A 56357-nucleotide genomic window follows, 5' to 3' on the forward strand; every position below is an offset into this window, starting at 1 on the left:
GGCGGGCGTGAAGATGCCCCGGGTCACCCACCAGCAGTTCGTGACCGGGCCGCAGGTGTCGCTCGACCAGGCCCAGCCGGGTGACCTGATCTTCTGGCGCAACGACCCGACCAATCCCGGGTACATCTCGCACGTGGCGATCTACTGGGGCGACGGCAAGATGCTCAACGCGCCGAGGACCGGTGACGTCGTCAAGATCGCCCCGGTCTACACGAAGAACCTCGCCGGCGTCGTCCGGGTGAGCCCACAGGTCGCGCAGAGCGTCCGCTGATCCCCGTTTCCGATCGGCTGGGTGTTCTCACCCGCCCATGTCGCCGATTTGCGATGTAATCTCGATTACATGGAAAGCGATGAAGCAGTGGCACAGCTACGGGGTTGGTTCGCGGGCCGGCTGCCGGCCGAGTGGTTCAGCGCGCCCCCTTCGATCACCCTCGACCGGGAGGAAGTCACGATCGTCGGGAAGCTGCCCGATCCGCAGCTTCCCGACGACGCGCCCGAGGCGGAGCGGGCCGCGCACGTCGAAGGGCTGATCCGGCGCTTCCGCGAGGAGACCAGGGAGCGGCGCATCGAGATCGCCCGCGAGGTGGAGCACCGGTTCCGCAGGAAGGTGTCGTGGGGGGTCTCGTGCGCGGAGGAGACAGTGATGTTCACCACACTGTCGGTCCCCGTCATGACCCGGCTCAGGCAGCAGGAGCGGCAGGTGCTCGACACCCTCGTCGCGGCCGGCGTGGCCCGCAGCCGCAGTGACGCGCTGGCCTGGTGCGTGCGCCTCGTGGGCCGGCACACCGACACCTGGCTGGCCGAGCTGCGCGACGCGTTGCAGCATGTCGACCGGGTCCGGGCGGCGGGTCCCGACCTCGATTCGTGAACGTGCGGTGTCCTCGGGAAGAACGGACAGCCCCTCCTCGTAGACGCCGGAATCCCGCCCTGCGCTGGGGGAACGGAATGGCCGGTGGACTATACCTCTGCCCCCATTGGTTTAGACCTCCGGCAATGGCCTAAACCACTGACATAAGCTGCTTTTTTAAGCTCGCTCGATCTGGGTAGATGCCCGGGATCGTCATGATGTGACCCGCGCTGACCTCACCGGAGGCCGTCCGGACGGGGGAGCGGGTCCGGCCGTGACAGCGACGAATCGCGCGAAATTTACCTGGCAGGAATGGCTGCGAAACGCTCGCACCGGATGTTCGACGGCATCCGAGAAGCCTTTCCAATGGTCTACGCCAATTGGATGGAACGCGGTTATGTCGTTAATGATGCTTGGGCCAGAGAGTGAGGAGCAGCCGCTGTGTCCGTTTCCGTTGAGGCACCCGCCCCGACAGTCCACGCCGAGTTGAGGGAATGGGTCGGCAAGATCGCCGAGCTGGCCCAGCCCGATCGGATCGAGTGGTGCGACGGCTCCGAGGCCGAGTGGACGCGTCTGACGAACCTGCTGGTCGAGCAGGGCACCTTCAAGCGCCTCGCCAAGCGGCAGAACAGCTTCTATGCCGCCTCCGACCCCTCGGACGTGGCGCGCGTGGAAGACCGCACGTACATCTGCTCCGAGAAGGAGCAGGACGCGGGGCCGACCAACAACTGGATCGCCCCCGCCGAGATGCGGAAGACCTTCGACGGGCTCTTCCAGGGCTGCATGCGCGGCCGCACGATGTACGTCGTGCCCTTCTGCATGGGCCCGCTGGGCGGGGAGATCTCCCAGCTCGGCGTGGAGATCACCGACTCGCCGTACGTCGTGGTCTCCATGCGGATCATGACCAGGATGGGCGAGTCCGCGCTGCGGCTCATCGAGCAGCGGGGCGACTACGTCAAGGCCGTGCACTCCGTCGGCGCGCCGCTGGAGCCCGGACAGCGGGACGTCCCGTGGCCGTGCAACCAGACGAAGTACATCAGCCACTTCCCCGAGACCAGGGAGATCTGGTCCTACGGGTCCGGGTACGGCGGCAACGCCCTGCTCGGCAAGAAGTGCTACGCCCTGCGCATCGCCAGCGTCATGGCCCGTGACGAAGGCTGGCTCGCCGAGCACATGCTCATCCTCAAACTCACCCCGCCGCGGGGCGAGGCCCGGTACATCGCCGCGGCCTTCCCCAGCGCGTGCGGCAAGACCAACCTCGCCATGCTCCAGCCGACGATTCCCGGCTGGAAGGTGGAGACGGTCGGCGACGACATCGCCTGGATGCGGTTCGGCGAGGACGGCCGCCTCCGCGCGATCAACCCGGAGGCCGGTTTCTTCGGCGTCGCCCCCGGCACCGGCGAGAAGACCAACGCCAACGCGGTGCGAACGCTGTGGGGCAACAGCATCTTCACCAACGTCGCGCTCACCGGCGACGGCGACGTGTGGTGGGAGGGGCTGACCGAGGAGCCGCCCGCGCACCTCACCGACTGGAAGGGCCGCCCCTGGACGCCCGCGTCCGGCGAGCCCGCCGCCCACCCCAACGCCCGCTTCACCACCCCGGCGGGCCAGTGCCCGACCATCGCCCCGGAGTGGCAGGACCCGAACGGCGTGCCGATCTCCGCGATCCTCTTCGGCGGACGCCGCGCCACGGCCGTGCCGCTGGTCACCGAGTCGATGAGCTGGCAGCACGGCGTCTTCCTCGGGGCCAACGTGGCCTCGGAGAAGACCGCCGCCGCCGAGGGCAAGGTGGGCGAGCTGCGCCGCGACCCGTTCGCGATGCTGCCCTTCTGCGGTTACAACATGGGCGACTACTTCGCCCACTGGCTGAGCGTCGGCCGCAGGGCCGGGGCCAAGCTGCCGACGATCTACTACGTCAACTGGTTCCGCAAGGACGCGGGCGGCCGGTTCGTCTGGCCGGGCTTCGGCGAGAACAGCCGGGTCCTCAAGTGGATCGTCGAACGCCTGAACGGCGAGGCGACCGCCGTACGGACGCCGATCGGGCTGCTGCCGGAGTCACTGGACACCGACGGGCTCGACATCGCGCCCGAGGACATGGAGCTGCTGCTCTCGGTGGACGAGGAGGTGTGGCGGGAGGAGGCCGCCCTCATCCCCGGCCACTTCGAGACCTTCGGCGACCACATGCCCAAGGAGCTGTGGGACGAATACCGGGCTCTCGTCGACCGTCTCGGCTGAGCTCGCGACGCACCCCCCGCGGGCCGGCCACCGGGCCGGCCCGGGTCAGGACCGGCCCCGCGCGGCCGGTCCCCGCTGCCCGTCCGTGGGCCGACCGCCAACGACGCCGGCGCCCACGGACGTAGACTGCCGGCCAGGCGCGGACCGGCGTACCGCGCGCAGACGGGCGAGGAGGCGGCGGATGGCCTTCGAGACGCCGGGCCGCACCGGCGGCGCGGTCGTGCCTTACCGGCTGGGAGTCGGCATCGGCTGGCGGCCGGAGATCGACCTGACCGTGGAGCGGCTGCCCGGGGTCGAGTTCGTCGAGGTGATCGCCGAGGGCGTCCAGCCGTCCCGGCCGGCCGACTCGCTGCGCGTCCTGAGGGCCCGCGGCCTGCCGGTCATCCCGCACGGCGTCGGCCTCGGCATCGGCGGCGCCGAGCCGCCCGACCCGGCCCGCCTCGCGCACCTCGCCGCCTGCGCCGAGGCGTTCGACTCGCCGCTGGTCAGCGAGCACCTCGCCTTCGTCCGCGCCGGCGACCTCGACGCCGGCCATCTCCTCCCGGTGCCGCGCACCCGCGAAGCCCTGTCGGTGATCGCGGACAACGTACGGCGGGCGCAGGCGGCCCTCCCCGTGCCGCTGGCCCTGGAGAACGTAGCGGCGCTCTTCGGCTGGCCGGAGGACGAGCTGACCGAGGCGGAGTTCCTCTACGAGCTGGTGGAGCGGACCGGCGTCGGCCTGCTGATCGACGTGGCCAACCTGTACAACAACCAGGTCAACCTCGGCCTGTCCGCCCGCAGGGCCCTCGACGGGCTGCCGCTGGACGCGCTGGCCTACGTGCACGTGGCCGGCGGCTACGCCCACGACGGCGTCTGGCACGACACGCACACCGCCTCGGTCCCGGACGCCGTCCTCGACCTGCTCACCGAGCTGTGCGCGCGGGTCCGCCCGCCGGGGGTGCTGCTGGAGTGGGACGACGCCTACCCCAGCGACCAGGCCCTCGCCGCCGAACTCGACCGGGTACGGGAGGCGATCTCCCGTGCCTGACCAGGAGACCGCCCCGGAACCCCTGTCGGAACCCGCGCCCGGACCCCTGCCGGGACCCCTGTCGGAACCTGCGCCGGACCCCGGCTCCGGCCCGATGTGCGGCCCGGGGCGTGGTGGTGACGTGCCGGCGCGCGGCAGGCTCGCCGAGGCCCAGCGGGAGCTGCTCGCCGCGCTGGTCGCGGGCGGGCCCCGGCCCGAGGGGTTCGACGAGGTACGGCTGCGCATCCAGTCGGCCAGCCTGATCGCGAAGCGGCGCGGCCTGGTGGCGAGGTTCGCCCCGGAGCTGACCCGCAGGCTCGGCTCCGACTTCGCGCCGCTCTTCACGTCCTACGCCCAGGGGCACCCCAAGCCGCCCGGCGGTTCCCGGGCCGACGCCCGCGCCTTCATCGAGTGGCTGGACCGCTGCCGGTCGCCCGAACGCCGGCACACGACCGGCCCGGTGCCCCCGCCCGAGCGGATCTCCCGCTGGCGCCGCTTCTTCCGCTGAGCCCTCCGCCCTGTCCTCCGCCCCCGATAGACGATCATGAACAAGGGCGCTCGTTTGGCTACGAGCGTGAACGAGCATGAGCGAGGACGAAGTCCCCACACCATGCCGAAAGCCTCAAAGTAAACGCCAGCGAGACTCAGCTTGGGCGAACCTCACACCGGCTTGATCCTCAGCCACAGGGGCCTGGCCTCTGGCGGCCAGTAATCCCCTCGGGCCCGGTCGGCGAATTCCTCGTATGTCACACCGAGCCGGTCGCGGGCCACCTCAAAGCGTCGGCGAGGTCAGCACTCAACGATGCTTCATGGCCTGCGGCTTCTGATCAGGGCCCTGCCCAGGCATCCCGGCCGTCCGCCCACAGCTCGTTGATGTGGTAAGCGAAGCGGTCGTACAGGCCATCGTCCTGGAGGCGGTGAAGATGCAGCAACGGAGAGTCATGGCCGACGAGCTTCGCAAGGTGGGGGGTCACAAGCATTTCGTCGTCGAACTGGAAGACCGACATCGCGATATGTTCTTCCCCGAAACGCACTTGAATACCCGGCACGTCCTTGAGCTGATCCAGTTCAGCAAGCGTGATCCGAATGCGCGTGGAAACGGTCAGAGGGACGTCCTCGATCTCCTCACGACGTCGAGTGACCTCACTGTCCGGATCTCCGAGGAGAAAACGGATGGTGCACCCTTTTTGCGCCTTCTGCTTGAGCGCCCGCGCGAGATTCGGATGTTCGAGCCAGAGGAAGTAGTTCGTATACCCGCCGAAGATGATATTGTTTTTCGCTGCTCCGATCAGGCGTCGCCAGACCGACTTGGGACAGGCTGACCGGTGCGGGTACACGGCCTGCACTTCCCGGTCTGGGCCGGTCTTAATGTTCGCGCGGATCGAGTCTGGCCAGAGCGTCATCTCGTCAACCCCCAAGGCATCTGCTGCGGCCCATCGGTGTCGGGGGTGTGGTACCCGGGCCTCATCGCCCAGCCAACGCTCCACCGTTTTGATGTCAACTTCGCACCGCTTAGCGAGATCCCTCTCAGTTATTCTCGCGGCGACCATTGCGCGCCGAAGAAGATCATTTGCCATGAAGGTCCCTCGTTCCAAGGACGTCAAGGACGTCAAGGACGTATGCAGAACGTACACGGAAACGTCCCTGACGTCCTCAGAACGTGGTGGGAACGACCAGAATGACCAGCGAGATTAGCCGCATGAGCAAGCCTCAGATCCTCGACGACCTCCAGCCGGTATTCCCCGACTGGGTCATCTGGAGGTCTTCGGCTGGCCAGCCGTGGGCGACGCGTAGGCGGCATCTCACTGACGACGAGCGCAACCTCGGACTCGTCCCCACGATCACCGGCCAGGACATGCAGCAACTGGTGGAAGCTCTGCGCGAGCAGGAACGCCAACCCGCGATGTCCAGCCTGACCTAGTCAGCGGGACCCACCGAGTCGCGGCCGGCGCTCGGCGGGTCCCTTGATCGCATGGAGGTGCGACCCAATGCCAAACCCTAGGACAACGCCGCTGTCCGGACAGCCCCCTGTCCGTGTCCATCCCCAGAATCATGATCCAGCGAAACGGGAGGCCGCGGCACGCCTCGACGCCCAGCATCCGGCCTGGCTGGTGCTCTACAGCCTCCACCGTCGCCAGTTCTGTGCTATCGCCGCGTGGCCGGCCCCGGAGCCGCTCACGCTGTGGGCGCGCACCGTCGAGGACCTCGCCCAGCAGATGCACGCGACGATGCCTGTCGTCCCCCGGCCGCGCGTTTTTCAGGACGCCCGATGAGCGGCCGGCAGGTGACGTCCGCGGTGTCGCACCTCACCGCTCTCGCCGCCGTGCTCAGTAGCCTGTCCCTGGACACCCAGATGGAGGACGGCGACGAGCCGAAACTGATCGTGACGAACCCACGGGCACCGCAGCTCAGCGAGTCCATCACCGTCGCCGCGGACCCTGACGGCGTGCAGCAGTTCTGGTGGTCGTGGCATAAGCCGATCGCCGCCGTTGAGAACCGGCACGCAGTAGCCATGCGGATCAAATTCGTCCTCACCCCCGCGAGGACGCTCCGGTGACCCCGGAGGAGGAGGCGCTTCACCTGGGCGTCCTCGACCAGACGTTCCCCGCGTGGCGGTTCACCGTCCTTGACGGCGGCTGGTGGGCCACGAAAGTGGACCCGCCCACGGAGAAGGAGAAGGCGTTGGGGATCCACGCGCAGATCCGCCGGGACCATCCGCACGCGCTCGTCTCAGCAATCGCCGAGCAGCAGGGCATCATCTCCGCACAGCGTGGCATCTTTGTCTGACGCTACCCCCCTCTGAGCCTCTCGGCGGGGGCACACTTCCCCCAGGATGCGCCCCCGCCGAGGTCCCATATGACGTCGAGCCCGAGATCAGCTGATTGCGATGCCATCACTCCAGGATGTGGACCTCGGCCGCGTTGCCGGGCAGGATCTCAACGCCCTTGGCCCTGTCCTCCGCCCCGCCCTTGGCCCTGACCTCCGTACAGAGCCCCGCGCAGACCGCTGTACTGATCTTCGGCACGTTCCCGGCAAGATCACGGCACAGATCGCCGGGCAGGAGAGGAAACTTCTGCCGCGCGGCGGGCGTCTACAAGACACCAGGGCACGCGCCCAGCGCGCCCCGCTGCGCAGGGGAGGCGGACGTGGAGATCATCCTCCTGTTGGTCACGATCACGGTTGCCGTGCTGGTAACGGGCACAAGGTCCGCCGCCACGCGGGAGTACGACAGGGTCCGCGGCGTCACCGCCGGGCAGTCGGGCCCGCTGGATCACTACCAGCTCGCCTACCTGGCGGGCGGCCCGCTCCGGGCCGTGAACACGGCGCTGGCGCTGCTCGCCCAGGCCGGCGCCATCCGCATCGCGCGCGGCGGCCGGGTCTCGCCTGTGCACGGCGCGCCGCCCTCGGCCGATCCGGTCGAGCAGGCCGTGCTCGACGAGGTGGCGATTTACCCCGGAGAGTCCCTCGGGGAGATCCGCCGTCAGGTCGCCGCCGGCACGGCGATGCAGCAGCTCCGCTACTCACTGGTCGGCCGGGGCTTCCTGCTGCCCGACGGGGCCTTCACCCCGGTGCTGCGGCGGATCGGCCGGCTCAAGGCGGTCTCGGTGGGCGCGATCGTGCTCACCGTGATCATCATGGGCCTGATCGCCGTCGGCACCGTCGATCTCACCATGCCCTCGACGGCCGCGATGCTCATCGCCGGCGTCGTCGGCATCCACGGCCTGCACACCTGTCGCCGCCTGGCCCGCGCCACCCGCAACCTCGTCAGTACGGCGGGCCACGCCGAGCTCTCCGCCGCCCGCCGCGCCCACCCCAGGACCGGGGGCACGCTCGCGCCCGACGTGGTCCTCGCCGTCCCGGTGGCCCTCTACGGGATCCAGGAGCTGGGCGACCCCGCCCTGGAGACCGAGCTCAGCCGCCAGGAGGTCCGTTCCACCACCGCCGGCACCGCCGGTGTGGCCGGTTCCTGCGGCGGCGGCAGCGCCTATGCGGGCGACCCCACGTACGGCGGCGTCTCCTACGGCGGCGGTTCCTCGCACGGCGGTTCCTCCCCCGGCGGCGGAGACTTCGGCGGCGGGTGCGGCTCCAGCGGTGGCAGCAGCGGCGGCGGTGGTGGTGGCTGCGGCGGCGGCGGTGGTGGTGGTGGCGGTGGCTGCGGCGGCGGTGGCGGCGGCTGACCCGGCGACTCCCGCCTCGGTCGAAGCTCCCGCTCGGTTTGAAGCTCCCGCCTCGGGTGGGGCTTCGGCCTCAGGTGAGGCTCCGGTCTTGGTGGAGGCTCCCGTCTTGGGTGGGGCTTCGGCCTTGGGTGAGGCTCCGGTCTCGGTGGAGGCTCCCGTCTCGGGTGGGGCTTCGGCCTTCAGGGGAAGCTCTTGTCCCAGGTGGAGGATGCGTCTGATCTTGGGCCGAACCAGGCCGTCAGGGCCTGTGCCAGGGAGCCGGTCGAGGTGGGGTCGCCGGCCCAGGCGACGTGGCAGTCGGGGCGGATGAGGAGGGCGGCGGCGGGCGGGTTCGCGCAGCGGGCGGCGATCACGTCCACCCGGCCCTTCCACCCGGCCGCGACGGAGGCCGACGCGGCGGGTCAGGGTGGCGAGGCGGATCTCGTCGCCGGTTGCGGTGGTGAGGGTGAGATCCGGGACGAAGCGGCCGGTCAGCGGGTGGGGGCGGGCGTGGCGGGCCGGGGACCCGGGCGTGGCGGGCCGGGGACCACTTCCGTCGGCGTGGCGGGCCGGGGCGCCGGGAGAGTTCGGAGGGGGAGGGCTGGTGGGGCGGTGGGTCAGCGGGAGGGGTCGGGCATTCCGGCGGCGAGCTGGGCGAGGGCCTCGCGGAGCAGCACGATGAGGGGGACCGGCGGATCGGCGTGCAGGAACCGCTCGGTGGCGACGTGGACGGCGGTGGACACGGCGGCGGCGACGAGACGGGGGTAGAGGTCCCGCTCGGCGTCGGTGCCGGTGCGCTCCGCCACGGCCAGGGCGAAGTCGCGGTCGGCGGTCACCATGATCTTCAGGTGGGTCTGGTCGGAGGCGGCCTCGGTGACCAACAGCCGGAGCCCGGCGAGCAGCTCGGCGCCGGGACTCCGGGTGACCCGGTCGCCGCGCCCCAGGGGTTCGAGCACGGCCTCAGTGATCGCCTCCCACAGCGGCTCGGCCGCCGGGCGGGCACGCAGCAGCTCGGCGGACCGCCGCATCCGGGAGACGTGCCGGTAGCCGACGGCCTCGTGCTTACTGGAGAAATAGTTGTTGAAGGTGCGCGGAGAGACCCCGGCCTCCGCGGCGATCTCCTCGATCCGCACGTTCTCCAGCCCGCGCTCGGCCGCCAGCCGGACCACGGCCAGCGACAGCGCCTCGCGGGTCGCCTGCTTCTTGCGCTCGCGCAGGCCGGGGGGCTGGTCGGATGAGGTGCTTACGGCACCAAGGTACAGGATTTTGCGTCTGACGCAAACTTTCTAAACACGCAATATTCTGGGTGGTAGGTCGTCGGGCGATGGGATTCTCCGGCGGACGGGTACCGGCTGCGTCGTCCGGTGGGCGGGGGAGGGGTGGAAGGCGGGGATAATTGCGTGTGACCCGGGCACCGCTCCGCCGTGGTTCGGCGGGGCCCGGAGGGGAGGATCTCCATTGGGCGTGCGCGATCTCGTCTACCGCCTGTACGAACACCGGCTGGAAGGCAAGCTCTCCGGCGACAGCATCCCCCGCCATGTCGCCATGATCGTCGACGGCAACCGGCGCTGGGCCCGTGCGATGGGCATGGCGGATGTCGCCCGCGGCCACCGGAAGGGCGCGGACAAGATCACCGAGCTGGTCGGGTGGTGCCGTGACGCGGGCGTGGAGGTCGTCACGATCTGGATGCTGTCCAGTGACAACCTGTCCCGCCCGAAGGACGAGCTTGAGCCGCTGCTGAGGATCATCGAGGATGTCGTCCAGGAGCTGGTGGAGGCCGGATGGCACATCAAACCCGTCGGAGCCCTCGATCTGCTGCCGGATCACACGGCCCATGTCCTCAAAAAGGCAAAAGAGGCCACATCACACCGTCCAGGGCTGATTGTTAACGTTGCAGTTGGGTATGGAGGAAGACGTGAGATCGCTGATGCGGTGCGCTCACTCCTCCAGGAGCACGCCAGCAAGGGGGCGAGTATCGAGGACCTCGTCGAGGTTCTCGATGTGGAGCACATCGCGGAGCATCTCTACACGCGCGGCCTGCCCGACCCGGATCTTGTCATCCGGACTTCGGGAGAGCAACGGCTCTCCGGCTTCTTGCTCTGGCAGAGCGCCCACTCCGAGTTCTACTTCTGCGAGGCCTTCTGGCCTGACTTCCGCAGGGTCGACTTCTTGCGGGCGCTGCGTTCCTACGCCGCGCGTCACCGACGGTACGGCACCTGACGCTGCACACGGGCTGGAAACGGCACGTGAACTCGTTGTTTCGGTCGTCCTAGACATATTGGGGATCGGGCATACAGGACGTACCGTTGGAAGTAGGCGGAGAACAGACCGCCTACTCCGGAGAGGGCCCGCCTTTGCACAACCACCTGTTGAGGGGGCCGGCATCCGGCCGTGCCTTCGCCAGGCGGACGCGCGAGCCCGGGTCCGGTCCGTTTCCCACCTCATCTGGCAGGGCGTCCGCTCCAGGCGCCCGGGGGAGAACGCGTGGCAGTGTCGTCGAGTAGCCCATCCTCACGCAAGTCGCCGTCCCGTCGTCGTCCCAAGCGGCGCACCTATGTGCTGGACACCTCGGTCCTGCTTGCCGATCCGGCGGCGATGACCAGGTTCGCCGAGCACGAGGTAGTCGTCCCGATCGTCGTCATCACCGAGCTGGAGGCCAAGCGGCACCACCCTGAGCTGGGGTATTTCGCCCGGAAGGCGCTCCGCTACCTGGACGATCTGCGGATCACACACGGCAGGCTGGACGCGCCCATGCCGATCGGCGAGGGCACCCTGAGGGTGGAGCTCAACCACAGCGACCCATCGATCCTTCCAGTCGGCTTCCGCCTGGGGGACAACGACACCCGCATCCTGACAGTGGCCCGCTCGCTGGCCGCCGAGGGCTGCGACGTGGTGCTCGTGTCCAAGGATCTCCCCATGCGGGTGAAGGCCGCGTCCATCGGCCTGGTCGCCGAGGAATACCTCGCCGAGCTGGTCGCGGAGTCCGGCTGGACGGGTATGGCCGAGCTCCAGGTGACCACCGAAGACGTCGAGACGCTCTTCGAGCACGGCACCGCCGACATGGCCGAGGCCAGGGATCTGCCCTGCCACACCGGCCTGCGGCTGCTCTCCAGCCGCGGCTCCGCCCTCGGCCGGGTGCTGCCCGACAAGTCCGTGCGGCTCGTCCGCGGCGACCGCGAGGTGTTCGGCCTGCACGGCCGCTCCGCCGAGCAGCGCATCGCGCTCGACCTGCTCATGGACCCCGAGGTGGGCATCGTCTCACTGGGCGGCCGGGCCGGCACCGGCAAGTCCGCGCTGGCGCTCTGCGCGGGCCTGGAGGCCGTCCTGGAGCGCCGCCAGCACCGCAAGGTCGTCGTCTTCCGCCCGCTGTACGCCGTCGGCGGCCAGGAGCTGGGATACCTGCCCGGCTCGGAGAACGAGAAGATGGGCCCGTGGGCGCAGGCCGTCTACGACACGCTCAGCGCGGTGACCACGCCCGAGGTGATCGAGGAGGTGCTCGACCGGGGCATGCTGGAGGTGCTCCCGCTCACGCACATCCGCGGCCGGTCGCTGCACGACTCCTTCGTGATCGTCGACGAGGCGCAGTCACTGGAGCGGGGCGTCCTGCTCACCGTGCTGTCCCGGATCGGCGCCAACTCCCGCGTGGTGCTCACCCACGACGTCGCCCAGCGCGACAACCTGCGGGTGGGCCGGCACGACGGCGTGGTGGCGGTGGTCGAGAAGCTCAAGGGCCACCCGCTGTTCGCACACGTCACGCTGACCCGTTCCGAGCGCTCCCCGATCGCCGCCCTGGTGACCGAGATGCTGGAGGACATCACCATCTGACCCGGATCACGGGGGGAGCTGCGTGTCACTGCCGGCGAGGTCGCGGAACTCGCTGCACACGTGGTCCCCCCGGGAGCTGGGAGTGCCGTGCGAGGAGATCTGGGTGACCTGAACGACCCAGATCTCCTTGCTCAGCATCGCCGTACACGTGAGCTGGGCCAGCGCGGCCCTGCTGACCCGGCCGTCGCCGCTGAGGAAGACGTGCAGCCGCAGCCCGATCGGCCGGTCCGGGTCGTTGCGCAGCACCCTGCCGTAGTTCGTGACCTGGGTGTCGGCGTGCCGGAAGCCCTTCAACGCGGAGTTCATGCCGCCGAGGTGCTGGTCGCCGGCCTTGAACAGCGCCTCGATCACGTCGTCCACCGTGCCCGACGCCGTGGACACCCGCTGCGGCTCCAGGCGGCCCTTGCGCAGCAGGTAGACGGTACGGAAGGTCGGCTTGACGCTCACCACCGGGGCCTTGCCGAGGTCCACCACCCCGGTGGGCTGGATGCCGCAGGCCACCGCCGCCGGCAGCAGCAGGAGCAGGACGAGGGCCAGGCGTCTCATCGGCTCGGCAGCCAGACGGTGAAGAGGGTGCCCGGACGCTGCGGCCGTACCGAGATGGTGCCGCCGTGCAGCTGGGCGTTGGCGCGGGCGATGGACAGGCCGAGGCCGCTGCCGTCGCTGCGGGCCCGGCCCGCGCCGCCCTTGAAGAAGCGGTCGAAGACGTGCGGCAGCGCCTCCGGCGCGATCCCCTTGCCGTGGTCGCGCACCTTCACCTCCAGCCCGTTGGCGGTCCCGCGGGCGGTCACCACGACGGGCTGGGCGCCGTGCCGCAGCGCGTTGCCCACCAGGTTGGCCATGATGACGTCGAAACGCCGCGGATCGAGGGAGAACGACAGCCCTTCTGAGACGTTCACCCGCACGGAGTCGCTCCAGCCGCGCACCTCCAGGCAGTCGCAGACCGCGTCGGCGATGCTGACCTGCTCGGTGTTGAGGGTGGCGGTGCCGGCGTCGAAGCGGCTGGCCTCGATGAGGTGCTCGACCAGCACCCGCAGCCGGGAGACCTCGTGCACCACGATCCGGACGGCCTGCGCGGAGTCGTCGGGGAGGTGCTCGGCCTCCTCCAGCAGCATGTCGGTCACGGCCGTCATCGCGGCCAGCGGGGTGCGCAGCTCGTGCGAGACGTCGGCGACGAACCGCCGGGAGATGGCCTCCAGGGAGCGCAGCTCGGTCACGCTCTTCTCCAGCGCCGAGGCGGTCTCGTTGAAGGTGGCGGTGAGCTTGGCCAGCTCGTCCTGGCCGCGGACGGGGAGGCGAGTGTCGAGCTTCCCCGCGCCCAGCGCGCGGGCGGCGGCGCCGAGCCGCCGTACCGGCAGCAGCACCCGCCGGGCGGAGAACAGCGCCACCGACAGCGCGACGAGCAGCGTGATCACGCCCGCCTGGGCCAGCCCGAGGCGCAGGTCGGTGAGGAGCCGTTCCTCCTCCGCGAGCGAGACGAAGACGAAGACCTTCATCCCGGTCGGCTGGATCACGCCGTTGCGCGAGTCGCGCTGCACCTGGGTGCCGATGACCAGCCAGACGTGGCCGCGGATCGACGTCCGCTGCGAGACGATCCGGTGGATGGCCTGGCCGCGCAGCTCGTTGGACAGGTCGGTCGGCCGCATGACGTCGTCGCCGTAGATGGTGCCGTTGTACTCCACGATCACCTGGCGGCCCGGCCCGGCGAGGGACTGCTGGAGCTCGGTGATCTCCTCGTGGGTGGGGGGCAGCTCGCCGGGCCAGAGCGAGCCGATCGGGAAGGGGATCTGTTCCAGTCTGCGGGTCACGTCGGACACGGTCGCCCGTTCGGTACGGCTGACCAGGGCGCTCTTCACGAGCTGGTAGCCGATGCCCGCGACCAGCGCGGAGGCGGTGATCGCCACGAGGGTGAAGGTGACGACGAGCCGTCCTCTGAGCCCGGTGGGGACGCGCCGCACCCCGGCCAGCGCCCGGCGCGCCCACAGCGCGGGCCGCCGTCTCCGGGGGGCGGGCCAGGGCGTCCGCGCGGCGGCCGGCGGAGCCTCGCCCCGCTGACCCGCCGCGGGCTTCAGCGCGGGCTTCACGGTGGGTTGAAGCGGTAGCCGAATCCGCGGACGGTGTGGATGAAGACGGGCTCGGCGGGCACCGGTTCGATCTTGGCGCGGATCCGTTGCACGCACGCGTCGACCAGCCGGGAGTCGCCGACGTGCGAGTGGTCCCAGACGGAGCGGAGCAGGTGGCGGCGGTTGAGCACCTGGCCGGGATGGCGGACCAGCTCCAGCAGCAGCCGCAGCTCGGTCGGGGTGAGGTGGACCTCCCGCCCGTCGAGGGTCACCTTCAGCGCCCCCCGGTCGATCACGAGGTCCCCGAAGGTGATCCGGTCGGAGGAGGCCGACTCGACCCGGCGCAGCACGGCCCTGATCCGCGCGTCCAGCACCCGCGGTTCGACCGGTTTGACGACGTAGTCGTCCGCCCCCGCCTCCAGGCCCACCACCACGTCGAGGTCGTCGCCGCGCGCGGTGAGCAGGATGATGGGGAGCTGGTCGATCTTGCGGACCCGCCGGCACACCTCCACGCCGTCGATGCCGGGGAGCATGACGTCGAGGACCACGATCTCCGGGCGTCTGGCGCGGATGTGGTCGAGCGCCTCTTCGCCGGTGGCGTAGGAGGTGATGGTGTGGCCCTGGCGGGTGAGGGCGAGTTCGAGCCCTGAACGCACCGAGGGGTCGTCTTCGACGAGGAGGATGCCAGCCACCCGGTCATTATCCGCCACGCTGGAAGATGTCCGGTTCTGTCACGGAACAATGACCCACCTCGCGCAGAACGCGGATGAAAGGTCGGCAGGCTGGAACCGGCCTTCCTTTCGCCACGGGGGCGTGAGGGGGAGGCCACCCAGAGATCACCGAACTCGACACCTTGTGACGAATGTCACATTCGTTGGGAAACGCCCTCGCCACCTGGCCGTTAGGTCAATTTTGCGGCAAACAGGGCCCCGCCTCCGATCGACCAACTATCGCGATTCGGTTGCGGAGCACCCCCCTGTTCACGGCAAGCTCATAGGTCGTGAATCCAGGTCCGCAGTTGAGAGAGCGTGAGACGCCGCCGAGGCAGCGTGCCCGCCGTCGCAGCACCGGTCGCCGCTCCTCAGCCGCGGCGGCGCCGCGGTCGTCGAGGCGTCCGAAGAAGAAGAGCCGGTTCACTCCCAAGCGCGTGCTGATCATCGGCGCGGCCCTCATCGTGGTCGTCGGCGGTGGTGGTTTCACCATCCACACCGCCATCCAGAACGCCAACGAGCCACCGCCCGCCGACCCGCTCACCCTGCCCGAACTGGCCAAGATGTTCGGCGGCGGGGACCCGTTCCAGCCCGACCCCGAGGCGGACGCGCTGAAGGCCAAGGCCGCCCAGGCGCTCAAGGAGCGTGCCCTCACCGCCTCCAGGAAGAAGGGCAGGGAAGCGCTCAACCCGATCGTCATCCCCACCCAGGCGCCCGGCGGCAGCGGCTTCAACCCGATCCCCTTCCCCCCGGGCACCACCCCGGACCCGGGCAGCAACAAGGCCCTCGGCCGGCAGATGCTCGCCGCCCGCGGCTGGACCGCCGAGTGGGGCTGCCTGGAGAAGCTGTGGGACAAGGAAAGCAACTGGAACGAGCGGGCCATGAACCGGTACAGCGGCGCGTACGGCATCCCGCAGTCGCTGCCCGGCACCAAGATGGCCAGCGCCGGCTCCGACTGGCAGACGAACCCGGCCACGCAGATCAAATGGGGTCTGAACTACATCGCGGGCCGTTACAAGACACCCTGTGCCGCATGGGCGCACTCCCAGTCCGTGGGATGGTATTAAGAGACCGCGATTACCTCCAGAATCGGCAAGCCTGACCATCCCAAGGCGTAGGGTCGTGCACGCTAAGTCACATGGGTGTCAAGGTCAGCGTAGTCGTGCCCCTGCACAACCCCGGTGATACCGCGGACGTGAGTATCCGCTCGGCGCTGGAGCAGTCACTCCCGCCCGAGGAATACGAAGTGATCTTCGCGGACGACGGTTCGACCGACGGCACCGCCGCCCGGCTGGACACCGTGGCCGCCACCCGGGACAACATGAAGGTGTTCCACCTGGACCGCACCGGCTCCCCGATGCAGGGCAGGAACGTCGGCCTCACCGCGGCCAGGGGCGACTACGTCTACCTCATGGAGCAGGGCGACCGGCTGGAGCGCGACGCCGTGGCCAGGATGTACGACCGGGCCGTCGCGACCGAGGCCGACGTCCTGCTCGGGCGGCTGGTGCAGGACGTGCCGGCCCCGGCGTTCCAGCTCAACAGGGACCGGGCCGACATCCTGCGGGACCGCCTGCTCGGCCAGCTCACGGTGCACAAGCTCTACCGCAGGGCGTTCGTCGAGGAGCAGGGCCTGCGCTTCGCCGAGAACGGCAGCGTGCTGTCGGAGCAGGCGTTCGTGCTGCACGCCTACCTGACGGCCAAGGTGATCGCCATCCTCGCGGACGAGGTGTGCTGCCGGGTCGCCGCCCGGCCGGGCCGCCGGCAGAACTTCGCCACCATCGCCGCCGAGCTGGACGCGCTGCTCGACGTCGTGGACCGGCACACCGTGCCGGGCAGGCTGCGCGAGCGCATCTACGCCCACTGGCTGCGCACCGGCGTGCTGCGCCCCTTCAACAGCCCGCGGTTCCTCTCGGCGTCCCAGGACCGCTCCGTGCTCTACCGCAGCCTGCGCGAGCTGACCGTCGAACGCTTCCCCGAGCGGCTCGACCTCCAGCTCCCCGTGCACCTGCGCGCGGTCGCCGCGCTGCTCCGCGCCGGGCGGCTGGACCAGCTCATCACCCTGGCCGGGCTGTCCAGGGGCACCCGGCTGCACGGCGAGCTGGACGAGGTGCGCTGGGACGGCTCGGTCATGTCGCTGGCCCTGCGCACCGAGCTGGTCGAGTCTGACGGCACGCCGCTGCGCTTCCAGCATGACGAGGGCCGGCTGTTCTGGCGGCCCCCCACGCCGATCGACACCGCCGTGCTGCCGCTCGAATCCACCGACGTGACAGAGGCGGTGGCCCGGACCAGGCTCAGCGTCTACATCAGGCACGCCGAGTCCGGGGTCATGCACCTGCTGCCCACGACCAGCGAGGTCCAGCCGCGGAAGGAGGGCGCGGAGGCGCGCGTCCAGCTCCTCGGCGAGGCCCGCCTCGACGTCGGCACCGCGGCGGCCGGCCGGCCGCTCGTCCCGGGCCTGTGGGAGGTGTACGTGCGCGCCTACGGCGGCGCCTACCAGGGCCGCGCCCGGGTCGGCGGCATCAGCGGCCCGCTCAACTGCGTCGGCGTGGTGGCCGACCATCCGCGCAGGCTCGTCGTGCCCTGCTGGTCCGACCTCGGCGAGCTGGGGGTGTGCGTCGAGCCGAAGTCGTTCGCGGAGTCGATCTCGCTGGTCTCGCCGGGCGCCGCGATCGCCCGCCAGGGCGGCCACGTCTTCGTCGTCGTGCCGGTGCCCTACGTGCCGCCGAGCGGCGGGCCGCCGGTCGAGCTGGTGCTGCGCAACGGCAACCGGGTCGTCACCGTGCCCGCGCTGGCCGAGCCCGGCATCCCGGGCCGGATGGCGGGGCAGCTCGTCGCCAAGGTGACGACGCGCAGGTTCGCCGCCGACGGCTTCCTCAGTCCCGGCGTCTGGTCGCCGTTCCTGCGGGTGGACGGCAGGGAGGTCGGGCTCCGCTTCGGCCTGGAGATGCGGTTCAGCGGCAAGGTCGAGGTACGGCCGGCCGTGGCCGCCGACCCGCCGTTCCGCCTGCCGTCCTCACGGCTGCGCAGGCTCGCCTTCCGGATGCCCGGCGCCACCCAGGCCGCCCGCCTCGCCGACGTGGGCAGGAAGCGGTACCCGCTCTGACCTCCGGCCGCCGTCACTCGCCGATCGGCGGGTCGATGGTGGCGACGTGCACGGAGGTGCCGGGGCCCAGGGACTCCTGGGCGATGCGGAAGAGGACCCGGTTGGAGATCGAGACGAGCGTGTCGATCTCGTCCGGTTCGAGCAGGTCGACGAACAGCCGCCGCACGGTCTCGACGTGGCCGGGGGCGGCGGCCTCGATGGCCCCCTGCCCCTCGGCGGTGAGCCGGACCATGACGCCGCGGGCATCGCTGGGACAGTCCTCCCTGGTGAGGAGCCCGCGTTGCTCCATCCGTCTGAGCTGGTGGGACAGCCTGCTGCGATCCCACCCGGCGACCCTGCCGAGGTCGCGGGCGCGCAGGCAGCGGTCGGGCGCCTCGGAAAGCGGCACGAGCAACTGGTAGTCGGCATTGGACAGGCCCGCCTCGGTGAGCTGCCGGTCCAGCGCCTCGTCCAGGTAGCGCCGCATGTCGTGGAAGGCGCGCCACATGCGTTGTTCCCGACTGCTGAGCCACCGGGTCTCCGTCACGCCCTCGACCCTACCCAATGTTGACGCGTCAACGTTTGCTGGCTAGTTTGTTGTCGCATCAACAAAGTTGGAAGGAAGCCGGTCATGAAGATCGCCATTGTCGTCGGCAGCACCCGCCCGGGGCGCAAGGCCGAGACCATCGCGCGCTGGGTGCGGGACATCGCGGCCAAGCGCGGAGACGCGGAGTACGACATCCTCGACATCGCGGACTACGATCTGCCGCTCTTCGACGAGCCGATGCCCCCGGCGCTCGGCGGCTACACCCTGCCGCACTCGCACAACTGGGCCGCGACGATCGCGTCCTACGACGGGTTCGTCTTCGTCACCCCCGAGTACAACCACGGGCCGTCCGGCGCGCTGAAGAACGCGCTGGACTTCCTCTTCGCCGAGTGGAACCACAAGGCGGCGGCCTTCGTGGGCTACGGCGCCTCCGGCGGGGTCCGGGCGGTCGAGCACCTGCGGCTCGTCCTGGCCAACCTCGCGATCGCCGCGGTGCGCCCGCAGGTCGAGCTCTCGCTGTTCCACGACTTCGCCGAGATGACGACCTTCACGCCGGGCGCCCACCAGGAGGAGGCCGTGACCGGCATGCTGGACGACCTCGTCCGGTGGACCGGCGCGCTGAAGACCGTCCGCGAGTCCGCGGCGGCCTGACCCCGTCGTCACCGACCGGAAATGCGAACCCGCGGGGAATTGTCGGCCGGCTCGGCGTGAAGTTCCTGCTGGCGGGGGGTGTGCCGGACTTACAGGAAAGTCTTCCCCTTTGTGGAACCCGTGGAAAGAGACAGCGGGTTAATCCGCGAAGTCGGCCCGAATTTTGGTATCGCCTCGTCACATCGGGGAGATCGATGACGCCGGAATAACTGTCTATTATTGCGGCATGGTCGATTCGATGGGGGCGAGGCTGGCCTATCGCTACGTTCTCCTTCGTCCACTCGGCTCCGGGGGCATGGGCACCGTGTGGCTGGCCAGGGACGAGATGCTCGACCGTGAGGTCGCGGTCAAGGAGATGCGGGTCCCGGAGGGCGGTGAGCGGGCCGGGGCCGAGCTGGTGGCCAGGGTCATGCGGGAGGCCGAGGTCATGGCCCGGCTGCGGCACCCGGCCATCGTCGCCGTGCACGACGTGCTGGTGGAGGACGGCCGGCCGTGGATCGTCATGGAGCGGCTGCACGGCCGCAACCTCGACGACGAACTGGCCGCGCACGGCCCGCTGCCGCCGATCCGGGCGGCCGGGATCGGGGCGCGCGTCCTGGAGGCGCTGGCCGCCGCGCACGCGCACGACGTCCAGCACCGGGACGTCAAGCCCGGCAACGTCTTCCTGACCAACGACGACCGGGTCGTCCTCACCGACTTCGGCATCGCCCGCTCCGCCGACCAGCCCACCCTCACCCACGGCAGCCAGGTCATCGGGACCCCCGGATTCATCGCCCCCGAGCGCCTGGCCGGTGACCAGGGCGGTCCCGCGGCCGACCTGTGGTCCCTCGGGGCCACGCTGTTCACCGCGCTGGAGGGCGCCCCGCCGTACAGCGGCTCCCCGGCGGACGTGGTCAGGGCGGTCCTCGCCGGTCACCCCCGGTTCCCGCGCTCCGGCGGGCCGCTGGCGGCGCTGGTGCCCTGGCTGATGGCCCGCGACCCGGCGTTACGCCCGGATGCCGGCACCGCGCTGCGGCTGCTGCGCGAGATCGCGGACGGCCGGTCGCCGCACATCACCGCGCCGCAGCCGGCCCGCCGCCGGGCGCGCCGGTGGGTTCCCGTGCTGCTGGCGGCGGGCGCGGTGGCGGCCGCCGCCGCCGTCACGGCCTTCCTGTGGACCAGGGGCGAGCCGGCGCCGGCGGCCAAGCCGGCGTCGCCGGTGTTCACCCGGGCGGTGGACCTGTGCAAGGTGCTCCCCGCCGCGCAGATCACCCGGCTGCTCGGCGGACCGGCCCCCGGGCGGGAGGACGAGGGCGGCTGCCAGTGGGCCGTCACCGGAACCGGGATCGACCTGAGCCCGGTCACCGACTCCGACACCCCCGACCCGTGGTCGCTCACCGAGAAGTCCGCCCGCGAGCTCTACCTCGCCCTGGAGCGGGAGCAGACCTACGGCGTCCGCGAGGCCGACTGGATCTGGTACGAGATCGGCCTCGACAGCAAGCAGCGCATCGTCCGGTCCGTGCCGCGCAGCCTCCCGGACGTCGGCGACGAGGCGTTCTCGTGGAACGTCGCGAACGTCGCGGGCCAGGTGCAGATGATCATGATCACCTTCCGGCTCGGCAACCTGGTGGCCACCATGAGCTACGCGGACCTCGACTCCGCCTCCCCCGACGAGCTGCGCCAGGGGGCCACCGAGGCGGCCAGGTCGGCGGTGGCCTCGCTGCGGAGCCTGGGTTGACCGTGGACCTGCTGTCCGGACGCTACCGGTTGACGACGCCGCTGGGGGAGGGCGGCTTCGGCATGGTCTGGCGGGCCACCGACGAGATGCTGCGGCGGGAGGTCGCGGTCAAGCAGGTGCGGATCCCGCCGGGGCTCAGCGAGCAGCGGCTCGCCGAGTTCACCGCCCGCGCGATCCGGGAGGCCAGGGCCGCCGGACGGCTGAGCCACCCGGCCATCGTCCGGATCCACGACGTGGTCACCCACGACGACCGGCCGTGGATCGTGATGGACTTCGTGCCGGGTGACTCGCTCGACAAGGTGATCCCGCTGTCCAGCCGGCGGGTCGCCCGGATCGGGCTGGCCATCCTGGACGCCCTGTCGGTGGCGCACGCGCACGGGATCCTGCACCGCGACGTCAAACCGGCCAACGTGCTGCTCGACACCGACGGCCGGGCCATGCTCACCGACTTCGGCATCGCGGCGCCGTTCGGCGCGGAGAGCGTGGACGAGCGCAGCCTGGTCGGCTCGCCCGGGTACATCGCGCCCGAGCGCTTCCGGCAGGAGACCGCCGGGCCGCCGTCCGACCTGTGGTCGCTCGGCGCGACCCTCTACACGGCCGTCGAGGGCGAGCCCGCCTTCCAGCGGCAGAGCCCCGAGGCGATCGTCGCGGCCGTGATCCTCCAGGAGCCGCGGCCGATGGAGCGGGCCGCCCCCGAACTGGCCCGGCTGGTCCTGGCCCTGCTCGACAAGGACCCGGACCGGCGGCCCGCGCCCGCCGCCGTGCGGGAGACGCTGACCCGGCTGGCCGAGGGGCCGCGCACCGCCGAGCGTTCCCTGCCGGTCCTCGCCCGCTGGAAGCCGGTGCTCGTCGGGGCGCTGGCCGTGACCCTGGTGGGCGCGGGCGGGGTGGCGGTCTGGCAGGCCGCCTCCGGCGAGGGCGGCGAGGAGGGGCAGCGGTTCGCCGTCGCCCCGGACCCGTGCCAGAGCCTGAGCGAGCGCCAGGTGACGGAGCTGATCGGCGGCGCGGCCGACGCCGAGCCGGTGGCCGGCGGATGCCGGTGGGTGGAGCTGTTCAGCGGCCTGCAGCGCTCGATCGACGTCAGCCTCCGGGTGTCGGCCACCGCCCGGGAGGATTTCGCGGCCCAGCGCGCGGGGCGGCAGATCCGCGACCAGCCGCTGGCCGACGAGGGATACGCGCAGGACACGGCCGGGGCGGGCACGGTCGCGAGCACGGTCAGGTTCCGCCGCGGCAACCTCATCGCCGAGGTCACCGCCGGCCGTACGGGTGACGCGTCGGTGCTGTCCGAGGTGCGCGCGACCGCCGTACGGGCGGCGGGGCTCGTCGACGTCACCCTTGGCTGAAGCCTTCTCTACCTCCGGGAGTCCAGATGACCTACGGGCACGAGACCACCGAACACGGCCCCGCGCCGGGCGGCGGGCGGCGTGGCCCGTCGTGGCTGGTGGTCATCCTGGTCGCGGCCCTGGCGTGGACCGGCGGCAGCGTCGTCACCTACCTCGTGGTGGGGGACGACGAGACGGTGACCACGGCTCCGCCGGCGGCCCCGTCGCCCGCGGCCACCTCCGGGATGAACCTCGACGTGGACGTCTGCGTCCTGCTCGACCCGGAGGAGACCGAGCGCCTGGTCCCGCAGGCCGACATCGACTCCCATACGAACGGCGACCGCAGCACCCTCGCCAGCTACGTCACCGGAACCTGCACCTGGGCCAACCGGGACATCTCCTACAAGGACGTCACGCGGATGCGGGAGGTCAGCCTCACCGTCACCCGGCACGAGGCGATCGGCACCACCACCGCCGCCCGCGCCGCGGTGACCCGCTACAACGGTGCGCTGCGGGAGTACGAGTACGGTGCGAAGAACTCCACCAAGGAGCAGTACTCGTCCAAGGTGACGAGTTTCCCCGGCATCGGCGAGCAGGCGATCGGCCGCTACCAGTGGACCAGGCAGGAGAGCCGGCGAGACGCCTTCGGCCAGGGCGCGGCACGGATCGGGAACATCACGTTCGAGGTGAAGTACCAGGCCGGTCAGCGGCACAAGGAGGCCGAGCTCTTCTCCACGGACACCGTGCAGAACGTCACGGAGGAGAACGCGCTGCGCGAGGTGCGGAACCTGCTCACCCAGGCGGCCGCGTCGATCACCGCCTGGCAGGGGGGCAAGCCGCTGCCGTACGCGGGCAAGGAGCGGCCCATGCCGACCCCGACGCCCACGCCGTCGCCGACCCCGGTGGCCCCGCCCCGGGAGTGCCTCGCGGTGAAGCCGCTGGCCGCGAACCTGGTCCCCGGCGCGGCGGGGCGCGCGGTCGGCAGCCAGGAGGGCGGGGTGCGGGTCACCCAGTGCCAGTGGTGGGACGACAAGCTGCCGGTGAAACCGGGTACCGTCCGCTGGCGCAACCTGCGGATCGAGTCGCGCGCGTTCCCGGACGCGGACTCCGCGCGCTACTTCCTGATCGACCAGCGGGGCGGCCTCAAGTTCAACGCGAACTCCGAGATCGGCGGCATCGCCTGGGGCAAGGTGGAGCGCCCCGGCGGTCTCGGGCAGGACGCCTTCGGCTTCACGATCGAGCAGCGGACCGACACCGCCAAGTTCGGCGGCTACCACCTCTACGTGCTGCACGGGAAGACCGTCGTCTTCTTGATCTACGGCGGCGCCGACCGCCCGGCGGAGACCCCGATCAACGCCGGCAAGGCGACTCTCATGGACGTGCAGGAGGCCAGGAAGGGCGCGATGTCGGTGATGCGCACCGTGGTGGACACCCTCGGCGGCTGACCGGCGCGGCCCGGCTCAGCCGCCGTCCGCGGCCCGCGCCGTGCGGCGCTCCGGATCCGCGGACGGCCGCGGCCGGGGCAGCAGTACGGCCAGCGCCGCGACGGTCAGCAGGCCACCGGCGAGGAACGTGCCGCGTACGTCCACCAGGGGCAGCACCAGGCCGCCGGTCAGGGCGCCCGCGGCGACGCCCACGTTGAAGGCGGCGGAGTTCGCAGCCAGCGCGATCTCCGTCCTGCCCGGCGCGACCCGCAGCACCTGGTTCTGCGTGGCCATGAAGACCGGCCCCACCGAGGCGCCGAGCAGGGCCAGCATGGCGACCGCCACCGCCTGGTCGTCGCCCGCCGCGTACATGCCGAGCAGCGCCACCGCCTGCCCGGCCACCGGGACCGTCAGCGTCGCCCCGGGGAACCGGTCGAGCAGCGGCCCCGCGACGGAGACGCCCGCGACGCCCGCGACGCCGAACACCAGCAGCAGCGCGCTGACCGAGCCGGCCGGGAAACCGCCCACGGAACCGAGGAACGTGACGATGTAGGTGAACCCGGCGAAGGCCCCGGTGACCGACAACGCCGTGGTCGCCAGCACCACCCGGAACCGGCGGATGTCCGGCGCGACCCCGTAGGCGGCGTGGCCCTCCTCGGGGCGGGACGTGGGCAGCAGCACCGCCACGACGACCAGCGACACCACGGCCAGCGCGCCCAGCACCAGGAAGGGCGCCTGCCAGCCGCCGTGCCGGCCCAGCCAGGTGCCGGCCGGGACGCCGAGCACCGAGGCGAGCGAGCCGCCGACCGACAGCACGCCGATGATCCGCCCGCGCAGCCGGGGCGGGAACAGCCCCACCGCGACCGGACCCATGACCGCCCAGAAGAGCGCCTGGGCCGCCGCCGTCGCCACCCGGGCGGCGAGCAGCACCCAGTAGGAGGACACCAGCACCGACGCCAGGCTCGCCAGGACGAGGACGGCCAGCAGCCCGGAGAGCAGGAAGCGGCGCGGTACGCCGCGCGTCACGTGCGCCACGGGCAGGGACAGCGCGGCCACCGTCAGGCCGTAGCCGGTGACCAGGTAGCCCACGGCCGGCAGCGAGACGCCCAGATCGGCGGAGATCAGCGGGAGCAGCCCGATCGGCAGGTTCTCGGTCGTGTTGAAGGTGAACGCGGCCAGCATGAGCGCGACGACCACGGCCGCGCCACGCCAGGCGGGCACGGGGCCGGAGGAGGATGGGGGCACCCGGCAAGCCTGCCCGCCCGGTGAACCGCCCTCTACTCTTTCGGATGGGGACGAATCACTGCCGATCCGATGGAGGGCACGGTGCCGCTGCGGATCCGCTTCGGGGTGGACGACCTGCTGCGCTGCCGGTTCGCCGTGTCGCCGCTCTGCCAGACGCACGAGGCGCTGCGGATGCTGCGCCGTCCCGAGCGGCACGGCTACCACCGGCCGTGGCTGAACCGGATGCGCGAGGTCGTCGCCGGGCTGGACCTCACGCCGATGTGGCTGTTCATGCCGCCGCCCGGCGGCTACACGCCGGACTTCCTCGGCGCGCCGCCGGACACGCCGTCCGCCTCCTTCGAGGACGAGCTGGCACGGATGCGCGCCACCGATCCGGCGATGGCGCGCGCGGAGATGGCCCGCTCGCTCGCGTGCACGCCGGGCGCCGCGGAGTCGCCGCGCGGCCGGGCGGCGCTGGCCGACCCCGCGCGGGCCGTGCGGGAACTGGCCGACCTGACCGAACGCGCCTGGCACGCGCTGCTGGCCCCGGACTGGCCCCGGGTGCGCGCCCTGCTGGAGGCGGACATCGCCCACCGGTCGCGCCTCCTGGCCGAGGGCGGGCTGGAGGCGCTCTTCGCCGACCTGCACCCCGACCTCACGTGGACCGGCCACACCCTCGTCCTGCGCACCCGCCGCGACGTCCCGCCGGCGCAGGAGATGGCCGGCCGGGGCCTGCTGCTGATGCCCAGCGTCTTCGTCTGGCCGGAGGTGATCAGCGGCTTCGCCGCGCCGTGGCAGCCCACCGTGATCTACCCGGTACGCGGCCTGGGCGACCTGTGGCGGCCCGCGGAGGCGCCCGACGCGCTCGTCCGGCTGCTGGGCCGCACCCGGGCCGCCGTCCTCACCTGCCTGGACGGCCCGGCGTCCACGACCGCGCTCGCCCGCCGCCTCGGCCTGGCCCCCTCCTCGGTGTCGGCCCACCTGTCGGTGCTGCGCGACGCCGGGCTGCTGGTCTCCCGCCGGCAGGGCCACCGGGTGCTGTACGAGCGGACGCCGCTCGCCGTCGCGCTGCTGCCCGGGGAATCCGGCCAGGCGTGCAACGAATCGCCGGGGCTCGCGCGTACAGATCGGTGACATTCACCGGACAGTGAGGATCACGCATGCGCGACCGGGCCGACTTCGAGCGCTACGTGCAGCAACGCTCAGCCCGGCTGGTCCGCACCGCGTATCTGCTCTGCCGGGACTGGGCCACCGCCGAGGACCTCGTGCAGACCGCGCTCGCCAAGGCATGGCTGGCCTGGCAGCGCGTGGGCGACAACCCCGACCCCTACGTCTACCGCATCCTCACCAACACGCACGCCTCGTGGTGGCGGCGCAGGTGGCGGGCGGAGGTCCCGGCCCAGTTCATGCCCGACACCGCCGAGGACCCCGGCCTCCCCTACGAGGCCCGCGAAGCCGTACGGCAGGCGATGGCCGCGCTGCCCGCCCGGCAGCGGGCGGTGATCGTGCTGCGGTACTTCGCCGACCTGTCCGACGCCGAGATCGGGCACATCCTCGGCTGTTCCGTGACCACCGTGCGCAGCCAGGCCAGCCGGGCGCTGGCCAGGCTGCGCGTCGATCCGGCGGCCCGTGCCGCCATGAGCGACGGAGGCTGACCCTTGAACGAGACCGAACTGCGGGAGATCCTCGACTCCGAGAGCGACCCGCCCCCCCACGGCGTGACCGTCGACGGTGTACGGCGGCGCGTCCGCTCCATCCGGCTGCGCCGCGCCCGCCTCGCCGGCGGCGTCGTCCTGGCCGGCGCCCTCGCGTTCAACCTTCCCACCCTCGGGGGCTCGACGCAGGACGCCTGGACCACGCTGGCGGGCGGCCCGTCTCCCGCGTCCTCCGCGATCGTAGGCTCGCCGTCTCCCGTCGTAAGCGTCTTCCGGCCCGGCCGCGAGCTGAGCAGGCACTCCTTCGGCACGGCGGGCCGGAAGCAGCGCTTCACCTACGACGCCAAGGGTGAACCCGTCGGCCTCACCATCGACTGCCCCGGCCTCCGCGGGCACTTCATCCTCTGGGCGGACGGCAGGCCGGTCGCCCAGGGGGCCTGCGGCGTGGTGCCCGGCTCCTGGTGGGACCGGCGGGGCGAGCCGCGTACCGGACCCGTCACCTACGACCTGCTCGTCATCCCGGCCGGGCTCGCCGTGCGCCCCCCGACCCCCGACCAGGTGGCGGGGCTCGCCGCCACCGCCCGCCCCTTCCCGGCCAGGGTCGAGGTCACCGTCCGCGCCAACGACTTCGTCCGCTGCACCGGACCCGCGATCGTCATCGTGGACCCGGCCACCGGCAGGCGGGTGCACTCCACGGACTGCCAGGCCGGCTCGCCCTCCCCGGCGCCGGGCGAGTAGCCACGCCTCCCGGCCGGCGCGTACAGGAGCCGTGCCGGCCGGAAGGCGTAGGTCACGCGGTCGGGGGACGGGTCATCGAGAGGACGTCGAGGATGGCGTCCAACTGCTCCTCGGTGAGGGTGCCCTTGGCGACGTGGCCACGGTCCACGACGGTCTGCCGGATGGTCTTGCGCTCGGAGAGGGCCTCCTTGGCGATCTTGGCGGCCTCCTCGTATCCCACGTGCCGGTTGAGCGGGGTCACGATCGACGGCGACGACTCCGCGTACTCCCTGCACCGCTCGGCGTTCGCGGTGATGCCCTGGACGCAGCGGTCGGCGAACAGGCGGGAGACGTTGGCCAGCAACCTGACCGACTCCAGGATGTTCCTGGCGATCACCGGCAGCATGACGTTGAGCTCGAAGCTGCCCGCCGCCCCCGCGAACGCGATCGCCGCGTCGTTGCCGATCACCTGCGCGGACACCATGCACACGGCCTCCGGGATCACCGGGTTGACCTTGCCGGGCATGATCGAGGAGCCGGGCTGGAGGTCGGGCAGGTTGATCTCGGCGAGCCCGGTGCGCGGACCCGAGCCCATCCAGCGCAGGTCGTTGGCGATCTTGTTCAGTGCCACGGCCGTGACCCGGAGCTGGCCGGACAGCTCGACGATCGCGTCCCGCGCGCCCTGGGCCTCGAAGTGGTCCCTGGCCTCGGTGAACGGCAGGCCGGTGACCTCGCGGAGCCCGGCGATCACCCGCTTCGCGAACCCCGGCGGCGTGTTGATCCCGGTGCCGACGGCGGTCCCGCCCAGCGGCAGCTCGGTCACCCGGGTGAGCGCCGACTCCACCCGCGCCACCGCGTTGTCGATCTGCGTGGCGTAACCCGCGAACTCCTGCCCCAGGGTCACCGGCGTCGCGTCCATCAGATGGGTGCGCCCCGCCTTGACCACGTCGGCGAACTCGATCGACTTGGCCCGCAGCGCCGTCGCCAGGTGCCCCAGCGACGGCAGCAGGTGGAAGACGGTCTCGGCCGTCGCGGCGACGTGGATCGAGGTGGGGAACACGTCGTTGGACGACTGGGAGGCGTTGACGTGGTCGTTCGGATGGACGGGACGGCCGAGCCGGTCCTCCGCGAGGGTGGCGATCACCTCGTTGGCGTTCATGTTCGAGGAGGTGCCCGAGCCCGTCTGGAACACGTCGATGGGGAACTCGGCGTCCCACGTGTTCTCCGCCACGTCCGTGGCCGACTGCGCGATGGCCTCGGCCATGTCCGCGTCGATGACGCCGAGCTCGCCGTTGACCTCGGCGGCGACCGCCTTGATCAGCCCGAGCGCCGCGATGTGCGCCGGCTCCAGGCCCCGGCCGGACACGGGGAAGTTCTCCACGGCCCGCTGCGTCTGCGCCCGCCACTTGGCCACGGCCGGCACGTGCACCTCACCCATCGAGTCGTGCTCGATCCGAAACTCGCTCATGCCCCCAGTCTGCACATCCCCCCACCCATCGCCACGCTCCCACCCAACGCTCTCAACGAACACACCGGCCACATACGTCGCAGGGGTCGTTGCGAACGCTCGCGCGGGTTCGGTACTGGCGTGGCGATGTGGGCGGTACGGCGCATTTCGTACTGGTCTGGTGTTTGGGCGGTGGAGGTGTTCTGCGCAGGGATGCGCCTCCGGGGTGGTGCGGTCCTTCGGCGCGTCCGGGGGGTGGTGCGGTCCTTCGGCGCTTCCGAGGGTGGTGCGGTCCTTCGGTACGAGCCGGTGTGGGGTGGCCCTCCCGCGCCGGTGCAGGGGGTCTGCGGGTGCGGGAGGGTCTCCGAGGGCGAAGGGGATGGGGGTGGGCTCAGGTGAGGGTGGAGATGATGAGGATGGCGATGACGGCGAAGGCGATGATCGCCAGGCCGATCATGATCAGTCTGCCCGCGCGGCTGCCCTGGTCGGCCTTCGCGCGGGGCGGGGGCGGGCCGGCGATGGCGAACAGGTCCGTGCCGAGGCCGCGGGCCTTGTCGTCCGCGACGTCGGGCAGCTCGAAGCCGGGGGCGGTGCCGAGCCCGGCCGGTTGCCCGGGACCCGGCCCGCCGGAGCGTGGCGCGCCGGCGACCGGGATGCCGGGGTAGGAGGTGCTCTGCCCCTGGGGAGCCGGGAAGGGGATACCGCCCATGCCCTCCTGGTAGGAGGCGCCGGGCCGTCCGCCCGGCCCGCCGGTCATCGGCAGTCCAGGCCCGCCGTGCGCGGCCTCCGGACCGCTCGAAGCCCCATGCGGTCCGCCGGGACCGTACCCCTGCGCCCCACCTCGTCCACCGGGTCCGCCGGGTCCACCTGCCCCACCGGGTCCACCAGGGCTGCCGGGGCCACCTGCCCCACCCTGTGCACCAGGGCCGCCGGGGCCACCTGGTCCGCCGGGCCCTTGGGGGCCTCTGCGGCCCTGAGGTCCGCCCTGGCCGGGACGGGGGCCCGCCGGGGAGCCGGGAGGCCGCCCGCCGGGGCCGCCCGCCTGTGCCCCTGGCGCGCCGGGACCGGCCACATGTGAGCCCGGGGCGCCGGGGCCGGTCGGGGAGCCGGGGCCGGTCGCCGGGGAGCCGGGCGGCGGGGCGCCGGTGGGGCCGGAGCGGGCGCCGCCGTACGGGGCGGCGCCGGAGCGGGTGCGGTACTGGGCGGTCGGGGGAGCGGGACGGCCGGCACCGGGCGGCATGCTGCCGTCGTCGCCCATGGCCCCGCCGGGCGCGCCCTGCGCCGGCCGGCCGGAGGCGCCGCCGGGACGTACCCCGGGGCCGCCGGGTGGCACGGGGCCGCCGGGTGGCACGGGGTGCGCCATGGAGCCGTCCTGCGGCCCGCCACCGGCCCTGCCGCCGCCACCTGCCGCCCTGCCACCCGCACCACCGGCTCCGCCGCCGGAACCCTGAGCCCCGGCCCTGCCGCCGGAACCCTGGGAACCGGCCCCGCCATCGGGACCTTGAGCTCCGGCCCTGCCACCGGGACCCTGCGCTCCGGTGCCACCGGGACCCTGGGCTCCGGCCCTGTTGCCGGGACCCTGGGCCCCTGGCCCGCCGCCACCTGGGACCTCGGACCGTCCGGCGGGTCCCTCCGGGCCGCCGAAGGCCCCGGCGGAGCCCCGGGCACCGCCGAAGGCCCCCGCACCGCCGGGGGAGTCGTCGTACCCGCCCGCGCCGCCACCAGGCCCGCCGAAGGCCCCCGCGCCGCCCGCGGGGTCGTCGTACGCGCCCGCGCCTCCGGGGCCGCCGAAGGCGCCGGCGGGGCGGCCGGCGGCGGGCGGGCGGCGGGCGAAGGCGCCCTGGCCGCCGGCGGGCGGGCCGCCGGGCTTGAAGCCGCCGGCGGGACGGGAGATCGTGATGGTCCTGTTGGGGTCGTAGTCGTCGGGCGGAGCGGCCGGGTGGCGGGCCGGTCCCCCCGGGTGGGAGCCCGGGTGGGAGCCGTGCTGGCCGGGGGTGTCGAGGTCGACGGGCTCGGAGGTCGGGGTGTCGGCGACCGCGCGGAGCATGGACGCGGCCTTGGCGGGCGACAGCCGTACCGTGTGGTCCTTTTCGAGCATGGCTTCCAGCAGCGGGCGCAGCGGGCCCGCCTGGGTGGGCGGGTCGGCGTTCTCGGTCATCAGGGCGGCGAGGGTTTCCGCGACGGTGCCGCGCTCGTAGGCGGGGCGGCCCTCGACGGCGAAGTAGAGGGTGGCGCCGAGCGACCACAGGTCGGACTCGGGGCCGGTGTGCTCGCCACGGGCCCGCTCGGGGGCCGTGTAGCCGGGGGAGCCGATGACCATGCCGGTCTTGGTGAGGTTGGCGTCGCCGACGGCCTTGGCGATGCCGAAGTCGGTGAGCACGACGCGGCCGGTCTCGGTGAGCAGGACGTTGCCCGGTTTCACGTCACGGTGCAGGATGCCCTGCGTGTGGGCGGCCCGCAGCGCGCCCAGCAGGTCCACGCCGATCTCGGCGACCAGGCGCGGCGGCAGCGGCCCCTCCTCGTCGATGACCTGCTCCAGCGAGCGTCCTTCGACGAGCTCCATGATGATCCACGGCCGGCCGCCGTCCAGGATGGCGTCGTAGACCGTGGCGACCGAGGGATGGTTGATCCGCGCCGCGGTGCGTCCCTCGCGGAGCATGCGTTCGCGCAGCTCGGCACGTTGTTCCTCGCTCAGCCCCGGCTGCTGGCGGATCTCCTTGACCGCGACCTCGCGACCCAGGGAACGATCATGCGCGCGCCAGACTGTCCCCATGGTGCCGCGACCGATGGAGGTGATCAACTCGTAGCGATCGGCGAGAAGGCGCGTCTGCGGTTCCGGCATGTATAGAAGATAGCGACCCCTGGTTAAGAACCGCTTTAGCCTCGCCTGCGAAGTTCTCTCGGCCAGAAGCGACGTGGCAGGACAATTCGGATGAACGTCGCCATCGACTGGGCGAGCGGCTTCGTGCCCGGCCGGGGCTCGGCCGGTTTGCGGTGCAGCCCTTCGACCCGAGGGGCGCGCGGAGGCATCGCCGGGGACGACTGCCCCGACGCTGACATCGGCCGCTCGGGCGAGGGACGCGACTCGGCGCGGTGCGTCCCGCGATGGGCCGGCCGGCGGGTGAGCCCCGGCGGCTGCGGCGCGGTCCGCACGGCCTTGCGCGCGGCCTGGCCGAGCGGCTCCTCGGCGGAACCGCCGGCCGCCACCCGGGCCAGCATCAGCGAGGCCCTGGCCGCGTCGAGCCGGATCTCCGGGTCGATGCGCAGCAGGCCGCGCAGGATCGGCGCGAGCGGCCCCGCCCGCTCCATCGGGATCGGCTCACCGCTGGTCAGCGCGGCCAGCGCGGCGGCAGCCGTACGGCGGCCGTGCAGGCCCTTGCCCTCGACGGTGGTGTAGAGCGTCGCGCCGAGCGACCACAGGTCGGCGGCGGGACTCGCCTTGGCGCCGAGCACCCGCTCGGGCGCGATGTAGCCGGCCGAGCCGAGCACGATGCCCGCCTGGGTGATCGAGGCGTCGCCTTCCAGCGCGGCCAGCCCGAAGTCGGTCAGCACGGCGCGGTCCTCGGTGACCAGCACGTTGCTCGGCTTGACGTCGCGGTGCAGGATGCCCTTGGCGTGCACGGCGCGCAGCGCGCCCAGCACCTGGCGGCCGATCTCGGCGGCCTTGCGCGGCGGCAGCGGCCCGCGCTCCCTGATCAGCTGCTCCAGCGACCGCGCCTCCAGCAGCTCCATCACGATCCACGGGCGGTCGTCCTCGGTGACGACGTCGAAGACGGTGATCACGGAGGGGTGGGCGACCATGGCGGTGGCCCGGCCCTCGCGCTCGGTCCTGGCGCACAGCTCGGCGCGGAGCTCCTCGTCGAGGACGAGGGGGAGCCGGACCTCCTTGACCGCCACATCGCGATCAAGAAGCTCATCCCGCGCTCGCCAAACGGTGCCCATGCCGCCGCGTCCGACCGGCTCCGCAAGCCGGTAGCGCGCGGCAAGAAGGTATCCCGAGGGCGCACGCATGAGTGGCAGCTTACCGATTTGCGTAATGCGACCTGTAGAGACAGGCCCGATTATTTGTTGAGATCTTCGGTCAGGCGGTGTGACTTGCGGCGTCAGCGAATGGCCCGCCCGAGTCCGCCCGGCTCGCCGCACCCCGTGCGATTCCTGATATCGCAGGTCACAGGGGTGATCGTAGGCAACAGGCGGGGAGTGGGGGGCATGTGGGCGCTCTGTGGCTTGTCCCGGCGTGTCGCCGGGGCCGGGGGCGTGTCGCGGGACGGCTTCCCCGCCCGCTGAGCTGCTGCCGGTGTCACCCGGCTCACTGCCGGGGGGTGCGGGCGCCCGTGACGCGGTGCGCTCCGGTACGCGCGGGCGGCCGGGAGGGTGCGCATGCCAAACCCGTCGAAGACGGTGGGGAATAGCTCTTTACGGCGGAGCCGGAATTCAGGCCGCGCGGCCTCGGCTATATCGGTGTCTGTAGATGAAGTTTCAATTTCTTGTCATCGGGTACAGAGGCGTGTCCCCTGTCAACAGAGCACGTCAGAGGGCAGACGGCGGCCAATCGGTGGAAACCTTGCTCACCGCCGGGTATGGAATCGGTCAGCCGCGCGAGCGCCGGGCGGGAGGCGTATGCGTTGACGTCTTAGCCTCCGCGTGTGGATGTGACCATCACGCCCGTGTCGGACCACCCGGAACCCGTCGATGACGTCATCCTCATCGACGGCCACCTTCTGCGGCTCACCGATGTCTGGCGGGTCGCCACCAGGGAGGACGCGCCCGCCGTACGGCTGGCCGCCGACGCGCGGGACCGGATGCGCGGGTCGGTGCGCACCCGCCGCGACCTCACCGCCGGCGGCCCGGCGCCCGGCGAGCCCGGCGGCGGCGCGGACCGGCAGGGCCGGGCGGCGGCCCTCCAGCGCAACGTGGTCCGCTTCCTGCGCGTCGGCACCGGCTCCCCGGCCCCCGACGACGTCGTCCGCGCGACCCTGCTGATCCGCGCCAACTCCGCCGCGCGCGGCAACTCCGGCATCCGCGAGGAACCGGTCGAGCGGTTGCTCGACCTGCTGGCGCACGACATCCTGCCGCTCATCCCCGAACGCGGCTCCGTCGGCGCGGGCGGCGACCTCGCGCCGCTGGCGTACGTGGCCGCCGCCGTGCTCGGCGAGGGGGAGGTACGCCACCGCGGGCACGAGATGCCGGCCGCGCGGGCGCTCGCCGCCTGCGAGCTTGACCCCCTGGAGCTGGAGGCCAGGGAGGGCCCCGCGCTGGTCAACGGCACCGCCTTCATGGCCGCCTACGCCGTGCTGGCCGCGGTGGAGGCGGCCGAGCTGGCCTTCGCCGCCGAACTGTGCACCGCGCTCACCACCGAGGTACGGCTCGGCTGCGCGGCGCAGTTCCACCCCTTCCCGCACGAGCACAAGCCGCATCCCGGGCAGTGCGACAGCGCGGCCCGGATCAGGGACCTGCTGCACCGGTCACCGGCGGGCGGCCCCGAGGGCGGGCGGACGCCGGACCCGCACTCGGTGCGGTGCGCCCCGCACGTGGTCGGCATGCTGCGCGACACCCTCGCCTGGACCGGCCAGTGGCTCACCACCGAGATCAACTCCTCCAACGACGACCCGCTCCTCGACCCCGAGCAGCCGGTCGCGCACAGCGGCGGCAACTTCTACGGCGGGCACATCGCGCAGGCCGCCTCGGCGCTGACCTCGGCCGCCGCCGCCACCGCCGACCTGCTGGACCGGCAGCTCCAGCTCGTCCTGGACGAGAAGCACAGCAGGGGCCTGCCGGCGGACCTGGTCCCGAGGATGCCGGAGGGGCACCCGGCCGCCGGGCTGCACCACGGCTTCGGGGGCGCGCGGATCGCCGCGTCCGCCCTGGTCGCGGAGGCGCTGCACCTGACGCTGCCCGCCGCGTCCTTCTCCCGGTCCGGCGCGGCGGACGACCAGGGGAAGGTCAGCATGGGCACGATCGCCGCCAGGCACGCGCGCGGCGCGGTCCGGCTGGCCACCGACGTCGCCGCCATCCACCTCATGGCCCTGTGCCAGGCCGCCGACCTGCGCGGCCCCTCCTGCCTCGGCCCCGCCACCCGGACCGCGCACGCCTTCGTCCGCGCACACGCCCGCCTGTTGGACGAGGACCGCCCCCTGGACGCCGACATCGAACACCTGGCCCACCTCATCCGCACCGGCACCCTCCGCCACGCCACCACATCCCCCACGACGTCCCCGTCCCCGACCACGTCCCCGACCACGTCCCCGACCACGTCCCCGACCACGTCCCCCTCCCCGTCCCCCACCGACCGCGGCTGACCGGGGGACCGCGTCCGGCGGCGTCATGCGCGGGTCTAGGGGGCGGTGGCGCGAGCGCCACGGCGCCGACTCCCCCGCCGACGCGGTGCCCGGCCGTTAGTGGCGTCTGGTCGTCAGTGGTGCTCGGTCGTCCGTGGTGGCTGGTCGTCAGCGGTGTCGGCCGACAGCGGTGGCTGGCGGGCAGAGGTGCCCGGCCGTAGAGGTGCCCGGTGGGCGGGGTCACGAGCCGGGGTGGACCATGCCTGTCTCGTAGGCGTGGATGACCGCCTGGGTGCGGTCGCGCAGGCCGAGTTTGGCCAGCAGGCGGGCGACGTGCGTCTTCACCGTGTGTTCGCTGACGGTCAGCGCCGTGGCGATCTCCGCGTTGGACAGTCCCCGCGCGATCAGGGTGAGGACCTCTGTTTCGCGCGGCGTCAGCGCCTCCTCCGGCGCGCCGGGGGTCCACGGCCGGGCGGGCCGCGCGGAACGCCGACCCGCCTTCGCGAACTCCGCGATGAGCCGCCGGGTCACCGTGGGCGCGAGCAGCGCGTTGCCCTCGGCGACCGTGCGGACCGCGGCGACGAGGTCGGCCGTCCTGATGCCTTTGTCGGTGATTTGTAGGGAGAGGGCGGTTGGGCGGTAGGCGAGTTCGACGCGGGCGCGGGCGCCGGGGGCGTGCGTCCGGATGTTGGTCAGGGCCTCCTGGACGATGCGGTAGGCGGACAGGTCCACGGTCGGCGGTAGCGGGCGGGGCGGGCCCGTGACCACGACCTCGACCTGCCCCGCGTGCCCCTCGATCAGCTCAGGGAGCAGGGCGAGGCCGGGCTGGGGCCGGGTCTCGGGGGCGTCGGGCAGGCCGGAGCGCAGCACGCCGAGCAGACCGCGCATCTCGGTCAGCGTCTGCCTGGCGATGTCGGCGACTTCGGTGAACTCCCTGGCGACGCGCTCGTCGAACTCGCCCAGCGTGTAGGGGGCGGTCTCGGCCCGTACCGCGATCGTGGAGCTGGAGTGGGCCACGATGTCGTGCATCTCCCGTGCGATGCGCGCCCGCTCGGCCAGCGCGGCCTGCTCGCGCTGGGCGGCGACGATCTGCTCCAGGCTGTCGCGGCGGATCCGCGCCACCTCCCGGCGGCTGCGCTGGAAGTCGGCCAGCGCCCCGGCGGCGGCCAGCGCGAGGGCGTAGACGAGCGTCTCCCGGCGCGTCCCGCCGAGCGTCCGGTCGAAGAGCACGACCCCGGTGGCGGCGGCCCCGGTGAGCAGCCAGGCGGGCGCCCGGCCCAGCTCGCGCAGCACCGTGTGGAACGACAGCAGCCCCGAGGCCAGCACCGTGTACGGCAGCGCGAACGGGGCGAGCCCCACGGCGAGGAAGCCGCACGCGCCGAGCAGGGTGAGCCCGGCGGACGCCCACGGGAGGGTACGGCGCAGCGCGTGCGGCAGGGTGGCGAGCACCGCCAGGGCCGCCCAGGTCAGCCCGTGCCCGCGCAGATGGCACTCGGCGACGGCCGCCCCGGCCAGGGCGACCGCCACCACGGTGTCCTCGGCGAACCGGCCGCGCGGGAGTCCCATCAGACCTTCGAGTGAACCCCATCGGCGCACGTGCTCAGTCCCTCGCCCTGATCACGAGGGACCCGCCGGGGGACGGCGCCGGGGCGGTGAGGTCCTCGCCCAGCAGGACGGCGACCGTGTAGAGGTGCCAGACGACGTTCGGCCGGCGCAGCCGTTCACCGTCGAACAGGTCGCGCCCGGTCGAGGTCCACGATCGCCCAGCATGCCGGACGCCATGACCCCCTCTCGCAGGATGCCGACGACCTCCGCCCCGGGCTCGGCCCGCCAGTTCCACACGGCCCGCCCCCGCTCCGCCGCCGGGCGGCGCGGGTCCGCTGCGGGGCCTCCTTAGCCCGAGGAGCCTTCGGGAGGCTGGTCGGCGGGCTCGTTCGACCAGGCGAGCAGCGCGACCCCGGGGGCGTGCCACTCCTCGCCCGTCACGCTCTCCCAGGGCACCGGGAAGGAGGCGCGGACGGCGTCGCGGGCCGTCTTGACCGCGTGGCCGAGGACGGACCCGTCACGCGTCTTCGTGGCAACGGCGAGAAAGACCCTCACTGGCCCTCCGATCATGGACTGCCTGAACGGCCACCAGCCTGGCCTGAGCCATTTGCCGGATTCGTCACTCTTTCGAGTGATTTGCCGAAGATGATCGGAAAGCAGACGGAGCCCCCGCCGGGAAGGCGAGGGCTCCGGGAGGAGGGTCAGGTCGTCGCGCGGCGGCCGATCGACAGGACGGGGCCGGTGGTGTCGGTGAAGAAGTCGTTGCCCTTGTCGTCGACGACGATGAAGGCGGGGAAGTCCTCCACCTCGATCTTCCAGACCGCCTCCATGCCGAGCTCGGGATACTCCAGCACGTCGACCTTCTTGATGCAGTCCTGGGCCAGGCGGGCGGCGGGGCCGCCGATGGAGCCCAGGTAGAAGCCGCCGTGCGTGTCACAGGCGTCGGTGACCTGCTTGGACCGGTTGCCCTTGGCCAGCATGATCTTGGATCCGCCGGCGGCCTGGAAGCGCTCCACGTAGGAGTCCATCCGGCCGGCGGTGGTCGGGCCGAAGGAGCCGGACGCGTAGCCGGACGGGGTCTTGGCCGGGCCGGCGTAGTAGACGGCGTGGTCCTTGAGGTAACCGGGCAGTTCCTCGCCCGCGTCGAGCCGCTCGGCGATCTTCGCGTGCGCGATGTCCCGGGCCACGACCAGCGGGCCGGTGAGCGACAGGCGGGTCTTGACCGGGTACTTCGTCAGCTCGGCGAGGATGTCGCTCATCGGCCGGTTCAGGTCGATCTGTACGACGTCGTCGGACAGGTGCTCGTCGGTCGTCTCGGGCAGGAACCGCGCCGGGTCGGTCTCCAGCCGCTCCAGGAACACGCCCTCCGGCGTGATCTTCGCGAGGGCCTGCCGGTCCGCGCTGCACGACACCGCGATCGCGACCGGGCACGAGGCCCCGTGCCGGGGCAGCCGGATCACCCGCACGTCGTGGCAGAAGTACTTGCCGCCGAACTGCGCGCCGATGCCGAGCTTCTGGGTCAGCTCGAAGACCTTCTTCTCCAGCTCAAGGTCGCGGAAGCCGTGCCCGCTCGCCGAACCCTCGGTGGGGATCGAGTCGAGGTAGCGGGCCGAGGCGTACTTCGCGGTCTTCAGCGCGAACTCCGCGCTGGTCCCGCCGACCACCACGGCCAGATGGTACGGCGGGCAGGCCGCGGTGCCGAGCGAGCGGATCTTCTCCTCCAGGAAGGCGAGCATCCGCTTCTCGTTCAGCACCGCCTTCGTCTCCTGGTAGAGGAAGGACTTGTTGGCGCTGCCGCCGCCTTTGGCCATGAAGAGCAGCTTGTACTCGTCGGGGTGCCCGTTCGGGTCCTCGGCGTAGAGCTCGATCTGGGCCGGGAGGTTGCTGCCGGTGTTCTTCTCGTCCCACATGGTGAGCGGGGCCATCTGGGAGTAGCGCAGGTTGAGCCTGGTGTAGGCGTCGTACACGCCGCGCGAGACGTGCTCGGCGTCGCGGCCGTCGGTCAGCACGTGCCGGCCGCGCTTGCCCATGACGATGGCGGTGCCGGTGTCCTGGCACATCGGGAGCACGCCGCCGGCGGAGATGCTCGCGTTCTTCAGCAGGTCGAGTGCCACGAACCGGTCGTTGCCGCTGGCCTCCGGATCGTCGATGATCTTCCGGAGCTGGGCCAGGTGCGAGGACCGCAGATAGTGTGAGATGTCGTGCACCGCGGTCTCGGTGAGCAGCCGCAACGCCTCCGGGTCCACCTCCAGGAAGACGCGCCCCGCCGCCTCGACCCTCCGCACCCCCTCCGTGGTGATCAGGCGATATTCCGTCTCGTCGGCACCCAGCGGAAGCAGGTCGGTGTAGTCGAACTCGGGCATCGTTTCCTCGGTCCTCCTCGGTTTCCCTAGAGACTACGACCACCGCCCACTCCCGCACACCCGCCCCCACACCGGGTGAGGCAGGATCGGTACAGGCGATTGGCTCGTCGGATGACGCCGATCGACGACAGGAATCGGGGACCAATTGGCGGACCTCCATCTGAGTCTCGACCGGGACGCGGGCGGCATCACCGGCCAGCTCGCCGAGGAGCTGCGGACCGCGATCAGGGAGGGCAGGCTGTCCCCGGCCGCCCGGCTGCCGCCGAGCCGGGAGCTGGCCAGGGATCTCGGCGTCTCGCGCGGGGTCGTCGTGGAGGCTTACGAGCGGCTGGTCGCCGAGGGCTTCCTGATCTCGCGGGTGGGCGCGGGCACCCGGGTCGCGCCGGCCGCGGCCCGCGAGCCGGGTCCGCCGCCGGAGCCCGGGCGGCCCCGGCCGTACTACGGGTTCCGGGCGACCACGCCCGACCTCGCGGCCTTCCCCCGGGAGAGGTGGCTGGCCGCGCTCAAGCACGCGCTGGCCACCATGCCCGGGGACGCGTTCGACTACGCCGATCCCGGCGGGGTGCGCGAACTGCGTGAGGAGCTCGCCGCCTATCTGCGCCGGGTGCGGGCGGCGGACGCGGACCCGGAGAACGTGGTGATCGTGGGCGGCGTGGCGCACGGGCTGAGCCTGACGATCCCGGCGCTGGCCGTACGGGAAGCCGGTGGCGCGGCCGGTGGGCGGGCTCGCCATGACCTCGACTGGTTCGTGCGGCGGAGCAGGGGGCTCGACCCGCCGCCCGCGGGGCGCGGCGTGCCGCTGGCGGTGGAGGATCCGGCGAGCGTGCGCCAGGTCCCCTTGCTGCGCGCGGCCGGGGCGCGCCTGGTGCGGGTGCCGGTGGACGGGGAGGGCATCGACGTCGGGGCGCTCGCGGCCACCGGGGCGCGCGCGGTGCTGCTCACCCCGGCCCACCAGTACCCCACCGGGGTCGTGCTCTCGCCGGGGCGGCGCGCCGAGCTGATGGCCTGGGCCGCGCGCACCGGGGGGGTGGTGCTGGAGGACGACTACGACGCCGAGCTGCGGTTCGACCGCGACCCGGTGGGCTGCCTGCAGGGCCTGGCGCCCGGCCGGGTGGTGCTCGCCGGGTCGGTGAGCAAGCCGCTGGCCCCCGGGCTCCGGCTCGGCTGGCTGGTGGCGCCGCCCGACCTGGCCGAGACGGTACGGCTGGCGCGCGGCGAGGGCGACCTCGGCTCCCCGGTGGTCGAGCAGTACGCCCTGGCCCACCTCATCAGGACCGGCGCCTACGACCGGCACCTGCGCCGCATGCGGCGGGAGTACCGGCGCAGGCGGGACGCCCTGGTGGCCGCCCTGGCCGACACCCTCCCGGAGGTCGAGGTGCACGGCGTGTCCGCGGGACTGCACCTCTACCTGCGCCTTCCCGGAGACTGGGACGAGCGGGCCTTCGTCGCGGCGGCCGAGGCAGCGGGCCTCGCCGCCGAGCCCGTCGCCCCCATGCGCGCCACCCCGGGCCCTCCCGCCCTGGTCCTGGGCTTCGCCCGCCTCCCCGCCCACCAGGCTCCCACCCAGGTGTCCCACCTGGCCGCCACCCTGACCCGCCGGGGCCTTACCCGAGGTGAGAGCCGATCCTAGGCGTGCTCACCAGGCCGCCTGGACCTCCGGCGGGGCGGAGCCCAGGAGCTTCGGATCCGGCGACGCCTGGGGGATCAAGGGCGTCACCCGTCCGTCGTCGAGCCTGCTCAACGGGTGGAAGTTACCCGCGAACAGCAGATGGCGTCCGGTGGCGTCGTAACGCATCAGGTTCCACCGGGCCATGACGTCGCCGTCGTGGTCCCTGCTCACCAGGGTGCGGATCCTGCGTCCGTCCGCGATGGAGTACTCGTCGATGGTGTAGCGCTGCGATCCGCCGTCGGGCGACCGGGTGTGGCCGATCAGGATGCCGATTCCGTCCGGGCTGATCGTCGCGGTGGTGGCCTCCGTTCCCGGGGCCACGACGCGGCTCTTCGCGAGTGTCGTGCCGGGGGCGGCCGTGTCCAGGACCCGGGCCCCGGCTTTCACCACCAGGCCGAGTGTGCGGCGATCGGCCGCCCAGGAGAGGCTTTCGATCTGTCCCGCGGTGTTCGTCGTCCACGCTCGTGTCGTCCCCGTGGGCAGATCGACGACCGTGAGCCGGGCCCCGGGGCAGAAGCGCACCGTCTCCCCCCGGCCGCACACCTTGCCGTCGAGACTGTAGGCCAGCCGGGTGCCGTCGCCGGTGACGGCCAGGGAGCTCGCCGTCGTGCCGGTCACCTGGGGGATCACGTCGCGCGTCAACCCGGTCAACCGCCCCCGCGCGTCGATCCGGGCCCGGTGGAACCGGGTGGTGCTCACCTGTGTGCTGCGGGACTTCACGCTCTGGGCGATGTAGAACGTCTCGCCGTCGCCTGCCCCGGCGAGCAGATATCCACCGGGCTCCCGGACGCTACCCTCCGGGGCCGGAGGCAGCCCGATCCGGCTCCTGACCTTCCCGGTACGGGCGTCGAGGACCGTGACGCCGTCCCCGCCGGCGACCAGGAGGGAACTCGGGCCGGAGAGGGCTTGCGTCACGGGCCCGGCCGGAGCCGTTCCCCTCGTTCCGGCCACCACGGCGGCGAACGCGCCTATCAGCACGACGACCAGGGCGGCCGCCAGCGGAATCGCCGGCGCGAACCGGCGGGTGGGCCGGACGGGTTTCGCGCGCACCGGGTCCGCCACGGGGCGCAGGGTCTCCGGGCCGACCTGCTCGGCGGCGGCGGCGAAGGCGTCCTGGAGCCGATCTTCCAGCCACGTGCTCATCGGTCGGCCTCCAGTTTGACGGTGAGTGTCTTCAGGGCTCGGGAGACGGTGGACTTCACCGTTCCGCAACTGATCCCCATGGCTTCGGCGATCTCCGCCTCGGACAGGTCGAGGTAGTAACGCAGTACCACGGCCTCCCGCTGGCGGCGGGGTAACGCGCGCACCGCCCGGAACACCTCACGGCGGGTCTCACCGAGCAGTACGGCCGCCTCCGCCGACCAGAACGGCGTCTGCCGCTCCCCGGTGAACCTGCCCATGATCGCCCGCCGGCGGTGCACCATGCGGCACCCGTTCACCACGCTCGCCCGCAGGTAGGGGAGCAGCCGATCATGGCCGGTCAACCGGCTCCATCGGCGGTGGAGCGCCGCGAAGGCGTCCTGGACGACGTCCTCGGCCGTTTCCTGGTCGCCCACGAGCAGGAACGCCAGCCGGACCAGGCCCAGCCGTTGGGTCACGAACAGCTCGGCCACGACGGCCTCGCCCACGGCCGCGGCGGGCGGCCCTTCCTGTGGCGGTGGCGCCGGTTTCTCCACCGCTCGTTGTAACGCGAATCGCATACCTCTTCCATGCATACTCGCCACGCAGGTTGCCTCGTAAGGCCGAAGTCACCCCTTTCTGGTTCCGGAGCCGGGTGGCCAGGATGCGTAACACTGGAGCAATAGACGTCCTTATGTCCTGACATATTCTTGACTGGCCTGTGGGAGTCGCTTAGAACTGAAAGGACCGACACCACATTCCCCGGAGGCGACACATGCGCGTGGGTCTGCTGGGTCTGGGCAGGATCGGGGCGTTCCACGCCGCGACGTTGTCCGGGCATCCGCTGGTGGACGAGCTGATCGTGACCGACGCCGACACCGAGCGGGCGAAGGAGGTGGCCGCGCGGGCCGGTGCGCGGGTCGGCGACGCCTTCGAGGCCGACGCGGTGGTGATCGCCACCCCGACCTCGTCGCACGCCGGCCTGCTGACCAGGGCGTCCGCGCTGGGGCTGCCGGCCTTCTGCGAGAAGCCGGTCGCGCCGGGGGTCGCCGAGACCGTCCGGGTCATGGAGGCGGTGGAGCGGAGCGGCACGCTGGCGCACATCGGCTTCCAGCGCCGGTTCGACCGCGGCTACCGCGCCGCCAGGGACGCGCTGCGCGCCGGCGAGCTGGGCGAGCTGCACCGCGCGCACCTGGTCACGGCCGACCCCCTGCCACCGGCGGCGGACTACGTCCCGGGCTCGGGCGGCATCTTCCGCGACTGCCACATCCACGACTTCGACATCCTGCGCTGGGTCACCGGGCGCGAGGTGGAGACCGTCTACGCGACCGGCGCCAACCGCGGCGCGCCGTTCTTCGCCGACGCGGGGGACGTGGACAACAGCGCCGCGCTGCTCACCCTGGACGACGGCACGCTGGTCACGTTGCAGGGCTCGCGTTACAACGGCGCCGGGTACGACGTGCGGATGGAACTGGCCGGCACCCTGCGCACCCAGGTGGCCGGGCTGGACGAGCGCGTCCCGCTCACCGGCGTGGAAGGGTTCAGGTCGCCCGGCGAGCCGTGGCCGGACTTCGTCACCAGGTTCCACGCCGCCTACACCGCGGAGCTGGACGCGTTTCTCCGGGCCTCCCAGGGAAAGGGTGAGAGCCCGTGCCCGGTCCGCGACGCGCTCGCCGCGCTGCTCGTCGCCGAGGCCGCGGAGCTCTCCCGCCGTGAGGGCGGTCCCGTTCGCGTGGCGAAGGTGGTTCGAGGATGACGCAGTCAAGGAAGATCGCCGGCGCGCCCATCTCCTGGGGGGTGTGCGAGGTCCCCGGCTGGGGGCACCAGCTCGACCGGGACAGGGTGCTGGCCGAGATGGCCGGGCTGGGCCTGACCGCGACCGAGCTGGGCCCGCCCGGCTACCTGCCGCCCTCGCCGTCCCGGCGCGCGAAACTGCTGGGCGAGTACGGCCTGCGGGCGGTCGGCGGGTTCACCCCGCTGCTGCTGCACGACAAGGACCACGACCCGCTGCCCGAGGCGCGCGCGACCCTGAACGGGTTCCGCGACGGCGACGTGGAGGTGATGGTGGTCGCGGCGGCCACCGGCGCCGACGGCTACGACATGCGTCCCGAACTGGACGCCTCCGGCTGGAAGACGATGTTCGCCAACCTGCGCGCCGTGACCCGGGCGGCCGGGGAGTCCGGCCGGCTGGTCGTCCTGCACCCGCACGTCGGGACCATGATCGAGAACGCCGAGGACGTGGACCGGCTCCTCGACGGCTCCGACATCCCGCTCTGCCTGGACACCGGGCACCTGCTCGTCGGCGGCACCGATCCGGCCGCGCTGGCCACGAGGGCCGCCGGGCGGGTCGCGCACGTCCACCTGAAGGACGTCGACGCCGAGGTCGCCGACCTGGTGCGCCGGGGCAACCTGAGCTACGGCGAGGCGGTCAGGGCGAAGCTCTACCGCCCGCTCGGCCGGGGCGACGTGGACGTGGCGGCCATCGTCGCCGCGCTGTCCGTCGCCGGCTACGACGGCTGGTACGTGCTGGAGCAGGACGTCGTCCTGGACGGTGAGCCGGAGCCCGGCACCGGCCCGGTGGACGACGTCCGCGCCTCCCTCGCCTACCTGGGAACCCTTCCGTGAGGGAGTGGGAGGTGCTGACGATGGGCCGGATCGGGGTGGACGTCTACCCGCTCCAGGTGGGGGTGTCGCTGCGCGAGGTGGAGACCTTCGGCAAGTACCTCGGCGGCAGCCCCACCAACGTGGCGGTGGCCGCGTCCAGGCTCGGCAGGCGCGCCGCGGTGATCACCAGGACCGGCGCGGACCCCTTCGGCGCCTTCCTGCGCGACGCCCTGCGCTCCTACGGCGTGCACGACGCCTACGTGACCGAGGTGCCCGGCCTGCCGACGCCGGTGACCTTCTGCGAGATCCGTCCCCCCGACGACTTCCCGCTCTACTTCTACCGCCACCCCAAGGCGCCGGACCTGGAGATCCGGGCCGAGGAGCTCGACCTCCCGGCGATCGCCGGGGCCGGGCTGTTCTGGAGCACGGTGACCGGCCTGTCCCAGGAGCCCTCCCGGGCCGCGCACTTCGCCGCCTGGGCGGCCAGGGGCAGGCGGCACCCGACCGTGCTCGACCTGGACTACCGGCCGATGTTCTGGACCGGCGTCAAGGAGGCGGCGGAGCAGGTACGGCGGGCGCTCGCCCATGTCACGGTCGCCGTGGGCAACCTCGACGAGGTGGAGATGGCCACCGGCGTGCGCGAGCCGTACGCGGCGGCCAAGGCGCTGCTGGCGGCCGGGGTGGGCCTGGCCGTGGTGAAACAGGGCGGCGACGGCGTGCTCGGCATGACGGCGGACGAGGTGGTGGAGGTGCCGCCGGTGCCGGTCGAGGTGGTGAACGGGCTCGGCGCGGGGGACGCCTTCGGCGGGGCGCTGTGCCACGGCCTGCTGTCCGGCCGCCCATTGGCCGAGGTCCTGCGGTTCGCCAACGCGGCGGGCGCGATCGTCGCGGGCCGGCTGGCCTGCGCCCCGGCGATGCCGACCGCGGGAGAGGTCGAGTCCGCCGCCCGGCGGGCCGAGGAGGAGAGAGGGCATGCTTGAGGAGGACTATCGGGGGCTCCTCGAGACGCGGGCGCGCTTCCCGGAGCGCATCGCCGAGGCCGCCGCCGCCCGGCGGCGCGGCCCCCAGCTCAGAGAGGGCGGCCAGCTGCTGATCGTCGCGGCCGACCATCCGGCGCGCGGCGCGCTCGGCGTGGGCGGCCGGCCGCTCGCGATGGGGAGCCGGGTGGAGCTGCTCGACCGGCTGCGCACGGCGCTGGCCAGGCCAGGCGTGGACGGGCTGCTCGCCACCCCGGACGTGGTGGAGGACCTGCTGCTGCTCGGCGCGCTGCACGACAAGGTGGTCATCGGCTCGATGAACCGGGGCGGCCTGCACGGCGCGGTGTTCGAGCTGGACGACCGGTTCACCGCCTACGACGCGGCCACGATCGCCAGGATGCGCCTGGACGGCGGCAAGATGCTCTGCCGCATCGGGCTCGGCGAGCACGGCACCGCGGCGACGCTGGAGGCGTGCGGGCGCGCGGTCACCGAGCTGGCCGGGCGGGGCCTGGTCGCGATGCTGGAACCCTTCTGGTCCAGCCAGGCGGGCGGCGTGGTCCGGCACGACCTGTCACCGGACGCCATGATCCGGGCGATCAGCGTCGTGCAGGGCCTGGGCGCGACCTCGGCCCGCACCTGGCTGAAGCTCCCCGTGGTGGCGGACATGGAACGCGTACTGCGCGCCACCACCCTGCCCACGCTCCTCCTGGGCGGCGACCCGGGCGACCCGGGCGACCCGGGCGGCGCGCCGGACGCGCACGCCGCGTGGCGCAAGGCGCTGAGGCTGCCCGGGGTGCGCGGTTTGGTGGTCGGGAGGGCACTGCTTTATCCACCGGATGACGATGTCGCCACCGCCGTGGACACGGCTGTCGCCATGCTGGAAGTTGGCTAGTGTCACGACACTGGAGGACGGCCTGATGACCTATGTTCCCGCCGGATCCACCGCGACCTCTCCATGGTCGCTCCAGATCACTCCCGAGCTGGCCGGTTGGGCCTACGCCGGGCTGCGCGCGGTCAACCTGTCCGGGGAGACGGTGGCGTTCCCGACCGGCGGCGAGGAGATGCTCGTGCTGCCGCTGGCCGGTTCGTGTGTGATCGAGTGCGACGGGGTCAGGCTGGTCCTCGAAGGCCGGGAGTCGGTCTTCTCGGCGGTGACCGACTTCGCCTACCTGCCGATCGGCGCCGAGGTGCGGATCAGCGGGGAGGGCAGGTTCGCGCTGCCCTCGGCCCGCGCCACCCGCAGGTTCCCGGCGCGGTACGGCTCGGCGGACAAGGTGCCGGTGGAGGTGCGCGGCGCCGGGCAGGCGACCCGGCAGGTGAACAACTTCTGCTCACCCGACGCCTTCGACTGCGACAAGCTCGTCGCGGTCGAGGTGCTCACCCCGGGCGGCAACTGGTCGTCCTACCCGCCGCACAAGCACGACACGGCCTCGGCCGGCGAGGCCGTGCTGGAGGAGATCTACTACTTCGAGGGCGGCCCCGGCTACCAGCGGGTCTACGGTTCGCCGGGCAGGCCGATCGACGTGCTGGCCGAGGTGTCCTGCGGTGACGTGGTGCTCGTGCCGCACGGCTACCACGGCCCCTCGATGGCCGCCCCCGGGTACGACCTCTACTACCTGAACGTGCTGGCGGGCCCGGCCGACGTGCGCAGCATGGCGTTCTGCGACGACCCCAGGCACGCCTGGGTGCGCTCCTCGTGGGAGGGGCTGCCGGCGGACCCGCGGGTGCCGATGACCTCGTGGAGGCTGCGATGAGACTGACCGTGGCCCAGGCGCTGGTGCGTTTCCTGGGACGGCAGTGGAGCGAGCGTGACGGCGTCGAGCGGCGGCTCGTCGAGGGCTGTCTCGGCATCTTCGGCCACGGCAACGTCGCGGGCCTCGGCCAGGCGCTCGCCGAGCAGGGCGCCGGGCTGCACGACGAGCTGCCCTACTACCTGGCGCGCAACGAGCAGGCGATGGTGCACACGGCGGTGGGCTTCGCGAAGGCCCGCGACCGGCTGGCCACCTTCGCCTGCACCACCTCGATCGGCCCCGGCGCCACCAACCTCGTCACCGGCGCCGCGCTGGCCACCGTCAACCGGATCCCGGTGCTGCTGCTGCCCGGCGACATCTTCGCCACCCGGGTCGCCAACCCGGTGTTGCAGGAGCTGGAGGACCCGCGCTCCTACGACGTCAGCGTCAACGACTGCCTGCGTCCCGTCTCACGGTACTTCGACCGGATCAACCGGCCCGAGCAGCTGCCCGCCGCCCTGCTGGCCGCGATGCGGGTGCTCACCGACCCCGCCGAGACCGGCGCGGTCACCCTCGCCCTGCCGCAGGACGTGCAGGCCGAGGCGTACGACTGGCCCGAGTCGCTGTTCGAGAAGCGGGTCTGGCACGTGCCGAGGCCGCTGCCCGAGCCCGCCGCGCTGGCCCGCGCCCTGACCGCGCTGCGCGCCTCCACCCGGCCGCTGGTCGTCGCGGGCGGCGGGGTGGTCTACTCGGGGGCCGCCGAGGCGCTGGCCGGGTTCGCGTCCCGGCACGGGGTGCCGGTGGCCGAGACCCAGGCGGGCAAGGGGGCGGTGCCGTACGACCATCCGTGCGCGGTGGGGGCGGTCGGGCACACCGGGACGGCGGCGGCCAACGCGCTGGCCCGGGAGGCCGACCTGGTGATCGGCGTCGGCACCCGGTACAGCGACTTCACCACCGCCTCCGGCACGCTCTTCGGCGACGCCCGCTTCGTCAACGTGAACGTGGCGGCCTTCGACGCGGCCAAGCAGGGCGCGATCACGCTGGTGGCCGACGCCCGGGAGGGGCTGGCCGCCCTCGACGTGCCAGGCTGGCGGGCCGACCCGGACTGGACCGCGCGGGCGGGCGAGCTGCGCGCGCGGTGGTGGGCGTCGGTGGCCGACTGCCAGGCGGGGGAGGCGCTGACCCAGCCGGTCCTGCTCGGCGTGCTCAACGAGGTGGCCGGCCGGTCCGGCGTCGTGGTCAACGCGGCCGGTTCGATGCCCGGCGACCTGCACCGGATGTGGCGGGCGCCGGACGCCAAGGGCTACCACGTCGAGTACGGCTACTCGTGCATGGGTTACGAGATCGCCGGCGGGCTCGGGGTGAAGCTGGCGCTGCCGGCGCGCGAGGTGTTCGTGCTGGTGGGCGACGGGTCCTACCTCATGATGGCGCAGGAGATCGCCACCGCCGTGCAGGAGGGGGTCAAGCTGGTCGTGGTCGTCGTCGACAACCACGGCTTCGCCTCGATCGGCGGCCTGTCGGAGGCGGTGGGCGCCCGCCGGCTCGGCACCGCCTACCGGCTGCGCGGCCCGGCGGGCGAGCTGGACGGCGCCTACCTGCCGGTCGACCTCGCCGCCAACGCGGCCAGCCTGGGCGCCGACGTGCTCCGCGCCGGCGACCCGTCGTCCCTGCGCGAGGCCCTGCTGAAGGCCCGCGAGTCCGCGCGTACCACGGTGGTCTACACCGAGACCGTGCCCGGCCCGGCGGCGCCGCCGTCCGGCGCGTGGTGGGACGTGCCGGTGGCCGAGGTGTCCGGGTTGCCCGAGGCGAGGGAGGCGCGCGAGCGATACGTCACGGCGAAACGGGACCAGCGGCCTCACCGGTGAGAGGTCGGGGAGCCACTACGCGAAGCTCCACTGGCCCTTCCAGTCGTCGTCCGTCCAGTCGTACACGAGCTGGAACGGCGGCTCGATCCGGCTGCGTTCCTTGATCTGCCGGTTGTTGTCGAGGAAGGAGCGGTAGAGCTCCTCGGTCTCGTCGGAGACCCGTCCGACGGGGGCCCGCACCGCGCCGAAGATCTGCGCCAGCGAGGCCACCAGCGCCGCCACCGCCGCGGCGAAGGTGAGCGCGGCCAGCGTCGGGCCGATCCACGGCGGCAGCGGCACGAGGTAGACCGCCATGAGGAAGGTGACGGCGATGACGGCGGCGTACTGGACGAAGTTCGCCAGCGCGCCGCTCATCGCGGCGCACCAGTCGGCCAGGGCGGTGGCGAAGACCATGAGCTTGTCGAAGGCCGGCAGCACGATGTGCGTGACATGGTCGACGAACGCGTCGGCCGTGGCTCCCGTCCAGTGCCTGCGCACCGTTTCCAGGAGGGTTTCGACGGCGTCGTGCGCCCCGCCCACGGCGCTCGCGAAAGCCCGCCAGCCGGACTCCGCCTGGTCGAACGGCGACCAGTCGCGGATGTTGGCCAGGGTGACCGTGATGGCGAGCAGGCAGGTGGGGGCGACGAAGGTCAACCGTAAGCGACCCTTCGCCAACTCCAGTGCCTTCTGCGCTTGTTTGACCAGCTCCGGGTCGTGCCAGGGGGCCTTGTCGCCGTATTCGGCGATGATCCTCTTGTCCAGTGAGGTGAGGAACCTGGTGTAGAGGGGCTCGTTGCGTGGCGTGGTGCGCAACGTGTGCGTCAGGTTGTAGGCGCCCGTCCCCAGGATGGCCGCGCCCGCTCCGGTGAGGGCCCAGTTCGTCCCGCTGCCGTGCGGCGACCCGTCGCTCTGCTCCGACGCCCTGGGCAACGGTTCGAGCTCCGAGGCCAGCTCGCTCCCGGCGTAGTGCCGGGCGACGGCCGCCAGGCCCTGGTAGAAGGTCGTGCAGGCGTCCTCTCCGGCGGCGGCGGCCCCGTCGAGCATCGTCAGGGCCCTCGTGTACGTCTCCGCCGTGCCGTTCACGAGCCCGACCGCCGGCCAGTTGATCGGGGGGATCTCGGCCGGCAGCCCCTGGGCCGACCTGAACAGCGCCGTGAGCTCACCGAACTTGTTCGCCAGGTCCACGAGGTTCAGGATGTTCACGTCGATACCCCGGCCGGACGCCGCATCGCTCATGATCCACGGACATTACTGTCCAGAAGGGTAGGTACCCGGTCGTCCTAGGCAGAGTTCAAGGGCTGTTCATCGGACCTTTCCGATCGCGGCCCGGCCGGTGCCCGGCGCGGGTCGAAGCCGCGGGCCAGCAGCACGATGAGGGCCGCGAGCGCGAGGGGCGCGACGAAGGCGACCCGGTAGTCGGCGGCCTCCGCGATGCCGCCCACCAGGGCCGCGCCCACGATGAAGCCCACGTAGTTGAACATGTTGACCCGGGCGATGGCCACGCCGCTACCCGCCGGATCCAGCCGCCCGGCGGCCGAGAACGACTGGGGCGCCACCACGGACAGGCCCACGCCGGTGAGCGCGAACCCGGCGATCGCCAGCGGCTCGTTCGGCGCGATCACCACCACGGCGAAGCCGAGCGCCGCCACGACGCCGCCGATCCGCACGATCACCGCCGGGCCGAACCGGCCGACCGCCAGGTCGCCGCCCGCCCGGACGGCGAACGTGGTCGCCTGGTAGGCCGCCAGCGCCAGCGGTATGACCGCGGCCGACGCGTTCAGCACCGTGTCCATGAAGACGGATCCGAAGTTGGACACCGACGCGTCGCCGACGTACAGCGCCGCCATGGCCAGGCAGAGCGGCAGGATCGCCCGCCACGCCACCGGGGCGGATCCGGCCGGGGCGCCGGGGACGTCCGATGTGACGTGCTCCTCCGCGGTCCCGTAGAGATGCGGTACGGCGAGCGCCGAGATCACCACGCCGATCGCCATGGCCACCCCGAACGTCACCGGCAGGCCCAGACCGGCGCTCCCGGCGAACGACGCCCACAGCGCGGCGAGCACCGCCGCCGCGCTCCACGACGCGTGGAACCCGGTCAGCACCGGCCTGCCGTACCGGCGCTCGACCGTGACGCCCTGCATGTTCATGCCCGCGTCCACCGAGCCGAGGCCGAGGCCGAACACGACGTTGGCGGCGACGAGCTGCGGGACGTTCGACGCGAGACCGGCGAGGACGACCGCGACGCAGGCGAGCGGCTGGGCGACGCGGAGCACCGTGCGGCTGCCGTGACGGGTGGCGAGGGCGCCCGCGAGCACGCTGCCCACGCCCGCGACGACCGGCACGACCAGCAGCAGGATCGACAGCTCGCCGTCGCTGAGCCGGTGCTTTCCCTGGAGGGTGGCGATCTGGGCGAGGAGGGTGGCGAGTGTGAGGCCCTGGACGAAGAAGACGGCGAAGGTCGCGAGGCGCGTCCGGCGGTCGTGGTGATCAGGGGGGTCGCTTCGTGGAGACATACGGACCCGTCGCAGACATGAGAGGAATTCAGGTCACGTCAGGCTAGGGGTGGGTCGTTCCCCGGTCAATGGAGCCGGACGCGGGTCAGTCGATCAGGCGGGCGTGCATCTTCCAGACGGCGAGGAGCCACATCACGGCGGCGAAGAACAGCAGGACCCCCAGGTGGCCCAGGTCGTCGGCGCCAAGTTGGCCGAACACCGCCCCGCGGACCAGCTCGACGCAGTGGAAGAGCGGGTTGAACCAGGCCGCCGTGGTCGCCCACGAGGGAAGCTGGTCCACCGGGAAGAACGTGCCCGCGACCAGGAACAGCGGGGTGAGCACGCCCGAGATGACGTAGTCGAGGCTGTTGATCGACGGCACGATGGCGGAGACCCAGACGCCGAACAGCGCGAACCCCAGCCCGGTGACGAAGCCGATCAGCGGCACCAGCAGCATCCCCCAGCTCGGATCGAGGCCGAAGGCCATGCCGACGAGCAGCGGCGCGCAGCCGTAGAGCCCGGCCTTGGCCGCCAGCCACGACGTCTCGGCGGTGACCAGCTCCGGCACGTCCACCGGGGCGGCGAGCATCGCGTCGTAGGAGTGCTGGTAGGTGCGCCGGATGAAGGTGTTGAACATGCCGCCGAACGCGCTGATGAAGAGCACCGCCGTGGCGACCACGCCGGTGGACACGAACTCGTCGTAGTCGTGGCCGTAGAGCGCGCCGACGAGCGAGCCGAAGCCGTAACCGAAGGCGAGCAGGTAGAGGGTGGGCTCGACGAGCGAGGCGAACGACGTGGAGGGCCAGTAACGCCGGTAGAGCGCCAGCTCCCGCCGCCAGACGGCGCGCACCGGCGCCCACTCGAAGGCCCCCGGCGCCCCGGCGTCGGCGTGCCCGCCCGCGACCTCCGCGACACTCGTGCCGTGCGTGCTCATTCGACCGCCTCCCCGGTGAGAACCACGAACACGTCTTCCAGGTTGGCCGGGCGGCGGACGCTCGGCGTGTCCAGCCGGGCGCGCACCGGCTCGGTGAGTTGCTCGGCCTTGAGGATGGAGACCGTGGGCCCGGTGCGCCTGGTGGGGAAGCCCTCCCCGCGGGCGAGCGCCTCGATCTCCGCGAGCCGCTCCGCCGAGCCGCGGTGCTCGTGCACCTCGGCGCCCGCGTACTCCTTGATCAGCTCTTCGGGGCCGCCCCTGGCCACGACCCGGCCGCGCGACATCAGCGCGCACTCGTCGGCCAGCCGCTCGGCCTCCTCGATGTAGTGCGTGGACATGAGCGTGGTGACCCCCTCGTCGCGCAGCCGGGCGACCAGCGCCCACAGCTCCTGGCGCACCTGCGGGTCGAGCCCCACGGTCGGCTCGTCGAGCAGCACCAGCCGCGGCGAGTGGACCAGGCCGCGGGCGATCAGCAGCCGGCGGCGCATGCCGCCGGACAGCCGGTCGGCGCGGGTGTCGGCGCGGTCTTCGAGCTGGGCGAGGGCGAGTGCCCGCGCCACCGCCCCCCGCCGCGCATGCCGGGGCACCCGGTAGATGTGCGCGAACACCTCCAGGTTCTGACGCGCGGTCAGCTCCTCGTCGAGGTTGTCCATCTGGGGGACCACGCCCATCAGGGCGCGCGCCTGCTTGGAACGCTTCGGCAGGCTCAGGCCGAGCACGCTGATCTCACCCTCGTCGGCCACCGACTGGGCGGTGAGCAGGCGCATGGTCGTCGACTTCCCCGCGCCGTTGGGCCCGAGCAGGCCGAGGCAGACGCCCTCGGGGACATCGAGGTCGAGATGGTCCACGGCGGTGACGCCGCCGTAGCGTTTCACCGCCCCGGCGATCCTGATCGCCGTACCGAGGGTAGTCATGTGGACACTTTAAGTGTTCGGACCGACTGTTTCTCAACTGGGTCACCGAGGGAACCGAACCGGGCCGCGACAGCGATAGTCCGTAACGTGTACCGATTCTTCGCCAGAAGACGTGACTCGGCGCCGCCGGGGCCGGACAGCGACGACGCCGACCTCCTCGCGGCGGTCGCCGCCGGGCGGGTGGAGGCGCTGCGCGTCCTGCACCGCCGGCACGCGCCGTGGCTGCGCGCCCGGCTGGCCCGCCGCTGCGCCGATCCCGACGTGGTGGACGACGCCCTCCAGGACACGTTCGTCGCCGTCTGGCGGGGCGCGGCCGGGTACAGCCCCGCGCGCGGCGACGCGGCCGCCTGGATCTGGACGATCCCGGTCCGCAGGCTGGTCACGGTCCTGCGCGGGCGCGGCCACCGCTGGATCGGCGACGGCCATCCGTCGCTTTCGGGGCGATGTTGGCAGCGTTGTGCCGACAAGGCATGGGAAACGGGGTGGGCGGGCTTATTGTCGAAGGGTGGATGAGCGTCACGGGGCATGGCTGCCCCGTCTGTCGGAGGTGGGCGAGCGCCTCGCCGAGGAGTGGCATGCCGCGCGGCGGGCCAGGAGCGGTGGTGGGCCGGAGGGGCCGGCGCCGCACGAGTTGCGGGCCTCCGACGCGGACCGGGAGCGGGTGGCCCAGGTGCTCAACGACGCCGTGGCCGACGGGCGGCTGAGGATGGACGAGTTCGAGGAGCGCATCGACGCCGTCTACAGGGCGCGGACCCTCGGCGACCTGGCGGGGATCACCGGTGACCTGCTGCCGCCCGACCAGCAGCCGTTGCGGCTGGACCAGGGGCAGGTGGCCGCGATCTTCAAGAAGGAGCGGCGCGACGGCCGCTGGGTGGTGCCCGCGGAGCTTCCGGTGACCGCGATCGGCGGAACCACCCGGCTCGACCTGCGCGACGCCATCATGCAGACCCGCCGCGTGGTGATCAACGCCACGCTGGTGTTCGGCGGGCTGGAGATCGAGGTGCCGGAAGGGGTGGAGGTGATCAGGGTGACGAAGGACAGGACCGTGCGCCTGACCCGGCAGCCCGCCGAGCCCGACGCCCCGGTCATCGAGGTTCGCACCAGCAACTTCCTGGGCGAGGTCAAGGTGAAGGAGCCGCCCAGGCGTCGCCGTCGCAGGTGAGGGGCCGGTCTCAGCCGGCGGAGTCGAAGTTGATGGCGCTGTAGGCACGCAGCTTCGACAGCTGGTGCTCGCTCTCCACCTTCCTGATGGTGCCGGAACGGCCGCGCATCACCAGCGAGTGCGTGACGGCCGAACCGGCGCGGTAGCGCACGCCCTGCATCAGCTCGCCGTCGGTGATGCCGGACGCGGCGAAGAACACGTCGTCCGACTTGACCAGGTCGTCGGTGGTCAGCACGGCGCCGAGGTCGTGACCGGCGTCGAGGGCGCGGCGGCGCTCGTCGTCGTCACGCGGCCACAGCTTGCCCTGGATGACCCCGCCCAGGCACTTGAGCGCGCACGCGGCGATGATGCCCTCAGGGGTGCCGCCGATGCCGAGCATGAGGTCGATGCCGGTGCCCGCGCGGGCGGCCATGATCGCCCCCGCCACGTCGCCGTCGGTGATGAACTTGATCCGCGCCCCGGTCTCCCTGATCTCCTTGACGATCCGCTCGTGCCGGGGACGGTCGAGGACGACCACGGCCACGTCGGCGGGGGAGATGCCCTTCGCCCTGGCCACCGCAATGATGTTGTCCCGCACCGGGGCGTCGATGTCCACCACCGAGGCCGCCTCCGGGCCGGTCACCAGCTTCTCCATGTAGAACACGGCGGACGGGTCGTACATCGAGCCGCGCTCGCTCACCGCGATGACCGAGATCGCGTTGGTCATGCCAAGGGCGGTCAGCCGGGTGCCGTCGATCGGGTCCACGGCCACGTCGCAGTCGGCGCCGCTGCCGTCGCCTATCTCCTCACCGTTGAACAACATGGGGGCGTTGTCCTTCTCGCCCTCACCGATCACCACCACGCCCTTCATCGAAACGGTGTTGATCAACTGGCGCATCGCGTTCACGGCGGCGCCGTCCGCGCCGTTCTTGTCACCGCGGCCGACCCAGCGCGCGGCGGCCATCGCCGCGGCCTCGGTGACCCGTACCAACTCAAGCGCCAGGTTGCGGTCCGGCGCGTGCTCGCCCGTGGCGAGCTCGGCCGGCATGGAGGTCTGCTCGGTCATGGTGGTGATCCCTTCATGAGATCGATCTGCTGGGACCGCGTACGCGCGGTCTCCCGGTCCTCTCCTACCTGGAGCACCGCGTTCCAATCCCACGACTCCATCGATCGTAGTTGCCCCCTGTGCGACGATCGGCGGAGGATAATGTCCCCACCATGAGTAGCGACCCCGAACGGCCGGTGACAGGCGTGACTGTACGCACCTCGGAGCGCGGCGCCGCCACGCGCAGCGCGCTGCTGGAAGCCGCCAGGGAGACGTTCGTCACACGGGGGTTCGCCGACGCGGGGGTCACCGACGTGGTCTCGCGGGCGCGGGCCAGCGTCGGGAGTCTCTACCATCACTTTTCCGGCAAAGCGGACCTTTACCTCACGCTGTTCGACGAGTTCCAGATCAGGCAGACACAGCGCACCAAGCACGCGGTGCAGGCGGCACGGGCGGAGGGCGAGGGCGACCCCATGGGGCTGTTCCTCGCCGGGGCGCGCGCCTACCTGGAGGGATGCATGGCCGAGCGGGAGCTCGCCGCCCTCTTCCTGCGCGGCGACGGCCCGCCCGGCTTCGAAGTGATCATGCGTGACCGGCTGCGCCAGTGGGCCAAGCGCAACGCCGCCCTCTTCGAAGGCGACGAGGGCGCCCTCGTCGTCGTGATCACCGGCGCGCTGGCCGCCGCCGTCTCCGAGATCACCCTGTCGGAGGACGAGGCCGCCGCCCGCAAACTCGCCGAGGACGTCCTCGCCATCATCGGCCAGATCCGCCGTCCCTGACCTCCCGGGATGCGGGACCGGCCGGTGGAGCCGATAGTCTCGCCAGTCGTGGATCGGTTCACCCAAGGGCTGCTCGGCTACGCGGTCGCGCTGGTGCTCTGTCTCGGCGTCGTCGGGCTCTTCCTGTTGATCACCCCGGTCGGGGACAGCGAGCACATCCCGTCGATCGACTACTCGATCGACGCGGCCAACTTCCGGCACGCCGCGCCGTACGAGGTGTGGACGCCCTCGGCCACGCCCGCGAAGTGGGTGCCCACCAGTTCCCGGGTGGTCAGGGAGAAGGGCGCGGTGAGC

The 56357-nt window shown here is 72.3% G+C and carries 54 protein-coding genes and 1 pseudogene (2 of these 55 cut by a window edge); 32 read left to right on the forward strand and 23 right to left on the reverse strand.

Features of this window, described 5'->3' with window-relative positions:
• The 5 genes from QSK26_RS12290 to QSK26_RS12310 form a co-directional block, all read left to right on the forward strand.
• Window positions 1–271 carry the 3' portion of a C40 family peptidase gene (locus QSK26_RS12290; RefSeq protein WP_285775200.1) on the forward strand. 1097 nt of this gene lie to the left of the window's left edge, so only the last 271 of its 1368 coding nucleotides appear in the window; its start codon lies beyond the left edge, outside the window; the stop codon is at window positions 269–271.
• An 87-nt stretch (window positions 272–358) separates the two neighbouring features.
• A complete protein-coding gene (abmR, locus tag QSK26_RS12295; protein WP_285775201.1) occupies window positions 359–868 on the forward strand; it encodes an ATP-binding transcription factor AbmR in 510 nt (169 codons plus the stop codon).
• A 420-nt stretch (window positions 869–1288) separates the two neighbouring features.
• On the forward strand, window positions 1289–3082 hold the full coding sequence (locus QSK26_RS12300) for a phosphoenolpyruvate carboxykinase (GTP) (protein ID WP_285775202.1): 1794 nt from the start codon (window positions 1289–1291) through the stop codon (window positions 3080–3082).
• A gap of 181 nt (window positions 3083–3263) precedes the next feature.
• Window positions 3264–4109 carry an MbnB/TglH/ChrH family RiPP precursor modification enzyme gene (locus QSK26_RS12305; RefSeq protein WP_285775203.1) on the forward strand — a complete coding sequence of 282 codons (846 nt, stop codon included), beginning with the start codon at window positions 3264–3266 and terminating at the stop codon, window positions 4107–4109.
• 121 nt (window positions 4110–4230) lie between these two features.
• On the forward strand, window positions 4231–4596 hold the full coding sequence (locus tag QSK26_RS12310) for an SCO6045 C-terminal-like domain-containing protein (protein WP_285775204.1): 366 nt from the start codon (window positions 4231–4233) through the stop codon (window positions 4594–4596).
• A 319-nt stretch (window positions 4597–4915) separates the two neighbouring features.
• On the opposite strand, the gene QSK26_RS12315 is transcribed toward QSK26_RS12310, so the two are convergent.
• Window positions 4916–5491, reverse strand: coding sequence for a hypothetical protein (locus QSK26_RS12315; RefSeq protein ID WP_285775205.1), 576 nt, complete (start codon window positions 5489–5491; stop codon window positions 4916–4918).
• A gap of 296 nt (window positions 5492–5787) precedes the next feature.
• On the opposite strand from QSK26_RS12315, the gene QSK26_RS12320 reads away from it, so the two are divergent.
• The 3 genes from QSK26_RS12320 to QSK26_RS12330 all read left to right on the forward strand — a co-directional run bounded on the left by QSK26_RS12320 (window position 5788) and on the right by QSK26_RS12330 (window position 6875).
• The gene (locus tag QSK26_RS12320) at window positions 5788–6009 is read left to right on the forward strand and encodes a hypothetical protein (protein WP_285775206.1); all 222 of its coding nucleotides are present in this window, start codon (window positions 5788–5790) and stop codon (window positions 6007–6009) included.
• Between the two features lie 348 nt (window positions 6010–6357).
• The gene (locus QSK26_RS12325) at window positions 6358–6645 is read left to right on the forward strand and encodes a hypothetical protein (RefSeq protein WP_285775207.1); all 288 of its coding nucleotides are present in this window, start codon (window positions 6358–6360) and stop codon (window positions 6643–6645) included.
• Window positions 6642–6875: a hypothetical protein gene (locus QSK26_RS12330; RefSeq protein WP_285775208.1), complete on the forward strand. Its 234-nt coding sequence runs from the start codon at window positions 6642–6644 to the stop codon at window positions 6873–6875. Before QSK26_RS12325 ends, QSK26_RS12330 begins: the two co-directional genes overlap by 4 nt.
• A 106-nt stretch (window positions 6876–6981) precedes the next feature.
• On the opposite strand, the gene QSK26_RS12335 is transcribed toward QSK26_RS12330, so the two are convergent.
• Window positions 6982–7113, reverse strand: a complete 132-nt coding sequence (locus tag QSK26_RS12335; protein ID WP_285775209.1) for a hypothetical protein — start codon at window positions 7111–7113, stop codon at window positions 6982–6984.
• A gap of 121 nt (window positions 7114–7234) precedes the next feature.
• On the opposite strand from QSK26_RS12335, the gene QSK26_RS12340 reads away from it, so the two are divergent.
• Window positions 7235–8266, forward strand: coding sequence for a TIGR04222 domain-containing membrane protein (locus tag QSK26_RS12340; protein WP_285775210.1), 1032 nt, complete (start codon window positions 7235–7237; stop codon window positions 8264–8266).
• Window positions 8267–8445: 179 nt separating this feature from the next.
• Here the strand turns inward: QSK26_RS12340 and QSK26_RS12345 are convergent.
• Both QSK26_RS12345 and QSK26_RS12350 read right to left on the reverse strand, forming a co-directional pair.
• Window positions 8446–8646, reverse strand: a pseudogene (locus QSK26_RS12345) (aromatic-ring hydroxylase C-terminal domain-containing protein); the annotation flags it as partial.
• 216 nt (window positions 8647–8862) lie between these two features.
• Entirely contained in the window at window positions 8863–9414 is a 552-nt protein-coding gene (locus tag QSK26_RS12350) for an acyl-CoA-like ligand-binding transcription factor (protein ID WP_285775212.1), read from the reverse strand.
• 289 nt (window positions 9415–9703) lie between these two features.
• On the opposite strand from QSK26_RS12350, the gene QSK26_RS12355 reads away from it, so the two are divergent.
• Together QSK26_RS12355 and phoH2 are read left to right on the forward strand one after the other, a co-directional pair.
• Window positions 9704–10465 carry an isoprenyl transferase gene (locus QSK26_RS12355; protein ID WP_285775213.1) on the forward strand — a complete coding sequence of 254 codons (762 nt, stop codon included), beginning with the start codon at window positions 9704–9706 and terminating at the stop codon, window positions 10463–10465.
• 270 nt (window positions 10466–10735) lie between these two features.
• Window positions 10736–12070 (forward strand): RNA 5'-3' helicase PhoH2, encoded by a 1335-nt coding sequence (phoH2, locus tag QSK26_RS12360; protein ID WP_285775485.1) that lies wholly within the window; start codon window positions 10736–10738, stop codon window positions 12068–12070.
• Between the two features lie 6 nt (window positions 12071–12076).
• Here the strand turns inward: phoH2 and QSK26_RS12365 are convergent, their stop codons facing one another.
• From QSK26_RS12365 to QSK26_RS12375, 3 genes are read right to left on the reverse strand one after another with little or no spacing between them, the layout of a single operon-like run.
• The gene (locus tag QSK26_RS12365; RefSeq protein WP_285775214.1) at window positions 12077–12616 is read right to left on the reverse strand and encodes a hypothetical protein; all 540 of its coding nucleotides are present in this window, start codon (window positions 12614–12616) and stop codon (window positions 12077–12079) included.
• Entirely contained in the window at window positions 12613–14154 is a 1542-nt protein-coding gene (locus tag QSK26_RS12370) for a sensor histidine kinase (RefSeq protein WP_285775215.1), read from the reverse strand. The genes QSK26_RS12365 and QSK26_RS12370 overlap by 4 nt, the downstream gene beginning before the upstream one ends.
• On the reverse strand, window positions 14151–14825 hold the full coding sequence (locus QSK26_RS12375; RefSeq protein ID WP_285775216.1) for a response regulator: 675 nt from the start codon (window positions 14823–14825) through the stop codon (window positions 14151–14153). Before QSK26_RS12375 ends, QSK26_RS12370 begins: the two co-directional genes overlap by 4 nt.
• Window positions 14826–15280: 455 nt before the next feature.
• Between QSK26_RS12375 and QSK26_RS12380 the strand changes: the two genes are divergently transcribed.
• Together QSK26_RS12380 and QSK26_RS12385 are read left to right on the forward strand one after the other, a co-directional pair.
• The gene (locus tag QSK26_RS12380; protein ID WP_285775217.1) at window positions 15281–15910 is read left to right on the forward strand and encodes an aggregation-promoting factor C-terminal-like domain-containing protein; all 630 of its coding nucleotides are present in this window, start codon (window positions 15281–15283) and stop codon (window positions 15908–15910) included.
• A gap of 71 nt (window positions 15911–15981) precedes the next feature.
• Window positions 15982–17946, forward strand: a complete 1965-nt coding sequence (locus tag QSK26_RS12385) for a glycosyltransferase family 2 protein (protein WP_285775218.1) — start codon at window positions 15982–15984, stop codon at window positions 17944–17946.
• A 13-nt stretch (window positions 17947–17959) separates the two neighbouring features.
• Here QSK26_RS12385 and QSK26_RS12390 read toward each other — a convergent pair whose 3' ends face one another.
• The gene (locus QSK26_RS12390; protein ID WP_285775219.1) at window positions 17960–18472 is read right to left on the reverse strand and encodes a MarR family winged helix-turn-helix transcriptional regulator; all 513 of its coding nucleotides are present in this window, start codon (window positions 18470–18472) and stop codon (window positions 17960–17962) included.
• 84 nt (window positions 18473–18556) lie between these two features.
• On the opposite strand from QSK26_RS12390, the gene QSK26_RS12395 reads away from it, so the two are divergent.
• The 4 genes from QSK26_RS12395 to QSK26_RS12410 all read left to right on the forward strand — a co-directional run bounded on the left by QSK26_RS12395 (window position 18557) and on the right by QSK26_RS12410 (window position 23607).
• Window positions 18557–19123, forward strand: a complete 567-nt coding sequence (locus tag QSK26_RS12395) for an NADPH-dependent FMN reductase (RefSeq protein WP_285775220.1) — start codon at window positions 18557–18559, stop codon at window positions 19121–19123.
• 226 nt (window positions 19124–19349) lie between these two features.
• A complete protein-coding gene (locus tag QSK26_RS12400) occupies window positions 19350–20840 on the forward strand; it encodes a serine/threonine-protein kinase (protein ID WP_285775221.1) in 1491 nt (496 codons plus the stop codon).
• A gap of 2 nt (window positions 20841–20842) precedes the next feature.
• Window positions 20843–22183: a serine/threonine-protein kinase gene (locus QSK26_RS12405; protein WP_285775486.1), complete on the forward strand. Its 1341-nt coding sequence runs from the start codon at window positions 20843–20845 to the stop codon at window positions 22181–22183.
• 26 nt (window positions 22184–22209) lie between these two features.
• Complete coding sequence (locus tag QSK26_RS12410; protein WP_285775222.1) at window positions 22210–23607, forward strand: hypothetical protein; 1398 nt, start codon at window positions 22210–22212, stop codon at window positions 23605–23607.
• Window positions 23608–23622: 15 nt separating this feature from the next.
• Here the strand turns inward: QSK26_RS12410 and QSK26_RS12415 are convergent, their stop codons facing one another.
• Complete coding sequence (locus tag QSK26_RS12415; RefSeq protein ID WP_285775223.1) at window positions 23623–24831, reverse strand: MFS transporter; 1209 nt, start codon at window positions 24829–24831, stop codon at window positions 23623–23625.
• Window positions 24832–24912: 81 nt separating this feature from the next.
• Between QSK26_RS12415 and QSK26_RS12420 the strand changes: the two genes are divergently transcribed.
• From QSK26_RS12420 to QSK26_RS12430, 3 genes are read left to right on the forward strand one after another with little or no spacing between them, the layout of a single operon-like run.
• Entirely contained in the window at window positions 24913–25944 is a 1032-nt protein-coding gene (locus tag QSK26_RS12420; protein WP_285775224.1) for an ArsR/SmtB family transcription factor, read from the forward strand.
• A 26-nt stretch (window positions 25945–25970) separates the two neighbouring features.
• Window positions 25971–26465 carry a SigE family RNA polymerase sigma factor gene (locus QSK26_RS12425; protein ID WP_285775225.1) on the forward strand — a complete coding sequence of 165 codons (495 nt, stop codon included), beginning with the start codon at window positions 25971–25973 and terminating at the stop codon, window positions 26463–26465.
• 3 nt (window positions 26466–26468) lie between these two features.
• A complete protein-coding gene (locus QSK26_RS12430) occupies window positions 26469–27203 on the forward strand; it encodes a hypothetical protein (protein ID WP_285775226.1) in 735 nt (244 codons plus the stop codon).
• A gap of 52 nt (window positions 27204–27255) precedes the next feature.
• On the opposite strand, the gene QSK26_RS12435 is transcribed toward QSK26_RS12430, so the two are convergent.
• From QSK26_RS12435 to QSK26_RS12445, 3 genes are all read right to left on the reverse strand, one after another.
• Window positions 27256–28650, reverse strand: coding sequence for a class II fumarate hydratase (locus QSK26_RS12435; protein ID WP_285775227.1), 1395 nt, complete (start codon window positions 28648–28650; stop codon window positions 27256–27258).
• Between the two features lie 370 nt (window positions 28651–29020).
• Window positions 29021–31471: a serine/threonine-protein kinase gene (locus tag QSK26_RS12440; RefSeq protein ID WP_285775228.1), complete on the reverse strand. Its 2451-nt coding sequence runs from the start codon at window positions 31469–31471 to the stop codon at window positions 29021–29023.
• A 35-nt stretch (window positions 31472–31506) separates the two neighbouring features.
• Entirely contained in the window at window positions 31507–32640 is a 1134-nt protein-coding gene (locus QSK26_RS12445) for a serine/threonine-protein kinase (RefSeq protein WP_285775229.1), read from the reverse strand.
• A 635-nt stretch (window positions 32641–33275) separates the two neighbouring features.
• Here QSK26_RS12445 and QSK26_RS12450 point away from each other — a divergent pair.
• Window positions 33276–34928: an HAL/PAL/TAL family ammonia-lyase gene (locus QSK26_RS12450; protein ID WP_285775230.1), complete on the forward strand. Its 1653-nt coding sequence runs from the start codon at window positions 33276–33278 to the stop codon at window positions 34926–34928.
• A 219-nt stretch (window positions 34929–35147) separates the two neighbouring features.
• Here QSK26_RS12450 and QSK26_RS41780 read toward each other — a convergent pair whose 3' ends face one another.
• The 4 genes from QSK26_RS41780 to QSK26_RS12475 all read right to left on the reverse strand — a co-directional run bounded on the left by QSK26_RS41780 (window position 35148) and on the right by QSK26_RS12475 (window position 38815).
• Complete coding sequence (locus tag QSK26_RS41780) at window positions 35148–36473, reverse strand: helix-turn-helix transcriptional regulator (RefSeq protein WP_352244319.1); 1326 nt, start codon at window positions 36471–36473, stop codon at window positions 35148–35150.
• A 34-nt stretch (window positions 36474–36507) separates the two neighbouring features.
• Window positions 36508–36747, reverse strand: coding sequence for a hypothetical protein (locus QSK26_RS12465; RefSeq protein WP_285775231.1), 240 nt, complete (start codon window positions 36745–36747; stop codon window positions 36508–36510).
• A gap of 53 nt (window positions 36748–36800) precedes the next feature.
• A complete protein-coding gene (locus QSK26_RS12470; protein WP_285775232.1) occupies window positions 36801–37007 on the reverse strand; it encodes a hypothetical protein in 207 nt (68 codons plus the stop codon).
• 146 nt (window positions 37008–37153) lie between these two features.
• On the reverse strand, window positions 37154–38815 hold the full coding sequence (locus QSK26_RS12475) for a fumarate hydratase (protein ID WP_285775233.1): 1662 nt from the start codon (window positions 38813–38815) through the stop codon (window positions 37154–37156).
• A gap of 145 nt (window positions 38816–38960) precedes the next feature.
• On the opposite strand from QSK26_RS12475, the gene QSK26_RS12480 reads away from it, so the two are divergent.
• Entirely contained in the window at window positions 38961–40445 is a 1485-nt protein-coding gene (locus QSK26_RS12480; RefSeq protein ID WP_285775234.1) for an aminotransferase-like domain-containing protein, read from the forward strand.
• Window positions 40446–40451: 6 nt separating this feature from the next.
• Here QSK26_RS12480 and QSK26_RS12485 read toward each other — a convergent pair whose 3' ends face one another.
• Together QSK26_RS12485 and QSK26_RS12490 are read right to left on the reverse strand one after the other, a co-directional pair.
• Window positions 40452–41627: a WD40 repeat domain-containing protein gene (locus QSK26_RS12485; RefSeq protein ID WP_285775235.1), complete on the reverse strand. Its 1176-nt coding sequence runs from the start codon at window positions 41625–41627 to the stop codon at window positions 40452–40454.
• Window positions 41624–42184 carry a SigE family RNA polymerase sigma factor gene (locus QSK26_RS12490; RefSeq protein ID WP_285775236.1) on the reverse strand — a complete coding sequence of 187 codons (561 nt, stop codon included), beginning with the start codon at window positions 42182–42184 and terminating at the stop codon, window positions 41624–41626. The genes QSK26_RS12485 and QSK26_RS12490 overlap by 4 nt, the downstream gene beginning before the upstream one ends.
• A gap of 194 nt (window positions 42185–42378) precedes the next feature.
• On the opposite strand from QSK26_RS12490, the gene QSK26_RS12495 reads away from it, so the two are divergent.
• From QSK26_RS12495 to iolD, 6 genes are read left to right on the forward strand one after another with little or no spacing between them, the layout of a single operon-like run.
• Window positions 42379–43359: a Gfo/Idh/MocA family protein gene (locus QSK26_RS12495; protein ID WP_285775237.1), complete on the forward strand. Its 981-nt coding sequence runs from the start codon at window positions 42379–42381 to the stop codon at window positions 43357–43359.
• Complete coding sequence (locus QSK26_RS12500; RefSeq protein ID WP_285775238.1) at window positions 43356–44228, forward strand: TIM barrel protein; 873 nt, start codon at window positions 43356–43358, stop codon at window positions 44226–44228. The genes QSK26_RS12495 and QSK26_RS12500 overlap by 4 nt, the downstream gene beginning before the upstream one ends.
• 20 nt (window positions 44229–44248) lie before the next feature.
• Window positions 44249–45187, forward strand: a complete 939-nt coding sequence (gene iolC, locus QSK26_RS12505) for a 5-dehydro-2-deoxygluconokinase (RefSeq protein WP_502888699.1) — start codon at window positions 44249–44251, stop codon at window positions 45185–45187.
• Window positions 45180–46076 carry a Cgl0159 family (beta/alpha)8-fold protein gene (locus QSK26_RS12510; protein WP_285775240.1) on the forward strand — a complete coding sequence of 299 codons (897 nt, stop codon included), beginning with the start codon at window positions 45180–45182 and terminating at the stop codon, window positions 46074–46076. The genes iolC and QSK26_RS12510 overlap by 8 nt, the downstream gene beginning before the upstream one ends.
• Before the next feature lie 25 nt (window positions 46077–46101).
• Window positions 46102–46938, forward strand: coding sequence for a 5-deoxy-glucuronate isomerase (iolB, locus tag QSK26_RS12515; RefSeq protein WP_285775242.1), 837 nt, complete (start codon window positions 46102–46104; stop codon window positions 46936–46938).
• Entirely contained in the window at window positions 46935–48779 is a 1845-nt protein-coding gene (gene iolD / locus QSK26_RS12520; RefSeq protein WP_285775243.1) for a 3D-(3,5/4)-trihydroxycyclohexane-1,2-dione acylhydrolase (decyclizing), read from the forward strand. The genes iolB and iolD overlap by 4 nt, the downstream gene beginning before the upstream one ends.
• Before the next feature lie 15 nt (window positions 48780–48794).
• Here the strand turns inward: iolD and QSK26_RS12525 are convergent, their stop codons facing one another.
• The 4 genes from QSK26_RS12525 to QSK26_RS12540 form a co-directional block, all read right to left on the reverse strand.
• Entirely contained in the window at window positions 48795–49994 is a 1200-nt protein-coding gene (locus QSK26_RS12525) for a hypothetical protein (RefSeq protein WP_285775244.1), read from the reverse strand.
• A 44-nt stretch (window positions 49995–50038) separates the two neighbouring features.
• Window positions 50039–51271, reverse strand: a complete 1233-nt coding sequence (locus QSK26_RS12530) for an MFS transporter (RefSeq protein WP_285775245.1) — start codon at window positions 51269–51271, stop codon at window positions 50039–50041.
• A gap of 85 nt (window positions 51272–51356) precedes the next feature.
• The gene (locus QSK26_RS12535) at window positions 51357–52184 is read right to left on the reverse strand and encodes an ABC transporter permease (protein WP_285775246.1); all 828 of its coding nucleotides are present in this window, start codon (window positions 52182–52184) and stop codon (window positions 51357–51359) included.
• Window positions 52181–53098, reverse strand: a complete 918-nt coding sequence (locus QSK26_RS12540) for an ABC transporter ATP-binding protein (RefSeq protein ID WP_285775247.1) — start codon at window positions 53096–53098, stop codon at window positions 52181–52183. The genes QSK26_RS12535 and QSK26_RS12540 overlap by 4 nt, the downstream gene beginning before the upstream one ends.
• 87 nt (window positions 53099–53185) lie before the next feature.
• On the opposite strand from QSK26_RS12540, the gene QSK26_RS12545 reads away from it, so the two are divergent.
• Window positions 53186–53611 (forward strand): RNA polymerase sigma factor, encoded by a 426-nt coding sequence (locus QSK26_RS12545; RefSeq protein ID WP_285775248.1) that lies wholly within the window; start codon window positions 53186–53188, stop codon window positions 53609–53611.
• Window positions 53604–54260: a DUF1707 SHOCT-like domain-containing protein gene (locus QSK26_RS12550; protein WP_285775249.1), complete on the forward strand. Its 657-nt coding sequence runs from the start codon at window positions 53604–53606 to the stop codon at window positions 54258–54260. Before QSK26_RS12545 ends, QSK26_RS12550 begins: the two co-directional genes overlap by 8 nt.
• 10 nt (window positions 54261–54270) lie before the next feature.
• Here the strand turns inward: QSK26_RS12550 and glpX are convergent, their stop codons facing one another.
• A complete protein-coding gene (glpX, locus tag QSK26_RS12555) occupies window positions 54271–55305 on the reverse strand; it encodes a class II fructose-bisphosphatase (RefSeq protein WP_285775250.1) in 1035 nt (344 codons plus the stop codon).
• Window positions 55306–55457: 152 nt separating this feature from the next.
• On the opposite strand from glpX, the gene QSK26_RS12560 reads away from it, so the two are divergent.
• A complete protein-coding gene (locus QSK26_RS12560; RefSeq protein WP_285775251.1) occupies window positions 55458–56063 on the forward strand; it encodes a TetR/AcrR family transcriptional regulator in 606 nt (201 codons plus the stop codon).
• A gap of 48 nt (window positions 56064–56111) precedes the next feature.
• Window positions 56112–56357, forward strand: the start of a protein-coding gene (locus QSK26_RS12565; protein ID WP_285775252.1) for a DUF4245 domain-containing protein. The gene runs 303 nt beyond the window's last position; only the first 246 of its 549 coding nucleotides appear in the window; the start codon lies at window positions 56112–56114; its stop codon lies beyond the right edge, outside the window.

It is taken from the genome of Microtetraspora sp. NBRC 13810 (assembly GCF_030268685.1).
GTDB lineage: Bacteria > Actinomycetota > Actinomycetes > Streptosporangiales > Streptosporangiaceae > BSRQ01.

Bases quoted from the DNA above. Each gene is read 5' to 3' on its own strand.
- QSK26_RS12540 (WP_285775247.1), bottom strand. From the start codon at position 53,098: ATGACTACCCTCGGTACGGCGATCAGGATCGCCGGGGCGGTGAAACGC.
- QSK26_RS12525 (WP_285775244.1), bottom strand. From the start codon at position 49,994: ATGAGCGATGCGGCGTCCGGCCGGGGTATCGACGTGAACATCCTGAAC.
- QSK26_RS12395 (WP_285775220.1), top strand. From the start codon at position 18,557: ATGAAGATCGCCATTGTCGTCGGCAGCACCCGCCCGGGGCGCAAGGCC.
- QSK26_RS12560 (WP_285775251.1), top strand. From the start codon at position 55,458: ATGAGTAGCGACCCCGAACGGCCGGTGACAGGCGTGACTGTACGCACC.
- QSK26_RS12325 (WP_285775207.1), top strand. From the start codon at position 6,358: ATGAGCGGCCGGCAGGTGACGTCCGCGGTGTCGCACCTCACCGCTCTC.
- QSK26_RS12495 (WP_285775237.1), top strand. From the start codon at position 42,379: ATGCGCGTGGGTCTGCTGGGTCTGGGCAGGATCGGGGCGTTCCACGCC.
- iolB (WP_285775242.1), top strand. From the start codon at position 46,102: ATGACCTATGTTCCCGCCGGATCCACCGCGACCTCTCCATGGTCGCTC.
- QSK26_RS12385 (WP_285775218.1), top strand. From the start codon at position 15,982: ATGGGTGTCAAGGTCAGCGTAGTCGTGCCCCTGCACAACCCCGGTGAT.
- QSK26_RS12400 (WP_285775221.1), top strand. From the start codon at position 19,350: ATGGTCGATTCGATGGGGGCGAGGCTGGCCTATCGCTACGTTCTCCTT.
- QSK26_RS12315 (WP_285775205.1), bottom strand. From the start codon at position 5,491: ATGACGCTCTGGCCAGACTCGATCCGCGCGAACATTAAGACCGGCCCA.
- QSK26_RS12490 (WP_285775236.1), bottom strand. From the start codon at position 42,184: ATGCGATTCGCGTTACAACGAGCGGTGGAGAAACCGGCGCCACCGCCA.
- QSK26_RS12445 (WP_285775229.1), bottom strand. From the start codon at position 32,640: ATGCGTGCGCCCTCGGGATACCTTCTTGCCGCGCGCTACCGGCTTGCG.
- QSK26_RS12510 (WP_285775240.1), top strand. From the start codon at position 45,180: ATGCTTGAGGAGGACTATCGGGGGCTCCTCGAGACGCGGGCGCGCTTC.
- QSK26_RS12530 (WP_285775245.1), bottom strand. From the start codon at position 51,271: ATGTCTCCACGAAGCGACCCCCCTGATCACCACGACCGCCGGACGCGC.
- iolC (WP_502888699.1), top strand. From the start codon at position 44,249: ATGGGCCGGATCGGGGTGGACGTCTACCCGCTCCAGGTGGGGGTGTCG.
- glpX (WP_285775250.1), bottom strand. From the start codon at position 55,305: ATGACCGAGCAGACCTCCATGCCGGCCGAGCTCGCCACGGGCGAGCAC.
- QSK26_RS12425 (WP_285775225.1), top strand. From the start codon at position 25,971: ATGCGCGACCGGGCCGACTTCGAGCGCTACGTGCAGCAACGCTCAGCC.
- QSK26_RS12320 (WP_285775206.1), top strand. From the start codon at position 5,788: ATGAGCAAGCCTCAGATCCTCGACGACCTCCAGCCGGTATTCCCCGAC.
- QSK26_RS12435 (WP_285775227.1), bottom strand. From the start codon at position 28,650: ATGAGCGAGTTTCGGATCGAGCACGACTCGATGGGTGAGGTGCACGTG.
- QSK26_RS12305 (WP_285775203.1), top strand. From the start codon at position 3,264: ATGGCCTTCGAGACGCCGGGCCGCACCGGCGGCGCGGTCGTGCCTTAC.
- QSK26_RS12500 (WP_285775238.1), top strand. From the start codon at position 43,356: ATGACGCAGTCAAGGAAGATCGCCGGCGCGCCCATCTCCTGGGGGGTG.
- QSK26_RS12440 (WP_285775228.1), bottom strand. From the start codon at position 31,471: ATGCCGGAACCGCAGACGCGCCTTCTCGCCGATCGCTACGAGTTGATC.
- QSK26_RS12410 (WP_285775222.1), top strand. From the start codon at position 22,210: ATGACCTACGGGCACGAGACCACCGAACACGGCCCCGCGCCGGGCGGC.
- QSK26_RS12365 (WP_285775214.1), bottom strand. From the start codon at position 12,616: ATGAGACGCCTGGCCCTCGTCCTGCTCCTGCTGCTGCCGGCGGCGGTG.
- QSK26_RS12535 (WP_285775246.1), bottom strand. From the start codon at position 52,184: ATGAGCACGCACGGCACGAGTGTCGCGGAGGTCGCGGGCGGGCACGCC.
- QSK26_RS12485 (WP_285775235.1), bottom strand. From the start codon at position 41,627: ATGAGCACGTGGCTGGAAGATCGGCTCCAGGACGCCTTCGCCGCCGCC.
- QSK26_RS41780 (WP_352244319.1), bottom strand. From the start codon at position 36,473: ATGGGACTCCCGCGCGGCCGGTTCGCCGAGGACACCGTGGTGGCGGTC.
- QSK26_RS12475 (WP_285775233.1), bottom strand. From the start codon at position 38,815: ATGCCCGAGTTCGACTACACCGACCTGCTTCCGCTGGGTGCCGACGAG.
- iolD (WP_285775243.1), top strand. From the start codon at position 46,935: ATGAGACTGACCGTGGCCCAGGCGCTGGTGCGTTTCCTGGGACGGCAG.